Here is a 48,920-nt window from a genome sequence, read left to right on the forward strand (position 1 = left end):
CTCCGGCGGGGACGGGGAGGCGGGCGGTGCGGGGGTCTTTCTTTCGGGTCATTTTTTGTCGTTTCCTCGCTCATGCTGGCTTCGCCAGCGTCGCTGCGGGCGGGCGCCAAAACGTTCTGGCGCCCTTGCGGTCGCGGTGCGACCGTTGGGGGAGGTGGATCACAAAACGCGGGAGTAGGAAAATCGGGAGGGGCCGCCGCGGCCAAGCCGCGTGGTGGCCTTTGGCCAGCTTCGCTTCCGAACGGGTCCGGCACGCCGACCCGTCGGCCGGGGTTTGGCCTCTGGTGCGCACGTCACGACTTGCACACAGGGCCTCACCCTTCACTTGGCGTTCAGCGCGCGGCTGGCTATAGGGTCGGCCATGTCGACCAAGCTCACCACCCGTCTCGCGCAGGCTGCGCTCGCCGCCGCCACCCTTGCGACCCTCTCCGCCTGTGCCGGGAGCACCGAGGGCAAGGACGTCGCCTACGTCGCGCGCGATGTCGAATCGCTCTATGCCGAGGCGCAGCGGCGGCTGGACAAGGGCAACACCTTGCAGGCCGCGGCGCTGTTTGACGAGGTGGAGCGCCAGCACCCCTATTCGCCCTGGGCCCGCCGCGCGCAGCTGATGAGCGCCTTCAGCTATTACATCGCGCGCGATTATAACAAGGCAATCCAGAACGCGCAGCGGTTCCTGTCGATCCACCCGGGCAACAAGGACGCGCCTTACGCCTATTATCTGATCGCGCTCAGCTATTACGAGCAGATCAGCGATGTGAACCGCGACCAGAAGATCACCGAGCAGGCGCAGACCGCGCTGCGTGAGGTCAACCGCCGCTTCCCTCAGACCGAATACGCCGCCGATGCGCGGTTGAAGCTCGATCTGGTGGCGGATCACCTCGCGGGCAAGGAGATGGAGATCGGCCGCCACTATCAGCGCATGGGCCTGTGGCTCGCCGCCGATATGCGGTTCCGCAACGTGGTCGAGAAGTTCGACACCACCAGCCACACGCCCGAGGCGCTCTACCGCCTCACCGAAAGCAGCCTCGCGCTCGGCGTGCCGGAGGAAGCGGTGAAGTATGCCGCGGTGCTGGGGGCGAATTACCCCGGCAGCGAGTGGTACGACCGCGCCTTCAAGCTGGTCGGCAAGCACGCCGAGGGCGTGACGGCGTCCTGATCGCCACGGCCGACGGCCTGGGCTCAGTCGACTGTGAAGGCGAGCGTTCCGCTGACGCCGTGCCCATCGTCCCCAGCGGCTTGCCAGCGCACGTCGTAGCTGCCGGTGGGCAGCGGCTTTTTGAGCGTCAGCGTCAAGGTCTTGCCATCGGCTGACCAGTTCGTGGTGAAATTGCGGATCGCCATTTCGCCATGGTTGGCCATGCCGGGCATCGCGGTCATGATGATGCTGGCCGCCGTGCTTGTCTGATCAACCGGCGCGCTGAACGTCAGCACGATGACCTTGGGCGCCTTGGCCTCGGCGTCTGCCGCCGGGGTGGAGGCGGTAAGCTGGACATGGGCCATCAGCGCCGTCGGCGTCAGCGTTGAGAGGGCAAGGGCGGCGAAGACGGCGGGGAGACGCATGGGTTTGCTCCTTAGGGGTGTCAGAACCAGAAACGGATGCCGGCAAGGACGCTGGTGACGGACGGGTCCTCTCCGCGCAGGCGGGCGAAGTCCGCGCCCTGTCCGGTGCGCCAGGATTGCTCGATTCCGATATAGGGCGCGAACTCGCGCCGGAACTCATAGCGGAGCCGCGCGCCGACCTCGATCTGGTCGAGCCCTGCACCAATACCGAGCGCGGGAATGTCCTGCGCAGACAGATTGGCTTCGATCCGGGGCTGGAGGATCAGGCGCTGGGTGATGCGCTGGTCGATCTCGGCCTCGATCCGCGCGGTGATGTCGCCGCGGTGCGACAGGAACAGCGCAGTGTCGATCTCGAACATGTAAGGCGCAAGGCCCTGCACGCCGATGACGGCGTGGGTGGTGTCGGGCCCGGCGAGGTCGTGGCGGATACCGGCTTGAAAGTCCCAGAAGGGTTTGATGGCCTTGGAATAGAGCGCCTGCACCTCGGCATCTTCGGGTGCGCTGCCCCATTCGCCCTCGCCCTCGGACTTGAACCACAGCCGCTCGGTCGGGCCGCCGTAATAGCCCTGAATGTCCCACACATAGGCATCCGCACCCTCGCGAACCTGCGTTTCCAGGCGGTCGCCCTGAAACCAGAAGACGGGGAAGTCGCCGTGAGTTGTGCGCAATTCCTCGCGCGAGGCGGTCATGGCGTCTGCGCCCCAGACCGCATCGGCCGCGCGCGGCGGCCCGCTGCCCGCCTTTGCAGGCGGCGGGGTCTCCATGGCCGGCCCGGGGGAGGCGGGCGCTGTCATTGCGCCCATATCATGCCCCGCGTGGGGATCGGGTGCAGGCTCGGCCATATCATGTCCGGCGTGCGGGTCGGGCGCGGGCGCAGGGGAGGGAGTAGGAGTGGGCGCATGGTCGTGATGCTGATGTTGGGCCGCGAGCGGCGATGCCGCCACAAGGGCCATCAGTGAAAGCGCGTGCCTCACCGTTCCGCCTCCGGCCCCATCACAGTCACGGTCTGCATCATCCCGCCGTGCATGTGGTAGAGCAGGTGGCAGTGGAAGGCCCAATCGCCCGGCTCGTTGGCGGTGAGATCGAACTGCGCACTCGCTCCCGGCTGGACGATCACGATATTCTTGCGCGGCTGATGGGCAGGATCCTCGCCGTTGACCAGCTCGAAGAACATCCCGTGCAGGTGGATCGGGTGCGCCATCATGGTGTTGTTGACGAGCTTGACCCGCACCCGCTCGTTCCAGGCAAAGCGGATCGGCTTGTCGCTGACGGCAGAGTACATCTCCCCGTCGAATGACCACATGTAGCGTTCCATGTTGCCGGTGAGGTGAAGCTCCAGCAAGCGTGAGGGCGTGCGGGTGTCACGGTTGGGCTCCAGCGCCGAGAGCATCCGGTAGGTCAGCACGCGGTGCCCCACATCGCGCAGGCCGAGGCCGGGATCGCCGAGCTTGTCGACCGGGGCCATCGCAACCATGTCGATCCCCGGCCCCACCTTCACGTCAGGCGGAAGCAGCAGCGTGTCGCGCATTTTCATGCCGTCCATGCTGTGCGCATCGCCGCTCCCCGTGTCGCCATGGTTCATCCCCATATCGCCCATGTCGAGCAGCGGCGGCTTGCGCGGTGGCGGTATCGGCGCGCGCGCACCCGGTCGGCTGGCGAGGGTAGCGAGCGCCATGCCCGAACGGTCCATGCTCTCGGCGATTATGGTATAGGCCTCGGCCGTGGGCGTGACGATGACGTCATAGGTTTCCGCCGTGCCGATCTGGAATTCGTCGACCTCGACCGGCTTCACGTTCTGGCCATCGGCCGCGATCACTGTCATCGGCAGACCGGGAATGCGCAGGTTGAAGAAGGTCTGCGCCGCGCCGTTGATGATCCTGAGGCGGACCTTCTCGCCGGGCTTGAAGATATATTCCAGCCCCTCCTTCGGCCCGCGCCCATTGGCAAGGTAGGTGTAGGTTGATCCCGTGACATCGGCGATATCGGTCGCAGGCATGCGCATTTCGGCCCACATGCGGCGATCTTCCGCAGTGAGCGGATAGTCGTCGGCCCAGCTGGTCTGCTGATAGTTGAAATAGCCTTCGCCCTTGCGCAGCCGGTCCATAATGAAATGGGGATGGAGCGGGGTGAACTCGCTCAGCAGCACGATAAACTCGCGATCATATGCAACAGGTTCGGGTCCGGCCGGATCGATAATCAGCGGACCATAATGCCCCTGCTGCTCCTGAAGCCCGGAGTGCGAGTGATACCAGTAGGTGCCCGACTGGCGGATCGGAAAGTCGTAGGTGAAGGTCTGCCCCGGCTTGATGCCCGGAAAGCTGATCCCCGGCACGCCGTCCATATGGAAGGGTAACAGCAGCCCGTGCCAATGGATCGAGGTGTCTTCATCGAGATTGTTCGTGACGTTGAGGCGGACGTTCTGCCCCTCGCGCAAGCGGATCAGCGGCCCCGGCACCGAGCCGTTGACAGCAATGCCGTGGCCCTTGCGACCCTGCACCATGCGCGGGCCATGGCCGACAGCAAGATCGATCACCGCGCCCGAGACCTGATCAAAGCCGACCCGGATCGGCGCGCCGCCCTTCATGCCGTGCGTGGCATGGCCCTGCGCCCAGGCGGGAGCCACGCGGCACGCCGCCAGCGCAGCCATGCCGGACACGAGGCTGCGGCGCGACAGTTTCATGCGGGAAACCGGTTAGGCGAGGGGATTGGCATAGCCCGTTCATAGATACCCCTATGGGGTATGACAAGTGCTTGAACCCGTTGCCTCGGCCTTACCGCTCTTGCTCCGCCGCGTCCTAAAGTTATATACACCCCGGGGGTATAGGGAGCCGTAGCCATGAACGACACCACCAAAGCCAAGGTGCAGCGCCTCAACCGCATCGCCGGGCAGGTGCGCGGTGTGGCGCAGATGATCGAGGATGATCGCTACTGCATCGACATCCTGCACCAGATCGCCGCAATTCGATCGGCGCTCTCCAAAGTGGAAAGCCAGGTGCTCAAGGATCACGCCGCCTGCTGCGTGCACGAGGCGATTGCCAGCGGCGACGAGCGTGCGCAGCGGGAAAAGTTCGAAGAGCTGATCGACCTGTTCGAACGCAAGCGCGGTTAGCACACGCCCAAGGCTTGGGGATTGGCGCGCGTTCTCATGGTGACGGGGCGGAGGCTGTGCGCTATCTGTTCCCGCATCCATGCTCACCCGCCTGTCCATCCGCAACATTGTCCTTATCGAAGCGCTCGATCTTACCTTCGCGCGCGGGCTGGGTGTGCTGACGGGGGAAACGGGGGCGGGCAAGTCGATCCTGCTCGATGCGCTGGGGCTGGTGCTGGGCGACCGGGCGGAAACCTCGCTGGTGCGCGCAGGCGAGGACAAGGCGAGCGTTACCGCCAGCTTTGAATTCGCCGTGCTGCCTGCGGGGATCGCGGCTGCGCTCGACGATGCCGAGATCGCTATCGAGCCGGGAGAGCCGCTGCTGATCCGGCGGCAAGTTCGCGTCGATGGCGGCTCCAAGGCCTTCATCAATGATCAACCCGCCAGCGTTGCCCTGCTGCGCGAATTGGCGCCCGCGCTGGTGGAACTGCACGGCCAGCATGACGACCGGGGCCTCGTGAACCCGCGCGGCCACCGGCTGCTGCTTGATCGCTATGCCGGAACTGACACCGCCGGGCTGGAGCGTGCTTACGCCGATTGGGCGCGCACCGAGGCGCAATTGGCCGAAGCGCGCGGTGCAGTGGAGCAGGCCAAGGCCGATCAGGATCTCCTGATTGCGCACCTTGCCGAACTCGCCGCGTTGGAGCCGGTCGCGGGGGAAGAAGCGCGGCTGGCCGGGGCGCGGGCGGATATGCAGAAGGGCGAGAAGCTCTCGGACGATCTCGAAACGTTGCGGCACCTGTGGGAAGGCTCGCATTCGCCGCTGGCATCCTTGCGGGTCGCAGCGCGCAAGCTCGACCGGATTGCCGAACAGCACGCCTTGCTGGCCGAAGCGCTCGCCGCACTCGACCGCGCGGTGATCGAAGCGACAGAGGCTGAGGACAAGCTGCGCGCTGCGGCCGAGGCGCTGGTGCATGATCCGCACGAACTGGAGCGTGCCGAGACCCGCCTGTTCGAACTGCGGGCGGCGGCGCGCAAGCACCGCTGCGAGGTCGATGACCTGCCCGAACTGATGCGGACGATGCGTGCGCGGCTTGAGGCGATCGAGGGCGGGGAGGCGCAGCTCGACGCGCTGGAAGCCGCCGCCAAGGAAGCGCGCACGGTTTACGTTGCCGCGGCCGAGGCGGCGCACTCGGCGCGGGTGGCGGGCGCGGAGCGGCTTGATGCGGCGGTGGCGGCTGAGCTTGCCCCGTTGAAGCTCGACGCCGCCCGGTTCCGCACCGCGATCACCCCGCTGCCAGAGGAGCGCTGGAATGCGCACGGGATGGATGCGGTGGAGTTTCTCATCTCCACCAACCCCGGCGCTGACTTCGCGCCCTTGGGCAAGATTGCGAGCGGCGGGGAATTGTCGCGCTTCATCCTCGCGCTGAAGGTCGCGCTGGCCGAGCAGGGCGGGGCGGCGACGATCATCTTCGACGAAATCGATCGCGGCGTGGGCGGCGCGGTGGCGTCTGCCATCGGCGAGCGTTTGGCGCGGCTCGCGTCGCAAGAGGGCCAATTGCTGGCAGTGACCCACTCGCCCCAGGTCGCGGCGCGCGGGGGTCAGCATTACCTGATTGCCAAGGCTTCAAGCGGGATCGTGACCAAGACCAGCGTCGTGCTGCTCGACCAGGCCGGACGGCAGGAGGAGATTGCGCGGATGCTGTCCGGCGCTGAAGTAACGCCCGAAGCGCGCGCGCAGGCGGATCGCTTGCTGGAGGGGGTGTGATGCGCCTACTCCCCATCCTTCTCCTCACCGCCGCCTGCGCCCCCACCACGCCCGCGCCAGAGGAGGCTGTGACGCAAGTGCAACCCAACAACGCGACCTACGGCACCGACGCCAACCTCGCCGCCTCCGCGCCCGATGCGATTTTGCGCTATGCCGACCATGGGCGCGGGTTTGCGGAACTGCGGCTGCCGGAAGGTGAGGGCCCGTTTCCGCTGGCGGTGATCTATCATGGCGGGTGCTGGAAGACCGGGATCGCGAGCCAGGCCTACATGGCCCCGCTCGCCACCCGCTGGCAGCAGCTTGGCATCGCCACGCTCAATGTCGATTACCGCGAGGTCGGGGACGGGGGCGGCTGGCCGGGATCGTTCGCGGATTGGGCCGCTTCGGCCAAGCTGATCGAGGAGGTCGCGGCCAAGCACCCCATCGACCGTGCGCGCGTCACGCTGGTCGGCCATTCGGCGGGCGCGCTTCCGGCGCAGTGGTTGGCGAGCGCGCAGGGCGCGGATGGCCCCATCGGCAAGCGCCAACCGCTCAAGGCCCGCGCCGCGATTGTGCTCGACGGGCCGGGCGATGTCGGGGCCGAACGCTCGGCTTTCGACACGCTGTGCCAGTTCTCCGCCGTTGATCCCTTCATCGGCGCCCCGCCTGAAGCTGCGCGCGCGCGCTATGCCGCGATTTCGCCCGCCACCCACGCGCCGCAGCTGGCCGAACTCCTGTTCGTGCAGGCCAAGCTTCCCGCCCCCTCGGCCGCGACACAGGCCGCGCTTGCGGCGGGCGGGGCCAAGGTGGCGGTGCGCGAGAATGTCGGCATGAGCCACTTTGCCATCATCACCCCGGGCAACCCGGTCTACATCGCCAATGAGGTGGCGATACTGGGTGTGCTCAAGGGCGGTGAATGATCCGTTGCCCGCTGCCGCTGCGGCGCGCTATGCTGCGGCCGTTCAAGGGGGAGGGACGATCATGAAGCCTGTTATCTCGCTGCTGGCGCTCGCCGCAATGCTATCCGCCTGCGCGCCGACCGCGCCGGTGGCCGTGGCCCCGCCGGAGCCCGACGCGCGGTTTGCGGTGACTGACACCAAGGATTACGGACCCAAAGAGGTCAACACGATCCCCTCCGATGCCCCGACCCTCAAAGTCGCATACGGCAGTGCTTCGGCGCGGCAATATGGCGAATTGCGGATGCCGGAGGGCAAGGGCCCCTTCCCGGTGGCGGTGATCTGGCATGGCGGGTGCTGGTCGGGCTACGCAGGGCCCTTCGGGGTTTCCGGCCTTGCGACCTTCCTCGCCCGCAACGGCGTTGCCACCTGGACGCCCGGCTACCGCGAGCTCGGTTCGGACGGGGGCTGGCCCAACACCTTCGCCGACTGGGCGCAGGGCCTGGCCTATGTGAAGACGCTCGCCAAGTCCTATCCGATCGATCTGTCGCGCCTCACCCTGATGGGCCATTCGGCGGGAACGACGCCAGCGGTCTGGCTGGGGACGGGGAACTACGGCGACGCGGTGATCGCAGGCGACCTGCCCAAGCCGCGCGCCGCTGTGGTGATCGACGGGCCGCTGCGCACCGCGCCCTTCGTGGGGGTCGATGCAGCAATCTGCGGCCAGCCTGTCATCGTGCCGCTGATGGGCGGCACCCCGGCCGACGTGCCGTCACGCTACGCCATGCTCGACCCGCTGGTGAACAAGCCGCTGATCAAGCGCCTGCTGGTTGTCGACGGCGCACTGCCCGATCCCGAACCTGAGGTGATCGCAGGCCTGCGTGCGCAGGGCATCGCGGTCGAGGTGATCCGGGTCTCGCAGGAACAGCATTTCAACATGCTGGTGCCCGGCACCCAGGATTTTGCCGCCATCGGCCCGTCGTTGCTGGACATTGCCAAGGCCCGGTGAAAAAGCTGCGGGCATGAGCACCGAAGGATTGAGCGAGGCGGATGCCGCCAATGATTTGATGCGCCTCGCCCGCGTCATCGCCAAGCACGACCGCCTGTACCACGCCGAAGATTCGCCGGAGATTTCCGACGCCGAATATGACGCGCTCGTCCGCCGCAATGCCGAGATTGAAGCGGCGTTCCCGCATCTGATCCGCGAGGATTCGCCCTCGCGCAAGGTCGGCCACGCCATCGCCGCCTCACCGCTTGGCAAGGTGGCGCACGAGGTTCGGATGATGAGCCTCGACAATGCCTTCAGCCCGGACGAGGTGGCCGAGTGGCTGGCGCGGATGCGCCGGTTCCTGAACCTGCCCGAAGGCGAGCCGCTGGCGGTGACCACCGAGGACAAGATCGACGGATTGTCCTGCTCGCTGCGCTACGAAAACGGGGTGCTGGTGCGCGCCGCGACGCGCGGTGACGGACAGGTCGGTGAGGATGTGACGGCAAACGTCGCGCACATCGCTGACATCCCGCAAAGCCTGCCTCAAGGGGTGCCCGCCGTCTTCGAAGTGCGCGGGGAGGTCTATATGGAAAAACAGGCCTTTACCGCACTCAATGCTGCGCAGCATGAAGCGGGCGGAAAGCTGTTTGCCAACCCGCGCAATGCAGCAGCGGGGAGCCTGCGCCAGAAGGATGCGAGCGTCACGGCCAAGCGCCCCTTGCGGTTCTGGGCGCATGGCTGGGGTGCGGCGAGCGAAGTGCCGGGAGCGACGCAGACCGAGGTGGTGGACATGCTGCGCGCCTGGGGCTTCCCGGTTTCGCCGCTCTTCGCGCGCGTCGTCGGCGGGGCGGAAGAACTGGTGGCGCGCTTCAACGCCATCGGCGCGGCGCGGCCCGATCTGCCCTATGACATCGACGGCGTGGTCTACAAACTTGACCGGCTCGATTGGCAGGAGCGGCTCGGCTTTGTCGCCAAGGCCCCGCGCTGGGCGCTGGCGCACAAGTTCCCGGCGGAGCGCGCCGAAACCGTGGTGCAGGGGATCGACATTCAGGTCGGGCGCACCGGCAAGCTGACCCCGGTGGGCAGGCTCGCGCCGGTGCTGGTCGGCGGGGTGACGGTCACCAATGTGACGCTCCACAACCGCGACGAGATCGCGCGGCTCGGCCTCAGGATTGGCGACCGCGTGGTGATCCAGCGCGCGGGCGATGTCATTCCGCAGGTGGTCGAGAACCTCACCCGCGAAGACCCGCGCCCGGCGTTCCTGTTCCCCGATCATTGCCCCGAATGCGGTAGCGAGGCGGTGGCCGAAGAGGGCGAGGTCGATGTCCGCTGCACCGCCGGGTTGATCTGCCCGGCGCAGCGCACCCAACGGCTCGAACATTTCGTCAGCCGCAAGGCACTCGATATCGAGGGGCTGGGCGAGAAGACGATTGCGCAGTTCTTTGCGCTCGGCTGGCTGGAAAGCCCGGCGGATATCTTCCGCCTGCGTCAGCGGCGCAGTGACATCCTCGCGCTTGAAGGTTGGCAGGAGAAGTCGGTCGACAACCTTCTCGCCGCGATCGAGGCCAAGCGCGCGCCCGATGCCGCACGGCTGCTGTTCGCGCTTGGCATCCGGCACGTGGGCGAAGTGACCGCGCGGGACTTGATGAAGAATTTTCATACGCTCGAAGCCCTGCGCGCGGCGGCCGAGCGCGCCCAATCCTCCCCATCGGGTGAGGGGGACCATCCGCAGGATGGTGGAGGGGCACCCTCGGCTGCTCCGGATAGCGAAGGTGGGGATCAGCCGCACCTGCCCCTCCACCCCGACCCTGCGGGTCGCGGTCCCCCTCCCCAAAAGGGGGAGGATTTGCTGGCTATCGACGGCATCGGCCCCTCGGTGGTCGAAGCGCTCGGCGATTTCTTCCATGAACCGCACAATGTCGCGGTGTGGGAAGACCTGCTCGCCGAAGTCACCCCGCCGCGTTTCGAAGTGAAGACCATCGCCAGCCGGGTCGCCGGCAAGACGGTGGTGTTCACCGGCAAACTCGAAACCATGAGCCGCGACGAAGCCAAGGCGCAGGCCGAACGACTGGGCGCCAAGGCAGCGGGCAGTGTCAGCCCCAAGACCGATCTGCTGGTCGCGGGGCCGGGGGCGGGCTCGAAGCTCAAAAAGGCTGCCGAACTGGGGATCGAAGTGGTAGACGAGGCGGGCTGGGCGGCCATCGTCGCCGAGGCAATGGGTGGTTCCGGGGGGAGCGGGGAATGATGATCAGGCGGAGCTGGCTCGGAATTGCGGCGGTGATGATGGGCCTTGGTGCCTGTTCGAAGACGCCGGACGCCCCGCCTGCTCCATCTGGCCCGCCCCGCTTTGAACTGGCGTCGAGCGATCCGGTCAAACATGGCGAGCGGCTCTCCAAGGTGCTCGGATGCAGCGGTTGCCATGCAGCCGACCTGACCGGGCAGGACTGGAGCGATGATATGGGCACGCTCTGGACGGCCAACCTCACGCAGAGCGCGGCGAAGTATTCGCATGACGAACTGGCCGCGATGATCACCGCGGGAAAACGGGCCGACCGCGCGCTGATCGATATGCCGTCCTATCTTTTCAGCGGCCTCAACCCCGAAGATGTCGACTCGATGGTCGCCTATCTGAAGACGCTGAAGCCCCAAGGCTCGGTTCACCCCGAACCCTCGATGGGGCCGGAACTGCTCGCTATGCAGGCCAAGGGCGAATGGATGGATTCGGCGGCACGGGTTGCCGACATGAAGGACAAGGGCCCGCCGGATCTTGGTGCGGACCACGCCTTTGGCCGCTTCATTGTCCGCGCGACCTGTGTCGAGTGCCACGGAATCGACCTGACCGGCGGGAAGGGCCCGATGGCTGAAGGCGGCAATGCGCCGCCTGATCTCAGGATCGTCGCCTCTTACGACCCGCAGGACTTCACGGCCCTGATGCGCACCGGCAAGACGACCAGCGGGCGCGAGGTCGGAGCGATGAGCGAGTTCGCGCAGCGGCGCTATGCCAGCTTCACCGATTCAGAAATCGGCGCGGTGCGCGATTATCTGGTTGAACTGGCGCGACATGATCCTTGAGGAACTCCACCCGCAGGCCTTGCGCATCGCTGGATTGCTCCGCGCACGCGGCGAGAAAGTTGCGGTGGCAGATGGGGCGACCGGAGGCCTGATCGCAGCGAGTTTGCTGACGGTACCCGGCGCACTCGATTTCTTCGTGGGCGGCGGGGTGGTCTATTCCTTCCGCGCCCGCGACGTGCTCTTCGCCCTCCCGCGTGACGCTTACAAGGGGATGCGCGGGGCGAGCGCGGACTACGCCATGCTGCAAGCCCGCGCGATCCGGGACAACTTTGGCGCTGAGTGGGGGCTGGCTGAGAGCGGCTCGGTGGGCGGATCGTCGCACCCCTCGGGCGCACCTGCCGGACAAAGCGTCGCCGCGCTGGCAGGGCCGGGGGGCGAGCACACCCGCTTGCTCGAAACCGGCAGCGATGACCGGATCGCCAATATGGCCGCCTTCACCCGCAATGCGCTCGCGCTGCTGGAAGACACCCTCGCGCAATAATTTTCGCGGCGCCTGTCGAATCCGGCTTGCCGCCCGCGTCTCCCTGTCAGAGCCTCGCCATTCCGGCGGGGTGGATGACGGAGACGGACCCATGCAATTCATGCTGATGATCAACGAGGATGAAAGCGCCTATGCGGGCGAGGGCGGCGCGGCGTTGCTGGAGGCGACGCTGGCGGGGCATATGAAGCTGGCCGAGGATCTGGTGGCGGCCGGGGTGCCGTTCTCGGGCGAGCGGCTCAAGCCTGCCGCGATGGCGACCACGATCCGCTGGGACAACGGCGCGGCCACCCTGCATGACGGCCCCTTTGCCGAGACGCATGAGGAACTCGGCGGGTTCTACATCATCGATGTTGCCAGCCTTGATGAGGCGCTCGAATGGGCCAAGCGCATTCCGGTGCCCAAGGGCGCGATCGAGGTGCGCCCGGTCTGGCCGATGCAGGGGTGACGCTTCAGGCCGATCTGGCCCAAGCGATCATGGCGGCGCGGCCCCGTGTGGTGGCCGCGCTCGCCGCCCAGTTGCGCGATCTGGACGCGGCGGAGGAGGCCTTTGCCAATGCCGCCGCGTCCGCCCTCGCGCTGGCCGAGCCGCCGCGCGATGTCGCCGCATGGCTGTTCATCGCGGCCAAGCGCCGCGCGCTCGATGCGATCCGCAAGGCGCGCAGCGAGGCGCGGACCGCGGATGCCTTGGGAGAGGTGAGCGAGATGGCTGACATTCTCGAACTGCCCGAACCCATACCGGACGAGCGGCTGCGCTTGCTGTTCATCTGTTGCCACCCGGCGCTGGGCGCGGAGGTGCGTGCGCCGCTGGCTCTGAAGGTGATCTGCGGCTTGCCGACCCCGGCGATCGCGCGGCTGTTCGTGGTCAGTGAGGCGACGATGTTCCAGCGCATCACCCGCGCCAAGGCCAAGGTGCGCGAAGCGGGGATCGCGTTCGAGCTGCCCCCGCGCAAGGCGTGGCCCGAGCGATTGGGCGCGGTGCTGCTGGCGCTCGAACTGGCGTTCACCGCCGCCTATGCCGATGCGGGCGGAGAATTGTCGGCGGCGATTGAGGAGGATCTTGGCGCGGAGGTGGAGCGGCTGGCGCTGTTGGTCGCCGAACTGCTGCCGCAGGAGCCCGAAGCGCTGGGCCTTGCCGCGCTGGTGCTGCTCGCCCGGTCACGTGCCGGGGCGCGGCTGGATGGCGAAGGGGCGATGGTGCCGCTGTCGCAGCAGGACGCTAGCCTGTGGGACTATGCGCGGATCGCGGCCGCGCGCGGGCTGATGGACCGGGCGGCTGCCTTGGCGCGGTCAGGGCCCTATCAGGTGATGGCCGCGATCCAATTGACCCATGCGCGCCGTGCCTTCGACAGCGGAGTGGATTGGGGCGCCGTGCTGCGCCTTTACGATGTGCTGGTCGCCCTGCGGCCGTCGCCGATGGTGGCGTTGAGCCGCGCGCTGGCGCTGGCGCAGGTCGAGGGTGCTGAAGCTGGGCTGGCAGCGCTCGAAGCGCTCCCCGCCGAGCGGTTGGCCCTCGCGCGGCCGTACCATGTGGCGCGCGCCGATATGCTGGCGCGGGCGGGGCGGGGGGACGAGGCAGTGGCGGCGCTCGATAAGGCGCTCGCGCTCGCGCCGCCAAAGGCCGAGCGGTTGTTCCTTGAGCGGCGGCGCGCAGCGCTTACCTGACGCGCCGCCGCCGCAGCCAGAGGATCGCCCAGTCGCCGCGCTGAAGCCTTGCGGCCATGCGGAACCCGGCGCGGTGCATCGCGCGCTTGACCGCCGCTTCCTGCTCGCCTGCCAGCAGACCCGCAAGCAGCAGGCTCCCCCTCGGCGGGACGGCTTTGGCAAAATCGGGCGCGAGGCTGACCAGCGGCCCGGCGAGGATATTGGCGATCAGCAGATCATAGGGCCCTCGCACCGCGAGCAGCGGATCGTCCATCCCGTCCGCCACGATCATCACCGCCTCACCGGCACCGCCGCCCATTGGGACGGCATTGAGCCGCGCGTTCTCCTCGACCACGCCAACGCACACCGCATCAATATCGGTGAGGGTGCACAGCGCACGCGGCCACAAAGCGAGGGCGGCAAAGCCTAACAGGCCCGTGCCGGTACCGATGTCCGCAACATTGCGGGCGATCACGCCGCTTGCCTTCATGTGGCCCAGCATTTCGAGGCACCCGGCAGTGGTCTTGTGCTGGCCGGTGCCGAAGGCCTGGCTGGCGGGGATCACGAAGTCGATCAGTTCGGGATCGGCGGGGTAATCGGGGGTGTGGACATGGAACCGTCCGGCGCGGATCGGCGGGGCGTTGTGCTGGCTGAGCGTCACCCAGTCTTCGGGGGGAAGTTCTTCGACGGTGATTGTCGGCACCTCGCCATCGAACAGTCCGGCCAGCGCGGCTTTCTCCGACTTGCCCGGCTTGCGCGGATACCAGCCTTCGAGCACCCAATCGTCGGGCTTGTCCTCCGCTTCCTCGCGGCCCGCGATGACGAGCTCGTAATCCCAGTCGTCGATCAGATCATGCGCCAACAGTGCGGCCTGCACGATGGGCTTGGGGGCGTGGGCGGTCAGTTTCCAGGTGGTGGTCATTGCGCCGCCGCTTCTTTGGCGAGACGGCCATCGAGCGCCTTGGTCTTGCTGTCGGCATAGGCCGCGCAGGTCATGCCGCCCACCATCGTCCCGGTCCGCGCCCGGGTGAGCATGTCGCTGGCCGAGGGGTGAGGGGTCAGCAACATGCCGCATTCGAGCGGGCGCAGCCGGGCAATTCCGCGCCGGAACATGGCGACATAATCGGGATGGTCGGTAAAGCGGTAATCATCGGCACTGACCGGCGAGAGACTGTCGGCATAGACGATGGTGACGCAGCCGCCGACGTCGCAGCTTTCCCATTGCCAGCTCATCGCGCCGATGGTGTGGCCGGGGGTAGCGAAGCCGGTCAGCGTGACGCCCCCGAAATTCACATCCTCGCCGTCCGCGACGGCACGGATCGTGCCGGTGACAGGCACCATCGGTGCGTGCAGCCCGGCTTGCGGATCGCGCGGATCGTCCTTGCCGGTGCGGATCACCTCAACCGCGCCTTCACCCACCAGCACGGGTGCGCCGAGCAGGCCTTGTAGCCGCGCAAACCCGCCGACATGGTCGAAGTGTTCGTGGCTCCCCACGATTGCCGTCACGTCGGACAGCTTGACGCCGAGGCTTTCGATATTGGCGGCAATCGCTTCCGAGCCTTTGGCGGTTCCGCTGTCGATCAGCACCGCGCCATCCTCGCCCCGGATCAGCAGCGCGGTGATCCCGCAGGTGCCGACATACCAGGTGTCGCCGTGGATATGAAACGGCTCGGTCGGCTTGTCCCAATCGTCGAAATCCTCGCAGACCTTGCCGAAACGCACCATGGCGTCGGAATGCTGCGCGTCTTCAACCTTGGCAGATGCTTGCGAGGTGGCGGCGGCGATGGTGCACCCGGACAGGGCCAGCGCGGCCGCAGCGAGCATTACAATCTTATCGAACAAAGCTCGCTCCATTGGCGTCGATCACCGCGCCGGTCATGCTCGGCGGTGCATCGAGCGCGCAGAAGGTGATGATGGCAGCGATTTCCTCCGGTGTCGCCACCCGCCCGAGCGGGATGTCCGCCAGCAGCCCCGGCCCACCGCGGCTGGCTAGATAATCGCCCGCCATGCTGGTGTCGGTGAAGCCGGGAGTGACGGCAAAGCTCAGGATGCCGTCCTTGGCATAGGCCCGCGCGATGGTCTTGTGCATCCCGATCATTCCGCTCTTGGCGGCGGCATAGTGCCAGTGCGCAGGGCTGTCCCCGCGATAGGCGGCGCGGCTGGCGACATGGACGAGCCGCCCGGCAAAGCCACGGTCCTGCCAGTGCAGCACCGCAAAGCGCGAAAGCTGCGCGGCGCTGGTCAGGTTGACCCGCAGCGTGTCCTCCCACGCGTCGAGCCATTCGATGTCCGAGCGATCCAGCCGGTTCGCTTCGAACCGCCCGGCATTGTTCACCACCGCGTCAATTTCACCGCCCGCCAGATCAAGTGCCTGATCCCACAGCCCTTGTACGCTGAGCGGATCGCCGAAATCGGCGGCGATGATCGGCGGGGCGCCGGGCGTGGGGGTGACGGGGCGCGAGGCGTGGCCGATCACGGGAACCCCGCGCGATGCTAAAGCGTCCAGTGCTGCCTTGCCGATTCCGCGGCTCGATCCGGTAACTAGCGTGTATCCCATGCACGTCCCTATCCAAAACTTTGCAAGCTGTGTCCACCGCTCCCCGCTTGCCTCATGCGTCAGCGGCGCTAAGTGGAATGGCGAAAATCTAGGGACCGGACGGGATCACCATGAATCAAAGACCGCTTTCTCCCCATTTGCAGGTGTGGCGCTGGGGGCCGCACATGCTGGTATCGATCCTCCACCGCGCAACCGGCGATGGCATGGCGCTGGTGGGGCTCGGCGTGCTGCTGTGGTGGCTCGGCGCGCTCGCGAGTGGGGCCGAGGCCTATGCCACGTTCCAGAGCGCGATGGGCTCGCCGCTCGGGATGCTGGTGCTGGTCGGCCTGTCGTGGGCGTTCTTCACCCACATGATGAGCGGGATGCGCCACTTCGTGCTGGATATCGGGGCGGGCTACGAACTCGATACTAACCGCATGTGGTCGATCGCGTCGCCGATCATCGCTGTCCTTCTCACCGCGGGCTTCTGGGCCCTGATCCTGCTGCGCTGAGGAGCGACGATTATGGGTAACGGAACTTCCATCGGCAAGGTGCGCGGGCTTGGCGCGGCGCATCACGGTCCGCACCACTGGCTGGTGCAGCGCTTCACCGCGATCGGCAATGTGGTGCTGATGAGCTGGCTGCTGGTCAGCCTGATCATGCTGGGCGATTATGGCTACGGCAATGTGGTCAAGTGGCTCTCGCAGCCGCTTTCGGCGACCGCGATGATCCTGCTGGTTTTCAGCCTGTTCTGGCACGCACGCCTCGGCCTGCAAGTGCTGATCGAGGATTACATTCACGACGCCGGCAGCAAGTTCGCTGCGATCTCGGCGCTCAATCTGGCAACAATTGGCGGCGGCGCGTTCGGCATTTTCAGCGTCGCCACGCTCGCATTCGGAGGTAACGCCTGATGGCAACCGCAGCTCCCAAGGGAACGGCAAATGACGTGGGCGGCGCGCATCTGACGGGCGCTTATACGATCGTCGATCACACCTATGACGTGGTCGTGGTGGGCGCGGGCGGTTCGGGCCTGCGCGCAACGATGGGTGCGGCCGAGAGCGGCCTGCGCACGGCGAACATCTCCAAGGTCTTCCCGACCCGCTCGCACACCGTGGCCGCGCAGGGCGGGATCGCCGCCAGCCTCGGCAACAACTCGCCTGACCACTGGACCTGGCACATGTATGACACCGTCAAGGGGTCGGATTGGCTGGGCGATCAGGACGCGATCGAATATCTCGCACGCGAAGCCCCGGCGGCCGTGTACGAACTGGAGCACGCGGGCGTGCCGTTCAGCCGCAACGCCGACGGCACAATTTACCAGCGCCCGTTCGGCGGGCACATGCAGAATATGGGCGCAGGCCCGCCGGTCCAGCGCACCTGCGCTGCGGCCGACCGCACCGGCCACGCCATGCTCCACGCGCTCTATCAGCAGAGCCTGAAGTACGACGCGGACTTCTTCATCGAGTACTTCGCGCTCGACCTCATCATGTCGGAACGCGACGGCGTGAAGCAGTGCGTCGGCGTGATCGCCATGTGCCTCGATGACGGCAAGATTCACCGCTTCCGCGCGCAGAGCGTGGTGCTGGCGACCGGCGGCTATGGCCGCTGCTACTACACCGCCACCAGCGCCCACACCTGCACCGGCGACGGCGGCGGGATGGTGCTGCGTGCTGGCCTGCCCTTGCAGGACATGGAGTTCGTGCAGTTCCACCCGACCGGCATCTACGGCGCGGGCGTGCTGATCACCGAAGGCGCGCGCGGGGAGGGGGGCTATCTCACCAACTCCGAAGGCGAGCGCTTCATGGAGCGTTATGCCCCGTCCGCGAAGGATTTGGCGTCGCGTGACGTGGTGTCGCGTTCGATGGCGCTGGAAATGCGCGAAGGCCGCGGTGTCGGGCCGGATGGCGATCACATCTACCTGCACCTCGATCACATCGATCCCAAGGTGCTGGCCGAGCGCTTGCCGGGCATCACCGAGAGCGGCAAGATTTTTGCGGGCGTCGACCTGACCCGTCAGCCGCTCCCCGTCACCCCGACGGTGCATTACAACATGGGCGGCATTCCGTGTAACTATCACGGGCAGGTCGTGACTTTGGGACCGGATGGCAATCCGGACACCGTCATCCCCGGCCTCTATGCAGTGGGCGAAGCGGCCTGCGTGTCGGTGCACGGGGCGAACCGCCTCGGCTCGAACTCGCTGATCGACCTCGTGGTGTTCGGCCGTGCGACCGGGCATCACCTGCGCGATAACTTGCAGCCCAAGGCCAAGCAGCCCGAGCTTCCGGCGGACAGCGCCGACTTTGCGCTGACGCGGCTCGACCACTTCCGCTATGCGCAGGGCGGCTCGCCCACCGCGCAGATCCGCGCGGAAATGCAGAAGGCGATGCAGAAGCACTGCGCCGTGTTCCGCGATCAGAAGCTGATGGACGAGGGCGTGGCCAAGCTGGCCGAGCAGAACAAGCGGATGGAGGACATCCATGTCACCGACAAGTCGCTGATCTGGAACTCTGATCTGATCGAGACGCTGGAGCTCGACAACCTGATGTCGCAGGCCAATGTCACGATGGCCTCGGCCGCCAACCGCAAGGAAAGCCGCGGCGCCCACGCGCACGAGGACTTCCCCGATCGGAACGATGCCGAGTGGATGAAGCACACCATCGCCTGGTTCGATGGCTGGGGCGGTCGCGGCTCGAACAGCCGGATCGATTACCGTCCGGTGCACGAATACACGCTGACCGACGACATCAAGTACATCGAGCCCAAGGCGCGGGTGTATTGAGGCACGAATGACCTTCGACGAGTTCTGGCTCGCCTATCTGGGGCAACACAGAAAGGCGGGCACGCGCTTGTGCCACTATGTCGGCACCAGCGTGGGACTCGTCGGCGGGATCGGTTTGGCAATCTGGGGTGCCTACCTCGCTGCGGTTGTGGTGGCCGTGACCGGCTACGCACTCGCCCTTGCGGGCCACTTTCTGATCGAAGGCAACAAGCCCTACGCGACAAAACCGCTGTGGGGGTTTTACGCCGACCTCCTGATGCTCAAGAAGTCGCTGACCGGCGAATTGCAGGCCGAACTGCAACGGCTGGAACCGTTCAATGCGCCCGTCATGCAAGCGGATGTTCGGCCCTAGAGCGGCATGACATTGCGCGTCGCGATCATCGGCGGGTACGGCAATTTCGGTGCCCATGTGGCGCGCAGCCTTGCTGGCGATCCTGCGATTCAACTGATCATCGCGGGCCGCAGCCGCGTGAAGGCTGAGGCTTTCGCTGGCGCTCTCAATGCTGCCAATCCGGCCGAGGTGGGGATCTATGACCTCGCCGGACAGCCCGAGGCTTTGGCGGCGCTGCGACCTCACCTCGTCATCAACATGGTCGGGCCTTATAACGGCCAATCCTACGCCGTGGCCGTGGCGGCCATCGCCTGCGGGGCGCATTATTGCGACATTGCCGATGCGCGTGAGTTCGTCACCGGGATCGGGGTGCTCGACGATGCGGCCAAGCGCGCCGGCGTTGCCGTGCTGGCAGGCGCGAGTTCGGTTCCCGCGCTGACGGCGGCCTACTGCGACGAAGCAGCCAAGGCGATGCGCACGATCCGCACCGTCGAATACGGCATCAGCGGCGCGGAGCAATCCAATGCGGGCGCGGGCACGGTGGCGGCGGTGCTCAGCTTCGTGGGCCAGCGCTTCACAACCTTGCAGGGCGGGCGGATGAGCCCGGTCACCGGCTGGAGCGACCTGCGCCGCGTCGACCTCCCCGGCGTCGGCGCGCGCTGGTTCGGCCGCGCCAATGCGCCCGACCTCGATCTGTTTGCGGGCCGCTATCCCGGTCTTCAGGACCATTCCTTCTGGGCGGGCCATGCGATTGCGCCGCTGCATTTCGGCACGGTGCTGATGGGCTGGCTGGCGCGCATCGGGTTGCTGCCCCGGCTCGACCGTTTCGCCCCGCAACTGGTGCGTATCGCGAGCCTGTTCGATGGGCTCGGCACCGGCACCAGCGGCTTCTTCATGACCATCACCGGCGAGGGGGCAGACGGCACGACGCTGACCCGCCGCCACTGGATCATCGCACGCTCGGGCCACGGGCCGTTCATCCCTTGCATCCCGGTGATCCTCATCGCCCGCCAGATGGCTGCTGGCCGCCGCTATGAGCCCGGCGCGCGGCCATGTCTCGGCATCATCAGCCTTGCCGAATACCGCGCCGAATTCGTCCACTTCGACATCGAGGCCACCGACGCATGACCCCCGCGCCCTATAGCTACCGCGACAATCCCGCCGTCCCCGCCTTCGGCGATTCGCGCCCGGTGTTCATCTTCGATCACGTCTGCGTGCTGTGTTCGGGCGGGGTGAGCTTCATCATGAAGCATGACCACAAGGGCACGATTGCCTTTACGCCCGCACAAGGAGAGCTGGGTTCGGCGCTGTGCCAGCACTTCGGGATCGATTGGGACGAAAGCTACGTCTTCATCCGCAACGGCCGCGCCTTCATCAAAAGCACCGGCTATTTCGAGGTCGCCCGCGCGCTGGGCGGGTGGTGGCGGCTGGGGCTGGTGTTCCAGATCATCCCGCGGCCCTTGCGCGACTGGGCCTATGACATGATCGCCCGCAACCGTTACCGCTGGTTCGGCAAGACCGCCGAAGCCTGCGCGCTGCTGACGCCGGAGCAACGCGCGCGGCTGCTGTGAAAGTGCCAGCTTGACCCGCGCCCTGCGGACGGGCAGCTTGCTCCCAGATGAACAGGGGCACGATCATCGCAGGGGTGCTGGCGGCGTTGCTCGCAGGTCCGGCGCTATCCCAGCCCGCAGCTGCCGACTCCAACCAGCCGCCGCCACACACCTTGCCCTATCCCGATCTCGGCAGTGGCAAGGATCGGGCCGAGCGGCGCAAGTCCTATGATCTCAGCCCCGAACTTCAACGCGGAGTCTCCGCCGCCGCAATCCGCGCGCAGCAGCGCCGGTTGGATGCCGCGCTGGCAGCGCTTCCCGCCCAGCGGCCGGGGGTGCCTGACGCCTACGTCGTCACCATCGCGCTCGACAGCGACCCGGTGTTCGCGCGGGAGGCGCGGGAGGCCGCGCGGGTGCTCGGCGCACGCTATGGGGCAGGGGGACGCACGCTGACGCTCGCCGGGCCGGACGGGACACGCGACGATGCCCCGCACGGCTCGATCACCGCGCTGCTGCTGACGCTGGCGCATCTCGGCACTGTGATGGACGGGGCCGAGGATGTGCTGGTGCTTTACACCACCAGCCACGGCATGGATCTGGGGCTAGCCTACCACTACGGCGACAGCGGCTACGGCGTGCTGTCCCCGGTCAAGCTCAAGAGCGCGCTGGAGGAGGCGGGGATCACGCGGCGGGTGCTGATCCTCTCGGCCTGCTATTCGGGTGTGTTCGTGCCGGTGCTCGCCAGCCCGGACACCGCAATCCTGACGGCAGCGGCAAGCACGCGCACCTCATTCGGCTGCGTCGCCGAGAATGACTGGACCTTCTTCGGCGACGCGCTGATCAACCGTGCGCTGCGCCAGCCGGTCGCATTGGAAGAGGCGGCGAAGATGGCGACCCGTTCGGTCGCCGAGTGGGAAGCCAAGGCGCGCTTTCTCGCCTCATTGCCGCAAGTCAGCATCGGGGCCGGGGCCAAGATGTGGCTGCCGGGGATCGAGGCGCAGATGCCCCGCATCGCCAGCGCGCCAGTGGGACGGCCCGCTTTCGCTGAGTAGTATTTGTTTCTGGACGCTTCTTAGCGGGCTTGACCGCGTGCCGTGCTAATGTATCCAGTGGATACATTGTCAATGACAAGCAGGATTCGCCCATGACCCCGTTTGATGCCCTCAAGGCCCAGCTGTCTGCCGTCGTCCCCTTTGCGGCCTATGTCGGTGTGGAGATCACCGACATCGGCGAAGGTACGGCGACGACCGTCCTCACCCAGTCGCAAAATACCAGCAACCATATCGCCACCATGCATGCAGGCGCGCTGTTCACGCTGGCCGAGGCGGCTTCCGGCGCGGCGATGGCGGGAATGTTCCTTGAACGGCTCGCCAGCTTGCGCCCGGTGGCAGCGAGTTCGACCATCGATTACGTCAAGCCCGCGCGCGGGGCGATCACCGCCTATGCCGAGGTCGATGGTGCCAAGTCCGCGCTGCTCGCCGCGCTCGAAAGCGAGGGCAAGGTGCGCTTTCCGATCACCGTCCGCATGGAGGATGCCAATGGCCGCGAGGTCGCGCGCATGACCGTGGACTGGCACGTTGCAGCGCTGGCCCGCGCGGCCTGATGGCGCCTCGCGATGCCTATCACCACGGCGATCTGGCCGCTGCTGCGGTGGACGAGGCGCTGCGGTTGATCGATGCCGATGCCAGCGCCAGCTTCTCGCTGCGGGCGCTGGCAGAGCGGCTCGGTGTCGCACACCGGGCGCTCTATAACCACTTTGCCGACCGCGAGGCGCTGCTGGCAGGTGTGGCGGCACGCGGGTTCGATCTGCTGGCAGATGCGCTGCTGCTGGCGCCCGATGCCCCCCGCTTCCTCGCCGCCTATGTCCGTTTCGCGCTTGCACGCCCGGGCCTCTATGACGTGATGATGGGGCGGCGGCATACGGCGATCAACGGCGATCCGGGCTTGCGGGCGGCGGTCGACCGGGTGATCGGCGCGGCGGTGAAGGCGCTCGCAACCCCCGGCGCGGATGATGAGACTCAGCGGCGCGAGGTTATGCGCATCTGGATGATCGCCCACGGCGGGATCGGTCTCCACCGAACGCGGATGCTTCGCCTGCGCAGCTACGCTGAATTTGCTGAGGAAATCCTGCGCATCGCCGGGTTTCCTGTCCCCGATACCGATTTTGCACCGGAGCCCAGCTGATGACGATGAACCCTGCCGATGCCATGCCGTTCTCCAAGCTGATGGGCGTGCGGGTCACCGCCGCCTCGGCCGAGGAGGTCGAAGGCGAGATTATCGTGCGCGAGGACCTCTGCACCGCTGGGGGGATCATGCATGGCGGGGCGATCATGGCGTTTGCCGATGCTCTCGGCGCCGTGGGTGCGGTGGCGAGCCTGCCGGACGGGGCGGGCGGAACCACCACGATTGAGAGCAAGACCAACTTCCTTGGCGCCGCGTCGGTTGGCAGCATGGTCAAGGGCCGCAGCGTGCCGCTCAAGACCGGGCGGCGGATGTCGGTGTGGCAGACGATGATCGAAACGGCGGAGGGCAAGCCAGTGGCCGTCGTGATCCAGACCCAGCTGGTGCTTTAAGGCGCCGTCCGCCGCGCCGAAATGATGCGAACCGGCTCGGCCAGCATCTGGCCCTTCATCACCCCTTCGCCCGCTGCTGCGTCGCGCGGAGCGACCTGGGCGGCGGCGACCACTTCCATGCCCGCGGTGACATGGCCGAACACGGCAAAACCGTCCCGCCAGCTCGGATCGCTTGCCTTGGGATCGGCGTCGAAGCCGGTCTGATCCTCGATCATGATGAAGAAGTCGCCATCGGCCGTGCCGGCACCAGCGCTCGCCATCGCCAGCGCGCCGTGGACATGGCTGAGGCCGGTTGTGCTGGTCGGCTCGTGGATGATCGGGGGCAGGATACGCTGGGGATCGCCGCGCGTGCCGCCTTGCAGAATGCCGGACGGCTCGCGCTCACCGGGCAGGTTCATCGCGCGGTAGAAGGTTGCGCCGTCAAAGCGCCCTTCCTCGACATAGCGCAGGAAATTGCCAGCGGTCACCGGTGCGCGTTCGGTTTCGAGCGCTATGGTGATGGGGCCGAGGTTGGTTTCCAGGACCACGCTCACGCTCGCCGCCTCGGGGAAGGGACGGGTGGCGGGCCGGGCGGTCAAGCTTCCGGCGAAGTCTGCCGGGGTCAGCGCCGCCGCGCCGCCGGGCGGGGGCTTCACCTCGAACTTCATCAGCAGCGTGCGCTGGCAGCCGGGCTTGGGCTCGGGATCGCAATTGCGGAAATTGTCGTCAGAGGCGAGGTAGAGGAACGTCTTGCCCGGCGCCTCGCGCACGGCCAGCCCTTCGAAATTGTCGAGCTTCAGCGGCGGGGCGAGTACGGCCAGCGTCCGGGTGCTGCCATCTGCCGCCAGTTCGACAATCGCGGCGCGGTTGCCCTCGCTTTCGCTGTAGCTGCGAAACAGCACGTAACAGATGCCGCTGGCCTTGCAGGCCGCATCGGTCGGCACGCCGCCGACTTCGGCGATCCCTGCGGGCGCGGCGAGGTGGAAGGGGGCCGCGCCCGCTTCGGTGATGCGCAGGCAATTGGGGCGCGCCGGGTCGGCCCATTCCCCGCAGGCGAGCAGCCCGCCGGGATAGGCGGCGAGCGTCTCGATCCCGGCATTGGCCTCGGCCCCGGCGATCAGCGCGGCGGCGCGGGTTTCCTCGCCGGTCGCAGGCGCGGTGATGTCGGCATAGCGCCAGATGCGGTGCTCCTGTTCGAACGCGACCAGCCATTCGCCCGAGGGCAGGCGGGTGATCGCTTCGGCATCGCCGCGCGTCTTCGATCCGAGCGCCTTGCCCTTGGCATCGCGCAGCGAATCGATGCGGAGCGCCGTCACATCCACCAGCCGCACGCCCAGGTCCTCAGGGGTCAGAATGATCCAGCGGCCATCGTCGGTGACGGCGTAAAGCGCCCCATCGTCCCACGCGAGGCTGGAAATGCCGCCGATGTTCCCGGCATCGGGCGCGATGGCAATCCCGCCGCGAAAGATGAGCTCGCCCACTTCGGTCGCACCGCCCTCGTCCGACAATTCGGCCGAGCTGGTGACCGGCAGGAACGGTTCAGTCGCCCACGCCGGATGTGCAACGGCGAGTGTGGCGAAAGCCAGCAGGGGGGTGAGCGCGCGCGTCCATGTCATTCGTCCGGGTGTATCGCCGCTTCAACGAAGCGCAACCCGGTCCGGCACCTGTTCAGCCACGCGAAAGATTTACAAATGTAATCGCTATGACTACAGGTGTAATCACAAACCGAGGGAGACCCCCTGTGACCCCGTCCGACGACGCTCTAGGCGAACGCATCACCGAAGCCGAACATGCGGTGATGGAAGTCCTGTGGGACCGCCCGCGGCAGACCGCCGCCGATGTGTGCGAGGAGGTTTGCACCGCGCGGGGCTGGAGCCTCGCCACGGTGAAGACGCTGCTCTCGCGCCTCGTCCAGAAGGGCGCGCTGGCGGCTGAACCGGACGGCCGCCGCTTCCTCTACACCCCGACCATCGCCCGCGAGGCCTATGTCGGGGGCGAGTCGCGGCGGCTGGTTGACCGCCTGTTCGGTGGCAGCGCCGCCTCGCTGGTGGCGCATCTGGCCGAGACCGAAGCCCTGACCGAGGATGACCTCGCCGAGATCGAGGCACTGCTGAAGGAGCTGCGGCCATGACCGGGATGTTGCTGCACACGCTGGCGTGGACCGGCGTCTTGATCGCGCTGGTGCTGATGCTGCGGCGCTCGGTCACCAAGCATTTCGGCCCCGAGGCGGCTTACGCTCTGTGGCTGATTCCGGCGGCCCGTCTGGTGCTGCCGCCGGTCACGCTTCCCGCCTGGATGGCACCCAAGGTAGCCGAGCCAGCGTCAGCCGCGCCTGTAGAATTGCTCGCCGAAGCACCGTCGCCTGCTGATCCGATGATCTGGGAGGCCGCGGTTCAGGCCCCTCCCGGTGCCGTGCCTGCGCCGCTGACCGTGCCGATGGAAGCCGCGCCGCAACCGGCCGGGTTCGATCTCTTCGCCACGCTCGCCGACCTGCCGATCATCGAAGGCTTGCTGCTGATCTGGCTCGCCGGGGCAGGGGTGACGCTGTGGCGGCGCTTTGCCGCTTACTTCGAGCTGCGCGACATCTTGCTGGCCGAGGGCCGCGAGGTTGGCCGGGCGCATGGCCTGCTTGGCAAGGTTCGGCTGATCGAGACCCCCGCAACCACCGCTCCGCTGGCGATGGGCGTGTTCGATCCGGTGATCGCGCTGCCCCCCGGCTTCATGGCGCTGCATGACCGCCCGGCGCGCGATCTCGCGCTGGCGCATGAACTCGCGCACCACCGCGGCGGGGACTTGCTGGTCAATGTGCTGATCCAGCCGCTGTTCGCGCTGCACTGGTTCAATCCGCTCGGCCGCTATGGCTGGCTCGCCCTGCGCCGCGATCAGGAGGCTGCCTGCGATGCGCGGGTCATGGCCCGCCGCTCGGCCCAGGAACGCGCCGCCTATGCTGCGCTGATCGCCCGCTTCGCCGCCTTGCCCGGCGCCACCCACAACGCCGCCCTGACCGCGCCGATGGCCTGCCCGGTGCTCGGCGAGAAATCGATCATTCACCGCTTAAGGAGTCTTGCCATGTCCGACCTGTCCCCTCGCCGCCGTCTGGCTGGCCGTGCGCTCCTTGGCGCCGGGCTGCTGGCTTTGCCGCTGACCGCCTCGATCAGCTATGCCGCGACCGAAGCCGTGCTCGAAGCGCCCGAGGCGCCGGAGCCCCCCGCACCGCCTGCACCGCCCGAAGCCCCCGAGCCTCCGACGCCGCCCGAGGCGCCCGAACCGCCGACGGTGATCATGATGGGCGGCGATGGTGCCAGCGAAACCGAAGTGACCGAGCATGTCTGGCGCGATGATGAGGGCAAGGAGCGCCGGATGAAGATGGTGTTCCGCGGCGGGCCTGACCGTGAAGCGCTCGCCCGCGAACTCGAAGCCGCGGAGGGTTTCGACAAGGCCAGCCGCGACGCCATGTTTGCCGCGCTTGAAGAAGGCCTCGCCGAAGCCGACCGGGTTCGCGCTGAATTGCCCCAGATTATCGCCGAGGCCATGGCGTCAGCCGATGCAGCGAACGCCGCCGCCGGTCAGCAGCGCGTCATCGTCAAGCGCGAATGCCAGCCGGGCAATGACGAGGTGAGCGAAACCACCAACAAGGATGGCGTGCAGGTCATCTCGATCTGTCACAAGCGCATCTTCGCGTCGGCCCGCAAGGGTCTCGAGGAAGCCCGCGCTGAAATCGCCAGCGACAAGGACATCCCCGAAGACACCCGCAAGCAGTTGCTCCGCACGCTTGACCGGCAGATCAACCGCTGGGCGGAAACGGAAGGCTGAGCCGCTGGGGCGGCGGCGGTTACTTCCCCGCCGCCTTGGTCCGGGCCGGATAGGCGCAGCCCTTGCCCTGACCCAGACCCTTGAGGAAGGCGCGTCGCGCCATCCCCGCAGTGAAGGCAGCACGCAGGGCGCGGTCATTGCTGGCCGCGCCCGTCACTTCGCGCAGGATGCCGCGGAACGGGATCACCGAGCCGACGATGCTCTGGCCGATCCGGCCTTCGCTCAGACGGTCCTTCCCGTCATCCTCGGCGATGTCGTAATCGGCGCCCAGTTCCATATCCAGCGCGGCGATTTCGGTGACGAGGTCATTGCAGCGCCCTCTGCCCGGCACCGCATAGGGATTGCGCACGGCGGCTTGCAGGATTTCGGGAATGTCGCGCGCGTCGATGTTGAGATCGCGCAAGGGGGTCTTGGCGACTTCGGTGGCATCGGGCTCGGGCATGGACTGCGCGTGGGCCGTGCCTCCGGCCAGGCCAGCGAGACAGGTGAGAGCAGCGAGCGCGGTAAAGGGGAGGGGGCGCTTCATGTCAGGTTCCTTCAAAGAAAACGTTGCAGGCGGAATCATTCGTGCTGTCGAGCCCCAGCCTGAGCGCGGTCATGCGCTGGCGGCTGGTGCCGTGGGTGAAGTTCTCCGGATTAATGCTCTGTCCGGCATTGCGCATTAACGTATCATCGCCAATCGCGCTGGCGGCCTTCAAACCTTCCTCCAGATCGCCCGGCTCGATGAGGTCGCGGTTCTTGCCGGCCCACATTCCCGCATAGCAATCGGCCTGCAACTCCATCGCCACTTGCAGGCGATTGGCCGCCGAAGGATTGCGCTGCTGTTCGCGCCGCACCTGATTGGCAAGGCCGGTGATGTTCTGGAGATGGTGGCCATATTCATGCGCGATGACATAAAGTCGCGCAAAATCGCCACCGGTGCCCGACATCTGGGCCAGTTGGTCATAGAAGCCGGTGTCGATATAGATACCCTTGTCCGCCGGGCAGTAGAACGGCCCCGCCGCCGATGTCGCGCCACCGCAACCTTCGGTCCGCACCGCGCCGCTGCGATAGAGGTTCAGGAACGGCTGTTCGAACGGCATCCCGGCCCGCTGGAAGCTTGCCTGCCACGTCGCATCAAGGCTGGTGAGGGCGTTGCAAGCCTCGGTCGCATAGGCGCTGCTGGTGCAAATCTCGTCTGCGGTCATATCCGCGCCGCTGCCGGAGCCGCCACTGCCCGCAGGCGCGCCCTGCTGCTGGACGCTTTCGACCATGCCGATGGTTTGCATCGGGTCGAGCCCGAACACCACCGCACCGATCAGCGCGATCACCAGCGTCCCGCAGCCCACGCCGCCCGCGCGGCCCATGCCGCCGCCCCCGCCGCCGTCATTGCTGGAGCGGACATTGATTTTTGATGTGTCAAATGGGCCTAATCGCATGGGAAATCCTTCTGCTTCGGCGCTCGCTTCAGCAATTTGCTGGACAGCCGCCAACCGCACGGCAAAAGCGAACACCAATAGGCCGAACGTGCAGGAGATGCGGCGAATGCTCAAGAACCGGCGTGCTCTCGTCACCGGATCCACCTCGGGGATCGGTCTCGCGATTGCGCGCGCGCTAGCGGCCGAAGGGGCCGAGGTGATTCTCAACGGGCTGGGCGATCCGGCTGAAATCGCCACGCTTTGCGAGGAATTGGGCGCCAGCTACAACGGCGCGAACCTGATGGACCCGCAGGCGATTGCGGGGATGATGGCGGCGATCGGGCCGGTGGATATCCTCGTCAACAATGCCGGAATGCAGCACGTCTCGCCGGTCGAGGATTTCCCGCCCGAAAAGTGGGACGCGATCATCGCGTTGAACCTGACAGCGGCGTTCCACACCACGCGCCTCGCAGTGCCGGGGATGAAGGCGAACGGCTGGGGGCGGATCATCAACACCGCCAGCGCCCATTCGCTCGCCGCCTCGCCGTTCAAGAGCGCCTATGTCGCGGCCAAGCATGGGTTGGCAGGTTTTACCAAGACCATCGCGCTAGAACTGGCGACCTGCGGCGTCACCGCCAATTGCATTTCGCCCGGCTATGTCTGGACCCCGCTGGTGGAAAACCAGATCCCTGACACCATGGCCGCGCGCGGGATGACGCGCGAGCAGGTGATGAACGACGTGCTGCTCGCCAAGCAGCCGACCAAGAGCTTCGTCCTGCCCGAAGATGTCGCCGCGCTCGCGGTGTTCCTGTGCGGCGATGCGGCGCGCAACATCACCGGCGCGAACTACACCATCGACGGGGGTTGGACCGCCGAATGAGCCTCATGCGCGCCCGGCTGCTGGTCACTTTGCTGGCGAGCCTGTGGCTGGCCGCCTGTACCCCCACGCCGATCAAGGCCGTGCCGGACGCGGCGCAGAGCGACATTGCTGCACGCCTGCAAGCGGATATCGACATGCTCGCCAGCGACCAGTTTGGCGGGCGCAAGCCGGGCACCGCAGGCGGCAAGGCCACTTACGAATATATCGAGCGGCGGATGGGCGAGGTCGGACTGGTGTCGGGCACCAATGATCCCGGCTCCTACTGGCGCCTGCCGGTCGACCTGGTCGAGGCTGTGCCGCAGACCGGGCAGCTGACATTGGGGGTCGGGCGCAGGGCGGTGACTCTCACCGAAGCCGAAGCAGCGGTCTACACCCCACGCCGCCGCGCGCTGGCTGCGGGCGGGCCGGGGACGGGCGTGCCGGTGGTGTTCGTGGGCTATGGCGATGGCTCGGTGCTGGGGGATGCGCTGGCCGGGGCCGCCGCCCTGATGCTCGCCGATCCGGGCCGCGACAGCGCGCGGCGCGAGGCCTTGTTCCGCCAGCGCGCTACGGCGGTGGTGACGGTCGTGCCCGATACCGCAGCGCTCGCCGAAGTGCGCCGCAAGGAAGAACGCGGGCGGGTGGAACTCGCCAGCGAGCAGATGGATACGCTCTCGGCCTATATAACCGATGCCGCGATTGGCCGGGCGGTGGGAGAAAAGCGCTGGGAGCTGTGGAAACGCGAAGCCAAGCAGGCGGACTTCGCTCCGCTCGAACTCAATATGGCGGTGACGATCGAGGCAACATCGGATCGCCGCGAGTTTCCCAGTCAGAACATCATAGGGATGATCCCCGGCACCATCCCCGGATCGGGTGCGGTGCTGCTGCTGGGGCATTGGGACCATCTGGGCGAATGCGGCCCGCCCGAAGCGGCTGACCGGATCTGCAATGGCGCGGCCGACAATGCCAGCGGGATTGCGATGATGCTGGAACTGGCGCGGCGGCTGAAGGCCGGTCCGCCGCTGGGCCGCGATATCTATGTCCTTGCCACCAGTGCGGAAGAAGCCGGGTTGCTGGGCGCGCGCGCTTTCGTGAAGACGCCGCCGCTGCCGCTGTCGAGCATTGTCGCTGCGTTCAATTTCGACATGATGGCGGTCGCGCCCGAGGGCAGTCCTGTGGGCATCATCGGTCGCGGCCACACCCCGGCGCTCGATGCCGCAATCCTCGACATGCTGGCTCGCAAGGGGCGTCTGCTCGGCGACCAGAGCCTTGCTGACAGCTTCCTCCAGCGCCAGGACGGCTGGACGCTGCATCAGGCGGGCGTGCCCAGCGTGCTGGTGTCGAGCACCTATGGCAGCCGCGCGATCCTCGATCCGTTTCTCCTCAGCCGCTATCACCGGCCTGATGATGAAGCGGCCCAAATCGAGTTGGGCGGGGCGATCGAAGACCTGCTGCTGCACGAGGAGCTGATCCGCCAGTTGGCCGACCCAGCGCGCTATCCGCCAGCCGCCGCCCCGCAGCCCTAGCGCAATCGGGCAAGTGCGGTTACATGGGCCGCCACGATTCTCCGGCGCATCAAAGGTGCGAGGGGAACCTCCTCTCGGTCATCAGAAAGTGGCGCTCATGGATATCCCGCTCGGTCTTACCTTCGACGACGTGCTGCTCCGTCCCGCGGAAAGCAGCGTGTTGCCGAGCATGGCCGATACCTCGACCCGGCTGACGCGCGAGATTGCGCTCAACATCCCGGTGCTGTCGTCAGCGATGGATACCGTCACCGAAGCCGACATGGCGATTGCGATGGCGCAGCTGGGCGGCATCGGCGTCCTCCACCGCAATCTCGATATCGACGCCCAATGCGCCGCCGTACGCGCGGTGAAGCGTTACGAAAGCGGCATGGTGGTCAATCCCATCACCATCCACCCCGATGCGACGCTGGGTGAGGCCCAGACCCTGATGCAGCTCCACCGGATCAGCGGTATTCCGGTGGTGGACGCGGGCGGCAAGCTCGTCGGCATTCTCACCAATCGCGATGTGCGCTTTGCTGAAAACCCGATGCAGCCGGTGCGTGAGCTGATGACGACCGAGAACCTCGCCACCGTCCCGCTCGGCACGGGGCAGGAAGAGGCGCGCCGCCTGCTGCATGCCCGCCGGATTGAAAAGCTGCTGGTGGTGGATGATGCGTTCCGCTGCATCGGCCTCATTACGGTCAAGGATATCGAAAAGGCGGTCAACTACCCGCACGCCACCAAGGACGGCACCGGCCGCCTGCGCGCGGCGGCGGCGACCACTGTCGGCGATGCCGGGTTTGCCCGCACCGAAGCGCTGGTTGATGCCGAGGTCGACGTGATCGTGATCGACACCGCCCACGGCCACAATATCGAAGTCGCCCGCGCCGTGGAGCGGGTGAAGAAGCTGTCGAACCGGGTGCAGGTGATTGCGGGCAATGTCGCCACCGCCGAAGCGACCCGCGCGTTGGTCGATGCGGGCGCGGATGCGGTCAAGGTCGGGATCGGCCCGGGCTCGATCTGCACCACTCGCGTGGTGGCCGGCGTGGGCGTGCCGCAGCTGACCGCGATCATGGAAAGCGCCGCCGAAGCCGCCAAGTCCGGCGTACCGGTGATCGCCGATGGCGGCCTGCGCACCTCGGGCGATGCGGCCAAGGCGCTGGCAGCGGGGGCGTCCTCCGTGATGATCGGATCGATGCTGGCTGGCACCACCGAAAGCCCGGGTGAAGTGTTCCTCTACCAAGGCCGCAGCTACAAGGCCTATCGCGGCATGGGCTCTGTCGGCGCGATGGCGCGCGGCTCGGCCGACCGCTATTTCCAGCAGGATGTCAGCGCGATGAAGCTGGTGCCCGAAGGGATCGAAGGCCAGGTGCCGTTCAAGGGGCCTGCGTCCGATGTCGTCCACCAGCTCGTCGGCGGGATCAAGGCTGCCATGGGCTATACCGGCTCCTCCACGATTGCCGACTTGCAGGCCCGCGCAAAGTTCGTGCGCATTACCAATGCTGGCCTATCGGAAAGTCATGTCCACGATGTCGCAATCACCCGCGAGGCTCCCAATTACCCGACCCGCTGAATCCTTCCCGTCCCGGGAAGGGGGACCGCGACCCGCAGGGTCGGGGTGGAAGGGCGAGCGACGGTTCTCCCCTCCACCATGCTGCGCATGGTCCCCCTCCCCTGAAGGGGAGGATCGATGACCCCCGCCGCACGGGTTGAGGCGGCTATCGAGCTGCTCGACGTGATCATTCCCGCCGCGCGCGGGAAGGGTGCGCCTGCCGACCGGATCATTGCCGACTATTTCCGCGCCCGCCGCTATGCCGGGTCCAAGGACCGGCGTGCGGTGCGCGATCTGGTCTATCGCGCGATCCGCCTGTGCGGGCCGGTGCCGGATAGCGGCCGGGCAGCGATGCTGGCGGTCGCCGGGCAGGACGAGGCGGTCGCAAGCCTGTTCGATGGCTCGCCCCACGGCCCCGCGCCTCGCGCCGAGGGTGAGGAAGCGGCCAAGACGGCGCTGGCGCCCAAGTGGCTCGCCGCAGCCCTGCGCGCCTCCGGGCTGGGCGGGGTTGAAATCGCCGCGCTGCTGGGCCGCGCGCCGCTCGACCTGCGGGTCAATGCGCTGAAGGCCGACCGCGACAGTCTGACGCTGCCCGAACCGGGCGAGCCGCTCGTGTCAGCGCAAGGATTGCGCTTCGCATCCGGCACGGCGGTCGAGCAGTGGGAGGCTTACACCGAAGGCCTGATCGAAGTGCAGGACCTGGGCAGCCAGCTCATCGTCGAGGCGCTGCCGATTGCGGCTGGCGATACCATCATCGACCTGTGCGCAGGCGGCGGTGGCAAGACGCTGGCGCTGGCCGCACGGCTTGGGAATGCGACGAACATTATCGCCGCCGATACCGACAAGCGGCGTCTCGGCAATCTGGCTCCTCGCGCTGCACGCGCCGGGGCGGCGATCGATTCGACCGTTCTGCTCGATCCGGGCCGCGAAATGCGGGCGCTGGGACCGTGGGCGGGGCGGGCCGATCATGTGCTGGTCGATGCGCCATGCTCGGGCAGCGGAACCTGGCGACGCAGCCCCGAAGGGCGATGGCGGCTCGATCCGGCGGAACTGGCGCGGCTCAACGCCTTGCAGGACCATGTGCTGAAGCTGGCGACGCAGCTGGTGCGGCCCGGTGGTTCGATCGGCTTCGTCACTTGCTCGGTGCTCGATGCCGAAGGGCCGGACCGCATCACCGCCTTCCTGGCGCAGCATCCCGGCTGGTCCGCCGAGCCGCTCACGCTGCCGCTCGGTCGTCCGCGCGGCGGTGGCATCCGGCTCGATCCGCACCATGACGGAACGGATGGTTTTTTCATCGCCTGCTTGCGTTCACCATGATAGCTTCGCATGATATGACCCAGCCTTCCGGTTCCCGGTCTCATGCACTGAAGGAGCTTCTGATGCGTTTTGCGCCTGCTGCCGCCGCGCTGTCCCTGTGTCTGGCCATGACGGCGAGCATCACGATTGCAGGAGATGTCCGCGCGCCCGATCCGCGCGCCGCCGCCTTGATCGCGCAAGGTCAGGCCGCTTTGGCGGCAGGCGAGAGCCAAGCAGCCGTCGATGCCTTCGAAGCCGCACTCGCGGTCGATCCGGGCTACACGCCGATCTTCATCGATCTCGCCGAAGCCGCGCGCCAGCAAGGCCTGCAAGGCAAGGCGATTCGCTATTACCGTGACGCGCTGGAGCGGGACCCGGGCAATTTCGCCGCGATTTCGGGCGAAGGCGCGGCGCTCGTGGAAAAGGGCGCGCTCGAAAAGGCCAAGCGCAACCTTGCCAAGCTGCAAACCATGTGCGGGGATGCTTGCCCCGAAACCGTGGCCTTGCAGAGCAGCATCGCACGGGGGCCTTCGCCGCGCCTCGCGATCGAAAGCAGCACGGACACGGCGCCCGCGTCCAACTGAGCGATCAGATCAGGTCGCGGAACTCCGCCACCAGCGTTTCATAGACCTCGCGTTTGAACGGCACGATCAGCTCGGGCAGCTGATCGGGTGCGACCCATTTCCATGCGTTGAATTCGGGCGGATCGTGGGCTTCCAAGTCAATATCGGCATCCGTGCCGAGGAAGCGGCCGAGGAACCAGTATTGCTCCTGCCCGCGATACTTGCCCTTCCAGACCTTGCCCAGCAGCTCGGGCGGCAGGTCGTAGAGCAAGGGGCGTGAGGCGGGCGCGATGACCTCGACGAGATGGGCCGCAACGCCGATTTCCTCGTGCAATTCACGCAAGGCAGCGTCCTGAATATCCTCGCCCCGGTCGATCCCGCCCTGCGGCATCTGCCAGAAGCCGTGCGCCGACGGATCAATCCGCTGCCCGACGAAGACAAGGCCCTCGGCATTGACCAGCATGAAGCCCGCGCAGGGGCGATAGGGGAGGCCTTCGGGGCTCATGCCGGGCTGCCCAGCATGAACTGCATCGCGGCGATGATGCGTTCGAGATCGCGCTGCGTGCTCGGCACCGCGCCGCGCAGGTTGGTGAAGGAGTGCGTCACCCCGCGCATTTCGAGGAACACGCAATCCCGCCCCGCATCGACCAAGGCCTTGGCATAGGCGCGGCCCGAATCGCGGATCGGATCGAGGCTGGCGGTGACGACGATGGTGGGCGGGGCGGCGGAGTGATCGCCAAGGATCGGGAAGCCGCGCGGGTCGCTGCGGTCTGCGCCGTAGGCGGCATCGAAGAAGGCCATAGTGTCGCCAGTGAGCAGGAAGCCATCCGAGAACGCCGCCATACTGGCTGACCCGTTCGCATCGGCGACCAGCGGGAAGATCGGCACTTGCAGCACGACCGGCACGGCGGCGGGGTTTGCGCCCAGCAATTGCCCGACGACCACCGTGGCATTGCCGCCCGCGCTGTCGCCGATCGTGATAATGCCCGAGGCCTGGCGGCCCAACTCGGCAGGGTTGCCCGCCACCCACCGCGTCGCCGCCTCGCAGTCGAGGATCGCGGCGGGGAAGGGCGCTTCGGGCGCGCGGGCGTAATGCACCGCCACCAGCGGCAGATCGATCAGCGCGGCAATCTCGGAGCACAGCGCGTGATGGGTGTCGAGATCGCCGATCACGAACCCGCCGCCGTGGTAGAACATCACCACCGGCGAGGCTTCGTTGCGGCTCTCGCGGGCGTCATAGAGGCGCAGCGGGATGTCGCCGTTCGGGCCGGGGCAGGCGAGGTCGCGGATTACCGGGAGCGCCCGCGCCGGACGATCAGCGATGCCGTGCATCTTCACATAGGAATCGCGCGCTTCGGCCAGCGTCATGTCGACCAGCTTGGGCCCGTTCACCTGCGCCATCATGTCGAGGAAGGCCTTCATGTCGGGGCGGATGTAAGGCGCGTCGGTCATTGTGGTTCTCTCCCGGGTCTTTCGCGGTGCGATAGGCGAGGGAGGGGCCAAGTTCCAAGCATCTTTGCACTCGCCGCGCGCGGACGGGCGCGCTAACTCCCGAAGCCATGGACAATCTGACACATAGCCTGGTCGGCGCCGTGCTGGGGCAGGCGGGGTTAAAGCGCACCACGGGCCTCGCCATGCCGGCGCTGATCATTGGCGCAAACCTGCCGGACGTGGATGCGGCGTGCTTTTTCTGGCTGGAGGGCACCGAGCACCTCGCCTTCCGCCGCGGCATCACCCACGGCCCGCTTGCGCTGGTGCTGCTGCCCTTGATATTGGCGGGGATGCTGTGGGCGTTTGACCGCTGGCAGACGAAGCGTGGAACGCGGCCCGAGGCGCGTTTGCCGGTGCGGTTTGGCTGGCTCTACGCGATGGCGTTTGTCGGGTGCCTCAGCCACCCGTTCTTTGACTGGCTGAACGTTTACGGCATCCGCTTGTTGGAGCCGTTCTCCTCGCAGTGGTTCTACGGCGATACGCTGTTCATCATCGATGTGTGGCTGTGGGCGGTGCTGATTGCGAGCATCTGGTGGTCGCGGCGGCGGGAAAAGGAGGGGGCAGAGTGGATGCGGCCTGCGCGGGTGGGGATTGCGGTTGGGCTGGCGTATATTGGGGTGAATGCTGGAATATCGGCGTTCCTGGCTAGGCTCGTTGCGGCCGATGCGGTTTTTGCTGACAGCGTGATCATCAGCCCCGTGCCTTTGGCATTTTGGGACCGCGACATTATCGTCGGGCTCAATGGTGCTTACAAATTCGAAAACTCGCCGAGCATTCAAGTAAGCCCCTCGCAATGCGATCTTTCAGCCGCGCGGACAACAAACACGCAGCTCGATGCCTTCCTGTTCTGGTCGCGCGCGCCCTTCCTCACTCGCGCGGAGGATGGCGCGGTGGTGCTGCGCGACGCCCGCTTCACCGACCCGCGTATCGAGGACAGGTTCAGCCTCGCGCTGCCCGATGTGAAGTGCGAGGAACTTACCCCGCCCTAATTCGTCAATACGAGCGAAGCGAAGCAATCCAGAGCGGCACGTGATGCACTCTGGATTGCCGCGTCGCCTTCGGCTCCTCGCAATGACGAATTCTTGAAAGTCCACAATGACCCAACTCGTATGGCTGCGCCGCGATCTGCGCTTGGCCGACAATCCTGCGCTCTACCACGCCGCCAAGGCCGGGCCGGTCATCGCCGTCTATGTGCTCGACGACGAAAGCCCCAAGCATCACGCCTATGGCGGCGCCTCGCGGTGGTGGTTGCATCATTCGCTCAGCAGCCTTGCCAAGAGCCTCGAAGCCCAGGGCAGCAAGCTGATCCTGCAGCGCGGGGAGGCGGTGGCGGAACTCACCAAGCTGGCGGCTGAGACTGGCGCGACGACCATCCACGCCAACCACCATTACGAACCGTGGTGGCTCAATGCCGAGCGGAAGCTGGCGAAGTCGCTCGACCTGCAACTCCACCACGGCAACTATCTGATGCCGCCGGGCAGCATCACCACCGGCACGGGCGGGCAGTATAAGATTTACACCCCCTTCAGCCGCGCCGTGCGCGCCGAGTTTCCGCCGCGCGACGAACTCCCCGCACCCGAAAAGCTGAATGCGCCGGATTGCTGGCCCGCCAGCGATGACCTCGCGTCGTGGAACCTGCTCCCGACCAAGCCCGACTGGTCGGGCGGGATGCGCGACTTCTGGCACGTCGGCGAAGATGCCGCGCAGGAACGCCTCACCGCTTGGGAAGCGGATGTCGACGACTACGACGACAAGCGCAATCTGCCGAGCGTCGACAAAGTCTCGCGCCTCTCGCCGCACCTGCATTTCGGCGAAATCTCGCCGATCCAGATCTGGCACCGCTTCAAGCACAAGCGGTCGGACGGCTGGCGCACCTTCGAGGGCGAGCTGATCTGGCGCGACTATTCGCAGAACGCGATCCTGCAATTCCCCAAATACGCGACGCAAAACTACCGCGAGGATTTCGACCGCTTCCCGTGGCGCGATCCCGCGACCGACCCCGCCGCCGCGCGCGATCTCAAGGCGTGGCAAGAGGGCCGCACCGGCTATCCCATCGTCGATGCGGGGATGCGCCAGCTGTGGCAGACCGGGTGGATGCACAACCGCGTGCGGATGATCACCGCGAGCTTCCTCATCAAGCACCTGTTGATCGACTGGCGCGAGGGGGAAAAGTGGTTCTGGGACACGTTGTGCGACGCCGACTATGCCTCCAACGCCACCAACTGGCAGTGGACGGCGGGGACGGGTGTGGACAGCAATATGTTCAGCCGGATCATGGCCCCGCTCAGCCAGTCGGAGAAGTTCGACGCGGCGCGTTATATCCGGACTTACGTGCCGGAACTGAAGGGCATCGACGAACCTTACGTGCACGATCCCGAGGAGTTCGGGCGCAGGCCCGCAGGCTATCCCCGCAAGATCGTCCCGCACCGGCAGGCGCGTGAACGGGCGCTGGCGGCGCTCAAGACGCTGAAGGACGGCTAAAGCGGGCTTGCCCGGAAGCGCTGCGTCCGCCTATGCCCGCGTGAGAGAAAAAACGGGAGGACGGGATGATGCGCGCGGATCGGCGATTGGCAGGAGTGGTTTCGGGTCTGGCGCTGGCGGCGCTGCTCGGCGGGTGTGCGGCAAGCGCTGACACCGCGCCCACGGTGGCTGCTGGCCCCGCGGCGCCCGCCGTGCAGCTCACCCAGCCACCCGCGCGCGATCCTTCGGAGCTGGCCGTGCTGTTCTGGAATGACAGCCAGCGCTCGGAGCGCTTCCGCGCGATGGAGCAATGGTTCGCCGGGCACGAAGTCCCCGCCGCCAAGACGCCGCGCGCGCTGCCCAAGGGCACGCCGCTCAGCCCTGCCTTGCAGGCCGAGATCACCGCCTTGATGCAGGCGACCAAGACCGCCGGCGTGATGGTGCTGGTCGATGGCAAGGTCGTACACGAGGAATACGGCCTCGGCCTCAAACCCACCGACCGCTGGACGAGCTTCTCGGTCGCCAAGAGCTTCACCTCCACGCTGCTCGGCGCGGCGGTGAAGGACGGGTTCATCACCAGCCTCGATGATCCGGTGACCAAGTATATCCCCGGCCTCAAGGGTTCGGCCTACGACGGCGTGACCGTCCGCCAGCTTGCGACCATGACCAGCGGCGTGAAGTGGAACGAGGATTACACCGACGCCAATTCCGACGTCGCTCAGATGAACCGCTTTGTGGTGGAATACGGCCCCGAGGCGATCGTGGCGCAGATGAAATCGCTGCCGCGTGAGGCCGAACCGGGTGCAAAGTGGGTCTACAAGACCGGCGAGACCAACCTCATCGGCGTCCTGGTCGAGAACGCGGTTGGCGAGCCGTTGGCGGAATATGCGCAGGCCAAGATCACCGAGCCGGCCGGGTTTGCAGGCGGGCTGTTCTGGATGGTCGATCCGCGCGGCGGGAATATCGGCGGATGCTGCCTGTCGATCACGCTTGGCGACTATGCCCGCATGGGCCAGTTCGTGCTGGAAGGCGGTAAGGGTGCGGTGCCCGAAGGCTGGTTTGCCGAGGCGACCGACAGCGCGGTTGATTTCGGGACGAGCGGTTTCGGTTATGGCTACCAGTGGTGGACCTATCCGCAGGGCACGTTCGGAGCTCAAGGGATCTTCGGTCAGGGCATCACGCTGTTTCCCGACAAGCGCGTGGTCTTCGCCTATGTCGGCAATTGGGCCACGGCCAGCGGCGGGCCGGAGCGCGGCCAGTTCCTCGATCTGAGCCGGAAGGTCGCGGCAGAGGCGAAGTAAGCGCCTTCGCTGCCCTCAGATCATCTGCCGATAAACGCCGACGTTGCTGTAACGTTGCAGGATGTTGTCGTGGACGATCGGGCTGAGCAGCTCGCTGAAGGCGCAGCCGACGATGCAGTTGTCCCACCACACGACCTCGGCCTGAAGCGATTCGAGGCCGGGCAGCGTCAGCCAGCACATCTGGCCTTCGTGCATCCGGTTGATCGACGCGGCCGAGAAGCCGGAGATCGACAGGTCATGCACCACGCTCTGGAACGCACGTCCGCCCGAGGCGCGCAAGGTCGCCGGGATCGTGAGCCGCGTCCGCGGGCTGCACCGATCTTCCTGCGCTGCGGAGCTGTAGGGATCTGAACTCAGGGGCATTGCTTTAGCCTTGTACTGAAAGCTGTGGTCTCTCCGGGCGATGTGGTCCACGCGGGAGTTTGCCCCAGCGATCGTAAAGCGCGGGTTTCAGCAAATGGTTAACGCAGGCGTAAGCAGGCGTGGTTTCAGCCGATCCGTTCACGGTGGAGGCTGTCAAAACCCTCCACCAGCAGCGCCAGCAAGCGGTCGGCCACCACTTCGGGGGCCTTGACCGTTGCAGGGTCTTCGCCCGGATAGGCCCGCGCGCGCATTTCGGTGCGGGTGGCGCCGGGATCGATGATCGCGACGCGCAGGGGGCTGAGCCGCTCGACCTCGGCGGCATAGGTTTCGAGCAGGTTCTCGAACGCGGCTTTGGTTGCGCCGTAAGCGCCCCAATAGGGTCGCGGCGCGGCTGCCACGCTGCTGGTGAGGCCGATGATCCGGCCTGCCTCGGCGCGGCGCAGCAGCGGGTCGAACCCGGCGAGCAGCGCCTGGGTGGCGACCACATTGGTCAGCAGCGCCTGATTGAACGGCTTGGGTTCGATCTGCGAGGTGGGCGTCAGTTCGGGCAGATAGGCCGCCGCCAGCACCATGATGTCGAGCGTCTGCCAGCGCCCCGCGATCGCCGAGGCGAGGCGGGTGACGGCATCCGGCTCGGTCAGGTCGATCGGCGCGATGGTCGATGTGCCGCCAAAGGCATGGATTTCGTCCTCGACCGCTTCCAGCGCCTTGACCTTGCGCGCCACCAGAATGACGTGCGCGCCTGCGCGGGCCAGCGCCTTGGCGGTGGCAGCACCGATCCCGCGGCTGGAGCCGGTGACAAGCGCGGTGCGGCCGGAAAGCGGCTTGGCAATATCGGTCATGACGGGTCAGGCAGCCTTGGGATCAGCAAAGGGAAGTTCGGCGCTCTTCTGTTCGGCGAGCGCCAGGTCGGTCAGCGACGTCGGATAGTCGCCGGTAAAGCAGGCATCGCAGAATTGCGGGCAGGTTGTGTTGCGCGCCTGTGATCCCACCGCGCGGTAAAGCCCGTCAATCGAGATGAAGGCGAGGCTGTCGGCCTTGATGAACTGGCGCATCGGCTCCAGCTCCATCCGTGCGGCCAGAAGCTTGGAGCGTTCGGGCGTATCGACGCCGTAGAAGCAGGAATGTGCGGTCGGCGGACTGGCGACGCGGAAATGGACTTCCTTGGCGCCTGCTTCGCGCATCATCTCGACGATCTTCATCGAGGTGGTGCCGCGCACGATCGAATCGTCGATCAGCACGATGCGCTTGCCTTCGACCAGTGCGCGGTTGGCGTTATGCTTGCGCTTTACGCTCGAATGGCGCGCGCCGTCCGATGGCTGAATAAAGGTCCGCCCGACATAGTGCGAGCGGATGATGCCGAGTTCGAACGGCAGACCCGATTCCTGAGCAAAGCCGATCGCCGCCGGCACGCCGCTGTCGGGCACCGGCACCACCAGATCGGCCTCGCACGGGGATTCGAGCGCGAGTTGCATCCCGATGGCCTTGCGCGCCTCGTAAACCGAGCGCCCGGCAAAGACAGAATCGGGGCGGCTGAAATAGACGTGTTCGAAGATGCAGGGGCGCGGGGCGGGGCTGCCGAACGGGCGGACCGAGCGGATGTCTCCGGCAAAATCGACCAGCACCAGCTCGCCCGGTTCGATCTCGCGGATCACTTCGGCGCCGACGACGTCGAAGGCGACGGTTTCGGAGGCGAACAGGATCGCATCACCCATGCGGCCCATCACCAGCGGGCGGATGCCGAGCGGATCGCGGCAGGCGATCATGCCCTCGGGCGTCATCACGATCAGCGCATAGGCACCTTCGACCAGACGCAGGGCATCCACCAGCCGGTCGGCAATGGTGGGATAGCGGCTGGTGGCGACGAGGTGGATGATCACCTCGGTATCGGAGGTCGACTGGAAGATCGAACCCTTGTTCACCAGATCGGTGCGCAGGCTCATCGCATTCGAGATATTGCCGTTATGCGCGACCGCGAAGCCGCCGCTCGCCAGATCGGCGTAGAGCGGCTGGACATTGCGCAGGCCCGATCCGCCGGTGGTGGAATAGCGCACATGGCCCGCGGCCATCTGGCCGGGCAGGGCGGCGATGGCTTCGGACGAGGAGAAATTCTCGGCGACATGGCCAAGCCCGCGGCTGGCGAAGAATTCCTTGCCGTCAAAGCTGACAATCCCGGCGGCTTCCTGCCCGCGATGCTGGAGCGCGTGGAGGCCCAGCGCGGTCGTCGCCGCCGCGTCATTGGCGCGGACCGCGCCGAAGATTCCGCATTCCTCGCGCAGCTTGTCGCCATCGACATCAAGGAAGGGGTGAGTCACATTGAGGGGCGTCATCGGCATCACCAGACCTGTCCGCGAACCATGCTGCTGCGGCGCAAGGCTCCAATGGCGATGTGACGGATCAATTACAAGTCAAAGCACGCTCATCTGCCCCGGCTTTTTGCTGACTGGCGTGTGACAGGCCGGTGCGGGGGCAGGTCGCAACATTGGATTGCCGCGAGCAGACAGGCGCTCTACAGGCAGGGTTCAGCCAATAACGGGCAACCCGCACCTCTCATGCTCTCCCCCTTCGAATGGATGATCGCCAAACGCTACCTCTGGCCCGGCAAGGGGGAGGCATTCATTGCGCTTGTCGCGGGCATATCGGTCGGCGTGGTGGCGCTTTCGGTGGCGCTGCTGGTGGTCGTGATGAGCGTGATGAACGGCTTTCGCGGCGAATTGCTCGACAAGATCGTGGGGCTCAACGGCCATGCGGTGGTGCAGGGTTATGATGGCAAGCTCAACGACTGGCGCGATGTCATGGCCGATATCGAGAAGACACCGGGCGTGGTTGAAGTCTCCCCGCTGATCGAGCGCCCTTTGCTCACCAGCTTCGGCGGGCGGGTTGAGGCGATCTTCCTGCGCGGCCAGTCCGACAAGGATATTGCCGCTTTGGGCGAGAAGGTGCTGCTGGGCGATATCCGCAGTCTGGCCGAGCCCGGACCGGACGGCATGGGCCGGGTCGCGATTGGCAGCCGTCTGGCGCAGAACCTCGGCATCCGGGTGGGCGACGTTATCACCATCATCAATCCGGCGGGGCGCACTACACCCTTCGGCACCTCGATCCGGCAGGTCGGCTATGAAGTCGGCGCGATTTTCGAGGTCGGGATCTACACCTTCGACGAGAAGTTCGTGATGCTGCCGCTGAAGGATGCCCAGCAATTGCTATTGATGGGCGATTCCGTCGCGCAGATCGAAGTGACGGTGGATGATCCGGACAAGGTCGGCGAAATTCTCGCCCCCGTCTCCGCGCGGCTGACCGGCAAGGCGCTGATCGCTGATTGGAAGACGATGAACTCGGCGCTGTTCGAAGCCTTGCAGGTGGAGCGGGTCGCGATGTTCTTTGCGCTGTCGTTCATGGTTTTGGTTGCGGCGTTCAACATTCTTTCCAGCCTCGTCATGCTGGTGCGCGCCAAGACCCGCGACATTGCGATCATGCGCACGATGGGCGCGACGCGGCGCTCGATGCTCAAGATTTTCGTGACGACCGGCACCACGGTGGGCGCGATCGGGACGATGACGGGTCTGGCACTCGGCGCGATCATCCTGTTCTTCCGCGAGCCGATTGTCGATTTCATTGCCTTTGCCACCGGACAGGAAATCTGGGACCCGCAGGTGCGGTTCCTCTCCACCCTGCCGTCGCGCACCGATCCGTGGGAAGTCTTCGGCATTGTCATGCTGGCGCTGGGGATGAGCTTCCTGGCGACGCTCTATCCCGCGCTCAAGGCGGCGAACACCGATCCGGTGCAGGTGCTGCGTTATGAGTAGTCCGCTCGTCACCGGGGCGCCGATCGTGTCCCTGCGCGGATTGAAGCGCGCCTTTGAACAGGGCGGGCAGCGGATCGAGGTGCTGCGCGGCATCGATCTCGATATCATGCCGGGTGAGATCGTGGCGCTGCTGGGACCGTCGGGCTCGGGCAAATCGACCATGCTGCAAGCCGTCGGCCTACTCGAAGGCGGGTTCGAAGGCTCGATCAGCGTGGCGGGCGAGCGTGCCGAAGACCTCGCCAGCGATCAGCGGACCCGGCTCAGGCGCGAACATCTCGGCTTCGTCTACCAGTTCCACCACCTGCTGCCCGATTTCAACGCGCGCGAGAATGTGGTGATGCCGCAGATGATCCTCGGCGTGGCGCGGCCAGAGGCAGAAGCGCGGGCTGACAGCTTGCTCACCAGCCTCGGCCTCGGCCAGCGCCTGACCCATCGCCCGAGCCAGCTTTCGGGCGGAGAGCAACAGCGTGTCGCCGTCGCCCGCGCGCTTGCCAACCGGCCCACACTGGTGCTGGCGGACGAGCCGACCGGCAACCTCGATGAAGTCACCGCTGACAATGTGCTGGCCGAGTTTCTCGCGCTGGTGCGGGGTGAAGGCAGCGCGGCGCTGGTGGCGACCCACAACGAACGCCTCGCGGCGAAAATGGACCGGGTGGTGCGCCTCAAGGAAGGTGTACTCGTTTAGTCGCATTAACAGGGGATCACGGACATGACGACGATTGCCGACTTCACCGTCACCACCAACCGGGGTGAGCCCCTCGACCTCAAGGACAAGCTTGGCACGGTGCTGCTGGTGGTCAACACCGCGAGCAAATGCGGCTTCACCCCCCAGTATGACGGGCTGGAAAAGCTGTTCCAGCAATACAAGGATCAGGGTTTCGAAGTGCTGGGCTTCCCCTGCAACCAGTTCGGCGGTCAGGAACCCGGCAATGCCGACGAGATCGCCGAATTCTGCAAGGTCAATTTCGGCGTCACCTTCCCGCTGATGGCCAAGATTGACGTCAACGGCACCAAGGCCTCGCCTTTGTACGACTGGATGAAGACCTCGGCCAAGGGGCTGATGGGGTCGACCTCAATCAAGTGGAACTTCACCAAGTTCCTGATCGGACGGGATGGCAAGGTGGTGAAGCGCTACGGCCCGACCGACGCGCCCGAGAAGATCGCGCGGGATATTGAAGCGCTGCTGTGAACTTTTGCGCCGGCCTGTGCACAGGATAAGCGGCGGGGCGCTTTGAGAATCGCTGCGAATTCCTAGATTGCGAAGGATGCCCTTTGCTCCCTTCGTCCCCCTGCGCGTGCTTTCGTCCTATTCGATGCTCGAAGGCGCGATCGATCCCAAGGACATTGCCAAGCTGGCGAAGGAGCGTGGCTATCCGGCCATCGCTATTTGCGACCGCAACGGGCTCTACGGCATCATGGCCTTCGCCGCCGCCTGCAAGAGCGAAGGCGTGCAGCCGATCATCGGCGCATTGCTGGGCGTGGCGCGGGATGATGAGCGCGGCGGGGTCGATTACCTGCCACTGTTTGCGCAGGACGACGCGGGCTATGACAACCTGTGCTACCTGGTCTCCTCCGCACACCTCGACCGGCCGCTCGAACGCGATCCGCATGTCACGCTCAATGATCTTGAGGGCCGCACTGCTGGCCTGATAGCGCTGACCGGCGCGGGTGAGGGCGGGCTCACGCGGCTACTGGCGGAGGGGCAGCATGAGGCCGCCGCGCGGCTCGCTGACCGGCTGGAGGCGCTGTTTCCGGGGCGGCTCTATCTCGAACTCGCGCGCCACGGCGATCCGGTGTGCGAACGCGCCGAGGATCCGCTGATCGACCTCGCCTACGCGCGAGGCCTGCCGCTGGTGGCCACCAACCCGGCCAACTTTGCCGAACCGCATATGCACAAGGCGCATGACGCCATGCTGTGCATTGCCAATTCGACCCAGATCGATGCGGATGATCGCCCGCGCTCCAACCCGCAGGCCTTCGTCAAATCGGCGGCGATGATGGAGGAGGCCTTTGCCGACCTTCCCGAGGCGACCGCCAATACCCTGGTGATCGCCCAGCGCTGCGCCTTTGCGCCGCCGTACCGCAAGCCGATCCTGCCCAGCCTCGCCGGCGATCTTTCGGGCGAGGCGCGGATGCTGGCGGAGGATTCGCGCGCCGGGCTTGAAGCGCGGCTTTCTGCCTATCCCGATCTCACAGAGGAAGAGCGCAAGGTCTATTTCGACCGCCTCGAATTCGAGATCAATGTCATCGTCAACATGGGCTTCCCCGGTTACTTCCTGATCGTTGCCGACTTCATCAAGTGGGCCAAGGATCAGGGCATCCCCGTGGGGCCGGGGCGCGGGTCGGGGGCAGGCTCGGCGGTGGCATGGGCGCTGACGATCACCGATCTTGATCCGATCCGGCTGGGCCTGCTGTTCGAGCGCTTCTTGAACCCCGAACGCGTGTCGATGCCCGACTTCGATATCGACTTCTGCGAAACGCGGCGCGGCGAAGTGATCCGCTATGTGCAGCAGAAATACGGCAGCGATCACGTCGCGCAGATCATCACCTTCGGCAAGCTGAAAGCGCGCGCGGTGCTGCGCGACTGCGGGCGTATCTTGCAGATGAGCTATGGTCAGGTCGACCGGCTCTGCAAGATGGTGCCCAACCACCCGACGGACCCCTGGCCGCTGCCCCGCGCGCTCAACGGCGCGGCGGATTTCCGGCGCGAGTATGACAACGACAAGGACGTGAAGCGCCTCGTCGATCTGGCGATGCAGCTGGAGGGCTTGCCCCGCAATTCCTCAACCCACGCAGCGGGCGTCGTGATCGGGGATCGTCCGCTGGCGCAGTTGGTGCCGCTTTACCGCGACCCGCGTTCCGATATGCCGGTGACGCAATTCGACATGAAGTATGTCGAATCCTCAGGCTTGGTGAAGTTCGACTTCCTCGGGCTGAAGACCCTGTCGGTGCTGCGCAAGGCGGTCGATCTGCTGGAAGCGCGCGGCATCACCATCGATCTGGGCGCGCTGCCGTTGGACGACGCGCAGGTCTACAACCTGATGCAGACCGGCAATACCGTCGGCGTGTTCCAGCTGGAATCGGAAGGGATGCGCCGCACGCTGAAGGCGGTGAAGCCGACCAATTTTGGCGACATCATCGCGCTCGTCTCGCTCTATCGCCCCGGCCCGATGGATAACATCCCGCTGTTCGGCCAGCGCAAGGCCGGTGTGGTACCGATCGAATATCCGCACCCCAAGCTCGAGGGCATCCTCGCCGAAACCTACGGCATCTTCGTCTATCAGGAACAGGTCATGCAGGCCGCGCAGGTGCTGGCGGGCTATTCGCTCGGCGATGCAGACCTGCTGCGCCGCGCGATGGGCAAGAAGGTGCAGGCCGAAATGGACGCCCAGCGCGGGCGCTTCTGTGAGGGTTGCAAGGCAAGCTCTGGCATCGAGGCCAAGCGCGCGAACGAGCTGTTCGACTTGATCGACAAGTTCGCAGGCTACGGCTTCAACAAATCCCACGCGGCCGCCTATGCGCTGCTCGCTTACCAGACCGCGTGGCTGAAGGCGCATTACCCGGAAGAATTCTTCGCCGCCTCGATGTGTTTCGACATGCACCAGTCGGAGAAGCTCAACGTCTTCGTTGACGATGCGCGCCGCTATCCCAACGGCCATGGCGGGGTTGAGGTGCTGGCGCCCTGCATCAACGCCAGTGAAGCCGAGTTCACCGTCGAGCAGACGGATACGGGCTACGCGGTGCGCTATGCGCTCGCGGGCATTCGCAATGTCGGCGAAAAGGCGATGGATGCGATCGTGGCCGAGCGCGCGGCGAACGGGCCTTTCGCCAGCCTCAAGGACCTGTTCGAGCGCCTGCCGCAAGGCACGATGAACCGCCGCCAACTCGAAGGGCTGATCTGCGCGGGCGCGTTTGACGGGCTCGAGCCCAATCGCGCGCTGCTGTTCGCCAACGCCGATCTGCTGATGGCCGTGGCCGATGCCGCGATCCGTGAGCGGTCGAGCGGTCAGGTCGGGCTGTTCGGCGGCGATGCAGGGCCGGCGGAAGATTTGCGCCTCCAGCCGTGCGAGCCGTGGTCGCGCACCGACCGGATGGCCAAGGAGCGCGAGAATTTCGGGTTCTATTTCTCCGCCCACCCGGTGCAGCAGTTCCGCGATGTCGCCTCGGCCAATGGCGCGCGCACCTATCAGAGCCTGATGGAAGCGGGCGCGCCTGCGGGCGGGCGCGGGTCGGCGGTGATGGCGGTGATGGTCGAAGGCATCACCAAGGCCCGCACGCGCAAGGGTGGCACCTTTGTGCGGGCGGATTTCTCCGATAGTTCGGGGCAATTCTCAGCCGCCTGTTTCGAAGAGGCGCTCGTCCCGCAGTTCGAACGCTGGGCGGCGGATGGCGAATGCCTGCTGCTGACGGTGGAGCTGGACGCGCCAAGTCCGGACGAGCCGCCCCGCCTCACCGTGCGCGGCGCACGCCCCTTGGCCGCAGTAATCGGTTCAACGGCCATGGAGCTTTCGGCCGATATTGCCTCGGTCGAAGCCTTGCGCGAACTCCAGATCGAACTTGCCGCAGCCCAAGGCGAGCGCCCGACCGGCTCCGGTGAAGTGCTGGTGCGGTTGATGCTGGCCGACGGCGATCAGGTGCAGATGCGGCTTGGCAGCAATTTCGTGCTGAATGGCGAGCTGGCCGAGCGGCTGGCTGCGGTCGAGGGTATCGCCAAGGTTGCGCTGGTGCCGCTCAAGAAGCGCGGCAACCTGCGACTGGTCGCCTGAGCGGACACGAAAAAGGGGGCGGATCGCGCCGCCCCCCTCTAATTCATCCGTCAGACGGCGTGAGGATTACATCCCCGAACCCGGGCCGTAGCTCACTTCAACGCGGCGGTTCTGCGCTTCGCGCACGCCGTCAGCGGTCGGCACGCGCGGCTGGCTTTCACCAAACGCTTCGCCCGAAATCTGACCCGAAGGAATGCCGCGACCGGTCATGTAGCTGCGCACAGCTTCGTTACGACGTCCGGCGAGCGCCATGTTGTACTGCGCGCTCCCGGCCTTGTCGGTGTGACCGGCCAGCATCACGCGCGCCATGCCGCAATTGGCATAGGCGGTAACCGCGTTGTTCAGGATCGTCGACGCTTCGGGCGAGATGTCCGAACGGTCGAAATCGAAGAACACGATGTACGGGCCGGTGTTGCACGCAGCCTTGGGCGGCGGCGGGGGAGCGACCGGAGCCGGCGGCGGCGGCGTTGGTATTGCCAACATGAAGCTCCCGGTCGACGTGGCTGGCGTTGGCACCGTGATTGACGACA

The 48,920-nt window shown here is 66.4% G+C and carries 49 protein-coding genes; 34 read left to right on the plus strand and 15 right to left on the minus strand.

Annotation, left to right across the window (positions count from 1 at the left end; genetic code table 11):
- The first annotated feature begins 361 nt into the window (after nt 1–361).
- Nucleotides 362–1,156 (plus strand): outer membrane protein assembly factor BamD, encoded by a 795-nt coding sequence (locus tag GVM20_RS14575; RefSeq protein ID WP_160761139.1) that lies wholly within the window; start codon nt 362–364, stop codon nt 1,154–1,156.
- Between the two features lie 23 nt (nt 1,157–1,179).
- Here GVM20_RS14575 and GVM20_RS14580 read toward each other — a convergent pair whose 3' ends face one another.
- The 3 genes from GVM20_RS14580 to GVM20_RS14590 all read right to left on the minus strand — a co-directional run bounded on the left by GVM20_RS14580 (nt 1,180) and on the right by GVM20_RS14590 (nt 4,240).
- Nucleotides 1,180–1,560: a copper resistance protein CopC gene (locus GVM20_RS14580; protein ID WP_166547919.1), complete on the minus strand. Its 381-nt coding sequence runs from the start codon at nt 1,558–1,560 to the stop codon at nt 1,180–1,182.
- Between the two features lie 20 nt (nt 1,561–1,580).
- The gene (locus tag GVM20_RS14585; protein ID WP_353653170.1) at nt 1,581–2,402 is read right to left on the minus strand and encodes a copper resistance protein B; all 822 of its coding nucleotides are present in this window, start codon (nt 2,400–2,402) and stop codon (nt 1,581–1,583) included.
- Nucleotides 2,403–2,530: 128 nt separating this feature from the next.
- Nucleotides 2,531–4,240, minus strand: coding sequence for a copper resistance system multicopper oxidase (locus GVM20_RS14590; protein WP_166547920.1), 1,710 nt, complete (start codon nt 4,238–4,240; stop codon nt 2,531–2,533).
- A gap of 156 nt (nt 4,241–4,396) precedes the next feature.
- Between GVM20_RS14590 and GVM20_RS14595 the strand changes: the two genes are divergently transcribed.
- The 9 genes from GVM20_RS14595 (at nt 4,397) to GVM20_RS14635 (ending at nt 13,494) form a co-directional block, all read left to right on the plus strand.
- Nucleotides 4,397–4,669: a metal-sensitive transcriptional regulator gene (locus GVM20_RS14595; protein WP_166547921.1), complete on the plus strand. Its 273-nt coding sequence runs from the start codon at nt 4,397–4,399 to the stop codon at nt 4,667–4,669.
- Between the two features lie 79 nt (nt 4,670–4,748).
- Entirely contained in the window at nt 4,749–6,416 is a 1,668-nt protein-coding gene (gene recN, locus GVM20_RS14600) for a DNA repair protein RecN (protein WP_166547922.1), read from the plus strand.
- Entirely contained in the window at nt 6,416–7,315 is a 900-nt protein-coding gene (locus GVM20_RS14605; RefSeq protein ID WP_166547923.1) for an alpha/beta hydrolase family protein, read from the plus strand. The genes recN and GVM20_RS14605 overlap by 1 nt, the downstream gene beginning before the upstream one ends.
- A gap of 61 nt (nt 7,316–7,376) precedes the next feature.
- Nucleotides 7,377–8,300: an alpha/beta hydrolase gene (locus GVM20_RS14610; RefSeq protein ID WP_166547924.1), complete on the plus strand. Its 924-nt coding sequence runs from the start codon at nt 7,377–7,379 to the stop codon at nt 8,298–8,300.
- A 13-nt stretch (nt 8,301–8,313) separates the two neighbouring features.
- Complete coding sequence (gene ligA / locus GVM20_RS14615; RefSeq protein ID WP_166547925.1) at nt 8,314–10,524, plus strand: NAD-dependent DNA ligase LigA; 2,211 nt, start codon at nt 8,314–8,316, stop codon at nt 10,522–10,524.
- Nucleotides 10,521–11,351 carry a cytochrome c gene (locus GVM20_RS14620; protein ID WP_166547926.1) on the plus strand — a complete coding sequence of 277 codons (831 nt, stop codon included), beginning with the start codon at nt 10,521–10,523 and terminating at the stop codon, nt 11,349–11,351. Before ligA ends, GVM20_RS14620 begins: the two co-directional genes overlap by 4 nt.
- Entirely contained in the window at nt 11,341–11,832 is a 492-nt protein-coding gene (locus GVM20_RS14625; RefSeq protein WP_166547927.1) for a CinA family protein, read from the plus strand. The genes GVM20_RS14620 and GVM20_RS14625 overlap by 11 nt, the downstream gene beginning before the upstream one ends.
- A gap of 91 nt (nt 11,833–11,923) precedes the next feature.
- Nucleotides 11,924–12,277, plus strand: coding sequence for a YciI family protein (locus tag GVM20_RS14630; RefSeq protein ID WP_166547928.1), 354 nt, complete (start codon nt 11,924–11,926; stop codon nt 12,275–12,277).
- Nucleotides 12,208–13,494, plus strand: coding sequence for an RNA polymerase sigma factor (locus GVM20_RS14635; RefSeq protein WP_234032040.1), 1,287 nt, complete (start codon nt 12,208–12,210; stop codon nt 13,492–13,494). Before GVM20_RS14630 ends, GVM20_RS14635 begins: the two co-directional genes overlap by 70 nt.
- Here GVM20_RS14635 and GVM20_RS14640 read toward each other — a convergent pair.
- The 3 genes from GVM20_RS14640 to GVM20_RS14650 are packed head-to-tail and all read right to left on the minus strand — an operon-like array spanning nt 13,487 to nt 16,030.
- Nucleotides 13,487–14,395: a 50S ribosomal protein L11 methyltransferase gene (locus GVM20_RS14640; protein WP_166547929.1), complete on the minus strand. Its 909-nt coding sequence runs from the start codon at nt 14,393–14,395 to the stop codon at nt 13,487–13,489. The two genes, GVM20_RS14635 and GVM20_RS14640, sit on opposite strands and share 8 nt — an antisense overlap.
- Nucleotides 14,392–15,315, minus strand: a complete 924-nt coding sequence (gene bla / locus GVM20_RS14645; protein ID WP_166547930.1) for a subclass B3 metallo-beta-lactamase — start codon at nt 15,313–15,315, stop codon at nt 14,392–14,394. The genes GVM20_RS14640 and bla overlap by 4 nt, the downstream gene beginning before the upstream one ends.
- Nucleotides 15,305–16,030, minus strand: coding sequence for an SDR family NAD(P)-dependent oxidoreductase (locus GVM20_RS14650; RefSeq protein ID WP_166547931.1), 726 nt, complete (start codon nt 16,028–16,030; stop codon nt 15,305–15,307). Before GVM20_RS14650 ends, bla begins: the two co-directional genes overlap by 11 nt.
- A gap of 110 nt (nt 16,031–16,140) precedes the next feature.
- Between GVM20_RS14650 and sdhC the strand changes: the two genes are divergently transcribed.
- The 10 genes from sdhC (at nt 16,141) to GVM20_RS14700 (ending at nt 23,242) form a co-directional block, all read left to right on the plus strand.
- The gene (sdhC, locus tag GVM20_RS14655) at nt 16,141–16,521 is read left to right on the plus strand and encodes a succinate dehydrogenase, cytochrome b556 subunit (RefSeq protein ID WP_166547932.1); all 381 of its coding nucleotides are present in this window, start codon (nt 16,141–16,143) and stop codon (nt 16,519–16,521) included.
- A gap of 12 nt (nt 16,522–16,533) precedes the next feature.
- Entirely contained in the window at nt 16,534–16,920 is a 387-nt protein-coding gene (gene sdhD, locus GVM20_RS14660; RefSeq protein ID WP_166547933.1) for a succinate dehydrogenase, hydrophobic membrane anchor protein, read from the plus strand.
- Nucleotides 16,920–18,788, plus strand: a complete 1,869-nt coding sequence (gene sdhA, locus GVM20_RS14665; protein WP_166547934.1) for a succinate dehydrogenase flavoprotein subunit — start codon at nt 16,920–16,922, stop codon at nt 18,786–18,788. The genes sdhD and sdhA overlap by 1 nt, the downstream gene beginning before the upstream one ends.
- A 7-nt stretch (nt 18,789–18,795) precedes the next feature.
- Nucleotides 18,796–19,140: a DUF962 domain-containing protein gene (locus tag GVM20_RS14670; protein ID WP_166547935.1), complete on the plus strand. Its 345-nt coding sequence runs from the start codon at nt 18,796–18,798 to the stop codon at nt 19,138–19,140.
- 6 nt (nt 19,141–19,146) lie between these two features.
- The gene (locus tag GVM20_RS14675) at nt 19,147–20,247 is read left to right on the plus strand and encodes a saccharopine dehydrogenase family protein (protein ID WP_166547936.1); all 1,101 of its coding nucleotides are present in this window, start codon (nt 19,147–19,149) and stop codon (nt 20,245–20,247) included.
- The gene (locus tag GVM20_RS14680; RefSeq protein ID WP_166547937.1) at nt 20,244–20,690 is read left to right on the plus strand and encodes a thiol-disulfide oxidoreductase DCC family protein; all 447 of its coding nucleotides are present in this window, start codon (nt 20,244–20,246) and stop codon (nt 20,688–20,690) included. The genes GVM20_RS14675 and GVM20_RS14680 overlap by 4 nt, the downstream gene beginning before the upstream one ends.
- Nucleotides 20,691–20,737: 47 nt before the next feature.
- Entirely contained in the window at nt 20,738–21,721 is a 984-nt protein-coding gene (locus tag GVM20_RS14685) for a C13 family peptidase (RefSeq protein WP_166547938.1), read from the plus strand.
- 92 nt (nt 21,722–21,813) lie between these two features.
- A complete protein-coding gene (locus GVM20_RS14690) occupies nt 21,814–22,272 on the plus strand; it encodes a YiiD C-terminal domain-containing protein (protein WP_166547939.1) in 459 nt (152 codons plus the stop codon).
- Nucleotides 22,272–22,853, plus strand: a complete 582-nt coding sequence (locus GVM20_RS14695; protein WP_166547940.1) for a TetR/AcrR family transcriptional regulator — start codon at nt 22,272–22,274, stop codon at nt 22,851–22,853. Before GVM20_RS14690 ends, GVM20_RS14695 begins: the two co-directional genes overlap by 1 nt.
- Complete coding sequence (locus GVM20_RS14700; protein ID WP_166547941.1) at nt 22,853–23,242, plus strand: PaaI family thioesterase; 390 nt, start codon at nt 22,853–22,855, stop codon at nt 23,240–23,242. The genes GVM20_RS14695 and GVM20_RS14700 overlap by 1 nt, the downstream gene beginning before the upstream one ends.
- On the opposite strand, the gene GVM20_RS14705 is transcribed toward GVM20_RS14700, so the two are convergent.
- The gene (locus tag GVM20_RS14705) at nt 23,239–24,837 is read right to left on the minus strand and encodes an esterase-like activity of phytase family protein (protein ID WP_166547942.1); all 1,599 of its coding nucleotides are present in this window, start codon (nt 24,835–24,837) and stop codon (nt 23,239–23,241) included. The genes GVM20_RS14700 and GVM20_RS14705 overlap by 4 nt on opposite strands.
- Nucleotides 24,838–24,962: 125 nt before the next feature.
- Between GVM20_RS14705 and GVM20_RS14710 the strand changes: the two genes are divergently transcribed.
- Nucleotides 24,963–25,352 carry a BlaI/MecI/CopY family transcriptional regulator gene (locus GVM20_RS14710; protein ID WP_301749301.1) on the plus strand — a complete coding sequence of 130 codons (390 nt, stop codon included), beginning with the start codon at nt 24,963–24,965 and terminating at the stop codon, nt 25,350–25,352.
- Entirely contained in the window at nt 25,349–27,034 is a 1,686-nt protein-coding gene (locus GVM20_RS14715) for a M56 family metallopeptidase (protein WP_166547943.1), read from the plus strand. Before GVM20_RS14710 ends, GVM20_RS14715 begins: the two co-directional genes overlap by 4 nt.
- Nucleotides 27,035–27,053: 19 nt before the next feature.
- Here the strand turns inward: GVM20_RS14715 and GVM20_RS14720 are convergent, their stop codons facing one another.
- Nucleotides 27,054–27,560: a hypothetical protein gene (locus GVM20_RS14720; RefSeq protein ID WP_166547944.1), complete on the minus strand. Its 507-nt coding sequence runs from the start codon at nt 27,558–27,560 to the stop codon at nt 27,054–27,056.
- A 1-nt stretch (nt 27,561) separates the two neighbouring features.
- The gene (ypfJ, locus tag GVM20_RS14725; RefSeq protein ID WP_166547945.1) at nt 27,562–28,452 is read right to left on the minus strand and encodes a KPN_02809 family neutral zinc metallopeptidase; all 891 of its coding nucleotides are present in this window, start codon (nt 28,450–28,452) and stop codon (nt 27,562–27,564) included.
- Nucleotides 28,453–28,558: 106 nt separating this feature from the next.
- Here ypfJ and GVM20_RS14730 point away from each other — a divergent pair, with 106 nt between their 5' ends.
- The 5 genes from GVM20_RS14730 to GVM20_RS14750 all read left to right on the plus strand — a co-directional run bounded on the left by GVM20_RS14730 (nt 28,559) and on the right by GVM20_RS14750 (nt 34,227).
- On the plus strand, nt 28,559–29,311 hold the full coding sequence (locus GVM20_RS14730) for a 3-hydroxybutyrate dehydrogenase (RefSeq protein ID WP_166547946.1): 753 nt from the start codon (nt 28,559–28,561) through the stop codon (nt 29,309–29,311).
- Entirely contained in the window at nt 29,308–30,816 is a 1,509-nt protein-coding gene (locus GVM20_RS14735; RefSeq protein ID WP_166547947.1) for a M20/M25/M40 family metallo-hydrolase, read from the plus strand. The genes GVM20_RS14730 and GVM20_RS14735 overlap by 4 nt, the downstream gene beginning before the upstream one ends.
- 97 nt (nt 30,817–30,913) lie before the next feature.
- Nucleotides 30,914–32,368 carry an IMP dehydrogenase gene (guaB, locus tag GVM20_RS14740; RefSeq protein WP_166547948.1) on the plus strand — a complete coding sequence of 485 codons (1,455 nt, stop codon included), beginning with the start codon at nt 30,914–30,916 and terminating at the stop codon, nt 32,366–32,368.
- A 117-nt stretch (nt 32,369–32,485) separates the two neighbouring features.
- Nucleotides 32,486–33,664: an RsmB/NOP family class I SAM-dependent RNA methyltransferase gene (locus tag GVM20_RS14745; RefSeq protein WP_166547949.1), complete on the plus strand. Its 1,179-nt coding sequence runs from the start codon at nt 32,486–32,488 to the stop codon at nt 33,662–33,664.
- A 62-nt stretch (nt 33,665–33,726) separates the two neighbouring features.
- A complete protein-coding gene (locus GVM20_RS14750) occupies nt 33,727–34,227 on the plus strand; it encodes a tetratricopeptide repeat protein (RefSeq protein ID WP_234032041.1) in 501 nt (166 codons plus the stop codon).
- A gap of 4 nt (nt 34,228–34,231) precedes the next feature.
- Here GVM20_RS14750 and GVM20_RS14755 read toward each other — a convergent pair whose 3' ends face one another.
- A complete protein-coding gene (locus GVM20_RS14755; RefSeq protein WP_166547951.1) occupies nt 34,232–34,711 on the minus strand; it encodes an RNA pyrophosphohydrolase in 480 nt (159 codons plus the stop codon).
- Complete coding sequence (locus tag GVM20_RS14760) at nt 34,708–35,658, minus strand: alpha/beta hydrolase (protein WP_166547952.1); 951 nt, start codon at nt 35,656–35,658, stop codon at nt 34,708–34,710. The genes GVM20_RS14755 and GVM20_RS14760 overlap by 4 nt, the downstream gene beginning before the upstream one ends.
- A 107-nt stretch (nt 35,659–35,765) precedes the next feature.
- Between GVM20_RS14760 and GVM20_RS14765 the strand changes: the two genes are divergently transcribed.
- The 3 genes from GVM20_RS14765 (at nt 35,766) to GVM20_RS14775 (ending at nt 39,458) form a co-directional block, all read left to right on the plus strand.
- Complete coding sequence (locus GVM20_RS14765) at nt 35,766–36,686, plus strand: metal-dependent hydrolase (RefSeq protein ID WP_166547953.1); 921 nt, start codon at nt 35,766–35,768, stop codon at nt 36,684–36,686.
- 106 nt (nt 36,687–36,792) lie between these two features.
- A complete protein-coding gene (locus GVM20_RS14770; protein ID WP_166547954.1) occupies nt 36,793–38,178 on the plus strand; it encodes a cryptochrome/photolyase family protein in 1,386 nt (461 codons plus the stop codon).
- Nucleotides 38,179–38,243: 65 nt separating this feature from the next.
- The gene (locus tag GVM20_RS14775; protein ID WP_353653171.1) at nt 38,244–39,458 is read left to right on the plus strand and encodes a serine hydrolase domain-containing protein; all 1,215 of its coding nucleotides are present in this window, start codon (nt 38,244–38,246) and stop codon (nt 39,456–39,458) included.
- A gap of 15 nt (nt 39,459–39,473) precedes the next feature.
- On the opposite strand, the gene GVM20_RS14780 is transcribed toward GVM20_RS14775, so the two are convergent.
- From GVM20_RS14780 to purF, 3 genes are all read right to left on the minus strand, one after another.
- A complete protein-coding gene (locus GVM20_RS14780) occupies nt 39,474–39,821 on the minus strand; it encodes a PilZ domain-containing protein (RefSeq protein ID WP_166547955.1) in 348 nt (115 codons plus the stop codon).
- A 125-nt stretch (nt 39,822–39,946) separates the two neighbouring features.
- Nucleotides 39,947–40,663 (minus strand): SDR family NAD(P)-dependent oxidoreductase, encoded by a 717-nt coding sequence (locus GVM20_RS14785; protein WP_166547956.1) that lies wholly within the window; start codon nt 40,661–40,663, stop codon nt 39,947–39,949.
- 6 nt (nt 40,664–40,669) lie between these two features.
- The gene (gene purF / locus GVM20_RS14790; protein WP_199799638.1) at nt 40,670–42,157 is read right to left on the minus strand and encodes an amidophosphoribosyltransferase; all 1,488 of its coding nucleotides are present in this window, start codon (nt 42,155–42,157) and stop codon (nt 40,670–40,672) included.
- 216 nt (nt 42,158–42,373) lie between these two features.
- On the opposite strand from purF, the gene GVM20_RS14795 reads away from it, so the two are divergent.
- From GVM20_RS14795 to dnaE, 4 genes are all read left to right on the plus strand, one after another.
- The gene (locus tag GVM20_RS14795; protein WP_166547957.1) at nt 42,374–43,624 is read left to right on the plus strand and encodes a lipoprotein-releasing ABC transporter permease subunit; all 1,251 of its coding nucleotides are present in this window, start codon (nt 42,374–42,376) and stop codon (nt 43,622–43,624) included.
- The gene (locus GVM20_RS14800; protein ID WP_166547958.1) at nt 43,617–44,309 is read left to right on the plus strand and encodes an ABC transporter ATP-binding protein; all 693 of its coding nucleotides are present in this window, start codon (nt 43,617–43,619) and stop codon (nt 44,307–44,309) included. Before GVM20_RS14795 ends, GVM20_RS14800 begins: the two co-directional genes overlap by 8 nt.
- A 24-nt stretch (nt 44,310–44,333) precedes the next feature.
- A complete protein-coding gene (locus tag GVM20_RS14805; RefSeq protein WP_199799639.1) occupies nt 44,334–44,813 on the plus strand; it encodes a glutathione peroxidase in 480 nt (159 codons plus the stop codon).
- Nucleotides 44,814–44,889: 76 nt separating this feature from the next.
- On the plus strand, nt 44,890–48,390 hold the full coding sequence (gene dnaE, locus GVM20_RS14810) for a DNA polymerase III subunit alpha (RefSeq protein WP_166547959.1): 3,501 nt from the start codon (nt 44,890–44,892) through the stop codon (nt 48,388–48,390).
- Between the two features lie 66 nt (nt 48,391–48,456).
- Here the strand turns inward: dnaE and GVM20_RS14815 are convergent.
- A partial coding sequence (locus GVM20_RS14815; protein ID WP_166547960.1) for an OmpA family protein occupies nt 48,457–48,920 on the minus strand: 464 nt, incomplete at its 5' end.

Origin of the sequence: Porphyrobacter sp. SLTP (genome assembly GCF_009905735.1) — a bacterium.
In the GTDB taxonomy this organism is placed as follows: Bacteria; Pseudomonadota; Alphaproteobacteria; order Sphingomonadales; family Sphingomonadaceae; genus Erythrobacter.

Excerpts from the sequence above, each read along its gene's own strand:
- recN (WP_166547922.1), top strand. The coding sequence starts at position 4,749 with ATGCTCACCCGCCTGTCCATCCGCAACATTGTCCTTATCGAAGCGCTC.
- GVM20_RS14640 (WP_166547929.1), bottom strand. The coding sequence starts at position 14,395 with ATGACCACCACCTGGAAACTGACCGCCCACGCCCCCAAGCCCATCGTG.
- GVM20_RS14680 (WP_166547937.1), top strand. The coding sequence starts at position 20,244 with ATGACCCCCGCGCCCTATAGCTACCGCGACAATCCCGCCGTCCCCGCC.
- GVM20_RS14715 (WP_166547943.1), top strand. The coding sequence starts at position 25,349 with ATGACCGGGATGTTGCTGCACACGCTGGCGTGGACCGGCGTCTTGATC.
- GVM20_RS14595 (WP_166547921.1), top strand. The coding sequence starts at position 4,397 with ATGAACGACACCACCAAAGCCAAGGTGCAGCGCCTCAACCGCATCGCC.
- GVM20_RS14585 (WP_353653170.1), bottom strand. The coding sequence starts at position 2,402 with ATGGCCGAGCCTGCACCCGATCCCCACGCGGGGCATGATATGGGCGCA.
- GVM20_RS14575 (WP_160761139.1), top strand. The coding sequence starts at position 362 with ATGTCGACCAAGCTCACCACCCGTCTCGCGCAGGCTGCGCTCGCCGCC.
- guaB (WP_166547948.1), top strand. The coding sequence starts at position 30,914 with ATGGATATCCCGCTCGGTCTTACCTTCGACGACGTGCTGCTCCGTCCC.
- GVM20_RS14610 (WP_166547924.1), top strand. The coding sequence starts at position 7,377 with ATGAAGCCTGTTATCTCGCTGCTGGCGCTCGCCGCAATGCTATCCGCC.
- GVM20_RS14675 (WP_166547936.1), top strand. The coding sequence starts at position 19,147 with ATGACATTGCGCGTCGCGATCATCGGCGGGTACGGCAATTTCGGTGCC.
- GVM20_RS14620 (WP_166547926.1), top strand. The coding sequence starts at position 10,521 with ATGATGATCAGGCGGAGCTGGCTCGGAATTGCGGCGGTGATGATGGGC.
- GVM20_RS14735 (WP_166547947.1), top strand. The coding sequence starts at position 29,308 with ATGAGCCTCATGCGCGCCCGGCTGCTGGTCACTTTGCTGGCGAGCCTG.
- GVM20_RS14770 (WP_166547954.1), top strand. The coding sequence starts at position 36,793 with ATGACCCAACTCGTATGGCTGCGCCGCGATCTGCGCTTGGCCGACAAT.
- GVM20_RS14705 (WP_166547942.1), bottom strand. The coding sequence starts at position 24,837 with ATGACATGGACGCGCGCGCTCACCCCCCTGCTGGCTTTCGCCACACTC.
- GVM20_RS14745 (WP_166547949.1), top strand. The coding sequence starts at position 32,486 with ATGACCCCCGCCGCACGGGTTGAGGCGGCTATCGAGCTGCTCGACGTG.
- GVM20_RS14580 (WP_166547919.1), bottom strand. The coding sequence starts at position 1,560 with ATGCGTCTCCCCGCCGTCTTCGCCGCCCTTGCCCTCTCAACGCTGACG.
- GVM20_RS14755 (WP_166547951.1), bottom strand. The coding sequence starts at position 34,711 with ATGAGCCCCGAAGGCCTCCCCTATCGCCCCTGCGCGGGCTTCATGCTG.
- GVM20_RS14590 (WP_166547920.1), bottom strand. The coding sequence starts at position 4,240 with ATGAAACTGTCGCGCCGCAGCCTCGTGTCCGGCATGGCTGCGCTGGCG.
- ligA (WP_166547925.1), top strand. The coding sequence starts at position 8,314 with ATGAGCACCGAAGGATTGAGCGAGGCGGATGCCGCCAATGATTTGATG.
- GVM20_RS14670 (WP_166547935.1), top strand. The coding sequence starts at position 18,796 with ATGACCTTCGACGAGTTCTGGCTCGCCTATCTGGGGCAACACAGAAAG.
- GVM20_RS14780 (WP_166547955.1), bottom strand. The coding sequence starts at position 39,821 with ATGCCCCTGAGTTCAGATCCCTACAGCTCCGCAGCGCAGGAAGATCGG.
- GVM20_RS14730 (WP_166547946.1), top strand. The coding sequence starts at position 28,559 with ATGCTCAAGAACCGGCGTGCTCTCGTCACCGGATCCACCTCGGGGATC.
- sdhC (WP_166547932.1), top strand. The coding sequence starts at position 16,141 with ATGAATCAAAGACCGCTTTCTCCCCATTTGCAGGTGTGGCGCTGGGGG.
- GVM20_RS14630 (WP_166547928.1), top strand. The coding sequence starts at position 11,924 with ATGCAATTCATGCTGATGATCAACGAGGATGAAAGCGCCTATGCGGGC.
- sdhA (WP_166547934.1), top strand. The coding sequence starts at position 16,920 with ATGGCAACCGCAGCTCCCAAGGGAACGGCAAATGACGTGGGCGGCGCG.
- GVM20_RS14805 (WP_199799639.1), top strand. The coding sequence starts at position 44,334 with ATGACGACGATTGCCGACTTCACCGTCACCACCAACCGGGGTGAGCCC.
- GVM20_RS14785 (WP_166547956.1), bottom strand. The coding sequence starts at position 40,663 with ATGACCGATATTGCCAAGCCGCTTTCCGGCCGCACCGCGCTTGTCACC.
- GVM20_RS14765 (WP_166547953.1), top strand. The coding sequence starts at position 35,766 with ATGGACAATCTGACACATAGCCTGGTCGGCGCCGTGCTGGGGCAGGCG.
- GVM20_RS14605 (WP_166547923.1), top strand. The coding sequence starts at position 6,416 with ATGCGCCTACTCCCCATCCTTCTCCTCACCGCCGCCTGCGCCCCCACC.
- dnaE (WP_166547959.1), top strand. The coding sequence starts at position 44,890 with ATGCCCTTTGCTCCCTTCGTCCCCCTGCGCGTGCTTTCGTCCTATTCG.
- GVM20_RS14775 (WP_353653171.1), top strand. The coding sequence starts at position 38,244 with ATGATGCGCGCGGATCGGCGATTGGCAGGAGTGGTTTCGGGTCTGGCG.
- GVM20_RS14635 (WP_234032040.1), top strand. The coding sequence starts at position 12,208 with ATGGGCCAAGCGCATTCCGGTGCCCAAGGGCGCGATCGAGGTGCGCCC.
- GVM20_RS14695 (WP_166547940.1), top strand. The coding sequence starts at position 22,272 with ATGGCGCCTCGCGATGCCTATCACCACGGCGATCTGGCCGCTGCTGCG.
- purF (WP_199799638.1), bottom strand. The coding sequence starts at position 42,157 with ATGCCGATGACGCCCCTCAATGTGACTCACCCCTTCCTTGATGTCGAT.
- sdhD (WP_166547933.1), top strand. The coding sequence starts at position 16,534 with ATGGGTAACGGAACTTCCATCGGCAAGGTGCGCGGGCTTGGCGCGGCG.
- GVM20_RS14720 (WP_166547944.1), bottom strand. The coding sequence starts at position 27,560 with ATGAAGCGCCCCCTCCCCTTTACCGCGCTCGCTGCTCTCACCTGTCTC.
- GVM20_RS14750 (WP_234032041.1), top strand. The coding sequence starts at position 33,727 with ATGCGTTTTGCGCCTGCTGCCGCCGCGCTGTCCCTGTGTCTGGCCATG.
- GVM20_RS14685 (WP_166547938.1), top strand. The coding sequence starts at position 20,738 with ATGAACAGGGGCACGATCATCGCAGGGGTGCTGGCGGCGTTGCTCGCA.
- GVM20_RS14650 (WP_166547931.1), bottom strand. The coding sequence starts at position 16,030 with ATGGGATACACGCTAGTTACCGGATCGAGCCGCGGAATCGGCAAGGCA.
- ypfJ (WP_166547945.1), bottom strand. The coding sequence starts at position 28,452 with ATGCGATTAGGCCCATTTGACACATCAAAAATCAATGTCCGCTCCAGC.
- GVM20_RS14800 (WP_166547958.1), top strand. The coding sequence starts at position 43,617 with ATGAGTAGTCCGCTCGTCACCGGGGCGCCGATCGTGTCCCTGCGCGGA.
- GVM20_RS14760 (WP_166547952.1), bottom strand. The coding sequence starts at position 35,658 with ATGACCGACGCGCCTTACATCCGCCCCGACATGAAGGCCTTCCTCGAC.
- GVM20_RS14700 (WP_166547941.1), top strand. The coding sequence starts at position 22,853 with ATGACGATGAACCCTGCCGATGCCATGCCGTTCTCCAAGCTGATGGGC.
- GVM20_RS14690 (WP_166547939.1), top strand. The coding sequence starts at position 21,814 with ATGACCCCGTTTGATGCCCTCAAGGCCCAGCTGTCTGCCGTCGTCCCC.
- GVM20_RS14625 (WP_166547927.1), top strand. The coding sequence starts at position 11,341 with ATGATCCTTGAGGAACTCCACCCGCAGGCCTTGCGCATCGCTGGATTG.
- GVM20_RS14795 (WP_166547957.1), top strand. The coding sequence starts at position 42,374 with ATGCTCTCCCCCTTCGAATGGATGATCGCCAAACGCTACCTCTGGCCC.